Origin of the sequence: Sphingomonas sp. PP-F2F-A104-K0414, from assembly GCF_004340945.1 — a bacterium.
Taxonomy (GTDB): domain Bacteria; phylum Pseudomonadota; class Alphaproteobacteria; order Sphingomonadales; family Sphingomonadaceae; genus Sphingomonas.
Genome location: NZ_SLYD01000007.1, coordinates 111,725 through 169,395, shown reverse-complemented (window position 1 = coordinate 169,395; position 57,671 = coordinate 111,725). Strand labels below are relative to the sequence as shown.

General features: G+C 66.2%; 47 protein-coding genes (1 of these 47 cut by a window edge). 34 read left to right on the top strand and 13 right to left on the bottom strand.

The features are described 5' to 3' along the window. The 9 genes from C8J46_RS16935 to C8J46_RS16895 form a co-directional block, all read left to right on the top strand. On the top strand, positions 1 to 337 hold the 3' portion of the coding sequence (locus C8J46_RS16935) for a TonB-dependent receptor (protein ID WP_132741593.1). The gene continues 2,237 nt to the left of window position 1, outside the view; 337 of the gene's 2,574 nt are visible here — the last part of the coding sequence; its start codon lies beyond the left edge, outside the window; its stop codon occupies positions 335 to 337. A gap of 5 nt (positions 338 to 342) precedes the next feature. Then, entirely contained in the window at positions 343 to 1,482 is a 1,140-nt protein-coding gene (locus tag C8J46_RS16930; RefSeq protein WP_243643464.1) for a YdcF family protein, read from the top strand. 182 nt (positions 1,483 to 1,664) lie between these two features. Continuing rightward, on the top strand, positions 1,665 to 3,722 hold the full coding sequence (locus C8J46_RS16925) for a glycoside hydrolase domain-containing protein (protein ID WP_243643463.1): 2,058 nt from the start codon (positions 1,665 to 1,667) through the stop codon (positions 3,720 to 3,722). Further along, positions 3,700 to 5,025 carry an MFS transporter gene (locus tag C8J46_RS16920; RefSeq protein WP_165886603.1) on the top strand — a complete coding sequence of 442 codons (1,326 nt, stop codon included), beginning with the start codon at positions 3,700 to 3,702 and terminating at the stop codon, positions 5,023 to 5,025. Before C8J46_RS16925 ends, C8J46_RS16920 begins: the two co-directional genes overlap by 23 nt. A 69-nt stretch (positions 5,026 to 5,094) precedes the next feature. Further along, on the top strand, positions 5,095 to 5,631 hold the full coding sequence (locus tag C8J46_RS16915) for a sigma-70 family RNA polymerase sigma factor (protein ID WP_132741589.1): 537 nt from the start codon (positions 5,095 to 5,097) through the stop codon (positions 5,629 to 5,631). After that, positions 5,628 to 6,626 carry a FecR domain-containing protein gene (locus C8J46_RS16910; protein ID WP_132741587.1) on the top strand — a complete coding sequence of 333 codons (999 nt, stop codon included), beginning with the start codon at positions 5,628 to 5,630 and terminating at the stop codon, positions 6,624 to 6,626. Before C8J46_RS16915 ends, C8J46_RS16910 begins: the two co-directional genes overlap by 4 nt. Positions 6,627 to 6,719: 93 nt before the next feature. Further along, positions 6,720 to 9,416 (top strand): TonB-dependent receptor, encoded by a 2,697-nt coding sequence (locus tag C8J46_RS16905; protein ID WP_243643462.1) that lies wholly within the window; start codon positions 6,720 to 6,722, stop codon positions 9,414 to 9,416. A gap of 90 nt (positions 9,417 to 9,506) precedes the next feature. After that, positions 9,507 to 11,096 (top strand): alpha,alpha-trehalase TreF, encoded by a 1,590-nt coding sequence (treF, locus tag C8J46_RS16900; RefSeq protein ID WP_132741585.1) that lies wholly within the window; start codon positions 9,507 to 9,509, stop codon positions 11,094 to 11,096. Positions 11,097 to 11,257: 161 nt separating this feature from the next. Further along, the gene (locus tag C8J46_RS16895; protein ID WP_132741676.1) at positions 11,258 to 11,755 is read left to right on the top strand and encodes an Hsp20 family protein; all 498 of its coding nucleotides are present in this window, start codon (positions 11,258 to 11,260) and stop codon (positions 11,753 to 11,755) included. A gap of 157 nt (positions 11,756 to 11,912) precedes the next feature. Here C8J46_RS16895 and C8J46_RS16890 read toward each other — a convergent pair whose 3' ends face one another. From C8J46_RS16890 to C8J46_RS16860, 7 genes are all read right to left on the bottom strand, one after another. After that, positions 11,913 to 12,170, bottom strand: coding sequence for a hypothetical protein (locus C8J46_RS16890; protein ID WP_165886601.1), 258 nt, complete (start codon positions 12,168 to 12,170; stop codon positions 11,913 to 11,915). Next, the gene (gene aqpZ, locus C8J46_RS16885; protein ID WP_165886607.1) at positions 12,170 to 12,961 is read right to left on the bottom strand and encodes an aquaporin Z; all 792 of its coding nucleotides are present in this window, start codon (positions 12,959 to 12,961) and stop codon (positions 12,170 to 12,172) included. The genes C8J46_RS16890 and aqpZ overlap by 1 nt, the downstream gene beginning before the upstream one ends. Before the next feature lie 154 nt (positions 12,962 to 13,115). Beyond that, positions 13,116 to 13,400, bottom strand: coding sequence for a CsbD family protein (locus C8J46_RS16880; protein ID WP_132741579.1), 285 nt, complete (start codon positions 13,398 to 13,400; stop codon positions 13,116 to 13,118). A 159-nt stretch (positions 13,401 to 13,559) separates the two neighbouring features. Beyond that, entirely contained in the window at positions 13,560 to 13,925 is a 366-nt protein-coding gene (locus tag C8J46_RS16875; protein WP_132741577.1) for a hypothetical protein, read from the bottom strand. Between the two features lie 251 nt (positions 13,926 to 14,176). Further along, complete coding sequence (locus tag C8J46_RS16870) at positions 14,177 to 16,765, bottom strand: PAS domain-containing protein (RefSeq protein ID WP_243643461.1); 2,589 nt, start codon at positions 16,763 to 16,765, stop codon at positions 14,177 to 14,179. 84 nt (positions 16,766 to 16,849) lie between these two features. Then, positions 16,850 to 17,428, bottom strand: a complete 579-nt coding sequence (locus C8J46_RS16865; RefSeq protein WP_132741575.1) for a hypothetical protein — start codon at positions 17,426 to 17,428, stop codon at positions 16,850 to 16,852. Positions 17,429 to 17,461: 33 nt separating this feature from the next. Then, positions 17,462 to 18,616: a DUF2252 family protein gene (locus tag C8J46_RS16860; RefSeq protein ID WP_243643472.1), complete on the bottom strand. Its 1,155-nt coding sequence runs from the start codon at positions 18,614 to 18,616 to the stop codon at positions 17,462 to 17,464. A gap of 225 nt (positions 18,617 to 18,841) precedes the next feature. Between C8J46_RS16860 and C8J46_RS16855 the strand changes: the two genes are divergently transcribed. The 11 genes from C8J46_RS16855 (at position 18,842) to C8J46_RS16805 (ending at position 37,743) form a co-directional block, all read left to right on the top strand. Beyond that, positions 18,842 to 19,678 carry a type 1 glutamine amidotransferase gene (locus tag C8J46_RS16855; RefSeq protein ID WP_132741573.1) on the top strand — a complete coding sequence of 279 codons (837 nt, stop codon included), beginning with the start codon at positions 18,842 to 18,844 and terminating at the stop codon, positions 19,676 to 19,678. Positions 19,679 to 19,774: 96 nt separating this feature from the next. Continuing rightward, on the top strand, positions 19,775 to 20,455 hold the full coding sequence (locus C8J46_RS16850) for a DUF6445 family protein (protein WP_132741571.1): 681 nt from the start codon (positions 19,775 to 19,777) through the stop codon (positions 20,453 to 20,455). A gap of 183 nt (positions 20,456 to 20,638) precedes the next feature. Next, positions 20,639 to 23,620 (top strand): TonB-dependent receptor, encoded by a 2,982-nt coding sequence (locus C8J46_RS16845; RefSeq protein WP_243643460.1) that lies wholly within the window; start codon positions 20,639 to 20,641, stop codon positions 23,618 to 23,620. Positions 23,621 to 23,858: 238 nt separating this feature from the next. After that, positions 23,859 to 25,373 (top strand): tryptophan halogenase family protein, encoded by a 1,515-nt coding sequence (locus C8J46_RS16840; RefSeq protein WP_132741569.1) that lies wholly within the window; start codon positions 23,859 to 23,861, stop codon positions 25,371 to 25,373. A 35-nt stretch (positions 25,374 to 25,408) separates the two neighbouring features. Further along, complete coding sequence (locus C8J46_RS16835; protein WP_132741567.1) at positions 25,409 to 27,010, top strand: alpha-amylase family glycosyl hydrolase; 1,602 nt, start codon at positions 25,409 to 25,411, stop codon at positions 27,008 to 27,010. Further along, positions 27,007 to 28,539: a tryptophan halogenase family protein gene (locus tag C8J46_RS16830; RefSeq protein WP_243643459.1), complete on the top strand. Its 1,533-nt coding sequence runs from the start codon at positions 27,007 to 27,009 to the stop codon at positions 28,537 to 28,539. Before C8J46_RS16835 ends, C8J46_RS16830 begins: the two co-directional genes overlap by 4 nt. Next, on the top strand, positions 28,536 to 31,037 hold the full coding sequence (locus C8J46_RS16825) for a TIM-barrel domain-containing protein (protein WP_132741565.1): 2,502 nt from the start codon (positions 28,536 to 28,538) through the stop codon (positions 31,035 to 31,037). Before C8J46_RS16830 ends, C8J46_RS16825 begins: the two co-directional genes overlap by 4 nt. Positions 31,038 to 31,543: 506 nt before the next feature. Then, positions 31,544 to 32,185, top strand: a complete 642-nt coding sequence (locus tag C8J46_RS16820) for a Crp/Fnr family transcriptional regulator (protein ID WP_132741563.1) — start codon at positions 31,544 to 31,546, stop codon at positions 32,183 to 32,185. 537 nt (positions 32,186 to 32,722) lie between these two features. Then, entirely contained in the window at positions 32,723 to 34,405 is a 1,683-nt protein-coding gene (locus tag C8J46_RS16815) for a ShlB/FhaC/HecB family hemolysin secretion/activation protein (protein ID WP_132741561.1), read from the top strand. 55 nt (positions 34,406 to 34,460) lie between these two features. Then, complete coding sequence (locus C8J46_RS16810) at positions 34,461 to 37,067, top strand: filamentous hemagglutinin N-terminal domain-containing protein (protein WP_132741559.1); 2,607 nt, start codon at positions 34,461 to 34,463, stop codon at positions 37,065 to 37,067. A gap of 1 nt (position 37,068) precedes the next feature. Then, positions 37,069 to 37,743: a L,D-transpeptidase gene (locus C8J46_RS16805; RefSeq protein WP_207894207.1), complete on the top strand. Its 675-nt coding sequence runs from the start codon at positions 37,069 to 37,071 to the stop codon at positions 37,741 to 37,743. A gap of 62 nt (positions 37,744 to 37,805) precedes the next feature. Here C8J46_RS16805 and C8J46_RS16800 read toward each other — a convergent pair whose 3' ends face one another. Further along, entirely contained in the window at positions 37,806 to 38,456 is a 651-nt protein-coding gene (locus C8J46_RS16800; RefSeq protein WP_165886600.1) for a 2OG-Fe(II) oxygenase, read from the bottom strand. Positions 38,457 to 38,831: 375 nt separating this feature from the next. Here C8J46_RS16800 and C8J46_RS16795 point away from each other — a divergent pair, with 375 nt between their 5' ends. The 12 genes from C8J46_RS16795 to C8J46_RS16740 all read left to right on the top strand — a co-directional run bounded on the left by C8J46_RS16795 (position 38,832) and on the right by C8J46_RS16740 (position 49,802). Continuing rightward, positions 38,832 to 39,062 carry a hypothetical protein gene (locus C8J46_RS16795; RefSeq protein ID WP_132741555.1) on the top strand — a complete coding sequence of 77 codons (231 nt, stop codon included), beginning with the start codon at positions 38,832 to 38,834 and terminating at the stop codon, positions 39,060 to 39,062. Between the two features lie 101 nt (positions 39,063 to 39,163). Then, complete coding sequence (locus C8J46_RS16790; protein ID WP_132741553.1) at positions 39,164 to 39,607, top strand: hypothetical protein; 444 nt, start codon at positions 39,164 to 39,166, stop codon at positions 39,605 to 39,607. 145 nt (positions 39,608 to 39,752) lie between these two features. After that, positions 39,753 to 40,460: an endonuclease/exonuclease/phosphatase family protein gene (locus C8J46_RS16785; protein ID WP_132741551.1), complete on the top strand. Its 708-nt coding sequence runs from the start codon at positions 39,753 to 39,755 to the stop codon at positions 40,458 to 40,460. A 19-nt stretch (positions 40,461 to 40,479) separates the two neighbouring features. Continuing rightward, on the top strand, positions 40,480 to 42,768 hold the full coding sequence (locus tag C8J46_RS16780; RefSeq protein WP_132741549.1) for a patatin-like protein: 2,289 nt from the start codon (positions 40,480 to 40,482) through the stop codon (positions 42,766 to 42,768). 105 nt (positions 42,769 to 42,873) lie between these two features. After that, complete coding sequence (locus tag C8J46_RS16775; protein ID WP_132741547.1) at positions 42,874 to 43,218, top strand: lipopolysaccharide assembly protein LapA domain-containing protein; 345 nt, start codon at positions 42,874 to 42,876, stop codon at positions 43,216 to 43,218. Then, positions 43,218 to 43,892, top strand: coding sequence for an orotidine-5'-phosphate decarboxylase (gene pyrF / locus C8J46_RS16770; RefSeq protein WP_132741545.1), 675 nt, complete (start codon positions 43,218 to 43,220; stop codon positions 43,890 to 43,892). Before C8J46_RS16775 ends, pyrF begins: the two co-directional genes overlap by 1 nt. 37 nt (positions 43,893 to 43,929) lie before the next feature. Next, entirely contained in the window at positions 43,930 to 44,565 is a 636-nt protein-coding gene (locus C8J46_RS16765) for a phosphoribosylanthranilate isomerase (protein WP_132741543.1), read from the top strand. 161 nt (positions 44,566 to 44,726) lie between these two features. Continuing rightward, complete coding sequence (gene trpB, locus C8J46_RS16760; protein WP_132741541.1) at positions 44,727 to 45,968, top strand: tryptophan synthase subunit beta; 1,242 nt, start codon at positions 44,727 to 44,729, stop codon at positions 45,966 to 45,968. 202 nt (positions 45,969 to 46,170) lie between these two features. Continuing rightward, positions 46,171 to 46,983: a tryptophan synthase subunit alpha gene (trpA, locus tag C8J46_RS16755; protein WP_132741539.1), complete on the top strand. Its 813-nt coding sequence runs from the start codon at positions 46,171 to 46,173 to the stop codon at positions 46,981 to 46,983. Next, complete coding sequence (gene accD / locus C8J46_RS16750) at positions 46,980 to 47,831, top strand: acetyl-CoA carboxylase, carboxyltransferase subunit beta (protein WP_132741537.1); 852 nt, start codon at positions 46,980 to 46,982, stop codon at positions 47,829 to 47,831. Before trpA ends, accD begins: the two co-directional genes overlap by 4 nt. 106 nt (positions 47,832 to 47,937) lie before the next feature. After that, positions 47,938 to 49,257 (top strand): folylpolyglutamate synthase/dihydrofolate synthase family protein, encoded by a 1,320-nt coding sequence (locus C8J46_RS16745; RefSeq protein WP_132741535.1) that lies wholly within the window; start codon positions 47,938 to 47,940, stop codon positions 49,255 to 49,257. A gap of 68 nt (positions 49,258 to 49,325) precedes the next feature. Continuing rightward, positions 49,326 to 49,802, top strand: a complete 477-nt coding sequence (locus C8J46_RS16740) for a DUF6628 family protein (protein ID WP_243643458.1) — start codon at positions 49,326 to 49,328, stop codon at positions 49,800 to 49,802. 2 nt (positions 49,803 to 49,804) lie between these two features. Here the strand turns inward: C8J46_RS16740 and C8J46_RS16735 are convergent, their stop codons facing one another. Together C8J46_RS16735 and C8J46_RS16730 are read right to left on the bottom strand one after the other, a co-directional pair. After that, positions 49,805 to 51,136: an MFS transporter gene (locus C8J46_RS16735; RefSeq protein WP_132741533.1), complete on the bottom strand. Its 1,332-nt coding sequence runs from the start codon at positions 51,134 to 51,136 to the stop codon at positions 49,805 to 49,807. Positions 51,137 to 51,224: 88 nt separating this feature from the next. Continuing rightward, complete coding sequence (locus tag C8J46_RS16730) at positions 51,225 to 51,656, bottom strand: response regulator (protein ID WP_132741663.1); 432 nt, start codon at positions 51,654 to 51,656, stop codon at positions 51,225 to 51,227. Positions 51,657 to 51,776: 120 nt separating this feature from the next. Here C8J46_RS16730 and C8J46_RS21475 point away from each other — a divergent pair, with 120 nt between their 5' ends. Further along, a complete protein-coding gene (locus C8J46_RS21475) occupies positions 51,777 to 53,369 on the top strand; it encodes a pseudouridine synthase (RefSeq protein WP_132741531.1) in 1,593 nt (530 codons plus the stop codon). Next, positions 53,369 to 53,911, top strand: coding sequence for a 16S rRNA (guanine(966)-N(2))-methyltransferase RsmD (gene rsmD, locus C8J46_RS16720; RefSeq protein WP_132741529.1), 543 nt, complete (start codon positions 53,369 to 53,371; stop codon positions 53,909 to 53,911). Before C8J46_RS21475 ends, rsmD begins: the two co-directional genes overlap by 1 nt. A gap of 62 nt (positions 53,912 to 53,973) precedes the next feature. Here the strand turns inward: rsmD and C8J46_RS16715 are convergent, their stop codons facing one another. From C8J46_RS16715 to C8J46_RS16705, 3 genes are read right to left on the bottom strand one after another with little or no spacing between them, the layout of a single operon-like run. Further along, complete coding sequence (locus C8J46_RS16715; protein WP_132741527.1) at positions 53,974 to 55,383, bottom strand: MFS transporter; 1,410 nt, start codon at positions 55,381 to 55,383, stop codon at positions 53,974 to 53,976. 20 nt (positions 55,384 to 55,403) lie between these two features. After that, positions 55,404 to 56,750 carry a HAMP domain-containing sensor histidine kinase gene (locus C8J46_RS16710; protein ID WP_165886599.1) on the bottom strand — a complete coding sequence of 449 codons (1,347 nt, stop codon included), beginning with the start codon at positions 56,748 to 56,750 and terminating at the stop codon, positions 55,404 to 55,406. 9 nt (positions 56,751 to 56,759) lie between these two features. Further along, entirely contained in the window at positions 56,760 to 57,452 is a 693-nt protein-coding gene (locus C8J46_RS16705; protein WP_132741525.1) for a response regulator transcription factor, read from the bottom strand. Positions 57,453 to 57,671 lie beyond the last annotated feature (219 nt).

Sequence of the window (57,671 nt, the reverse complement as noted above, 5' to 3'; positions counted from 1 at the left end):
GCCGAAAATCTACGGCAACATCCGCCCCTCGGTCGACTTCGACGTCGCGGGCAATTCGGTACAGCTGTACGGCCGCTACGAATATACCGGCAAACGCTATGTCGACTTCTTCAACAACACCGCCCTGCCTTCGTATCAGACGGTCGGCGCGGGGCTCACGCTGACGCACGACACATGGCAGATGCAGGTCGTCGGCGACAATCTGTTCAACGCGAAGGGCCTGACCGAGGGCAATACGCGCACCGATCAGTTGAGCGGCCAGGGTACCGCGGATGCGATCTACGGCCGTCCGATCTTCGGTCGCAACGTCCGCCTCGTGGTCAGCAAGTCCTGGTGACGGGCTTGCGTTTGATACTCGCGGCGTTGGCGATGACGGCGGCGGCTCCGGTGTGGGCGGAAACGTCCGCACCGGTGGCGGTTAGCGATACGGTCGTCGACACCTTGTCGGAGCGGCTGTTTCCGATGCTCGGCGCGCTGGGGCGGTTGCCGGCTGGCGCGCTCGATACGCGGGCGCGACGGATTGCCGCGTGCGGTGGCGTACCCGCCTGCGTGATCGAGGCGACGATCTGGACCGATCAGGACCGGGCGATGGTCGTCGCCAGTCTGTCCAAGAATGGCGCGCGGCCGAAGTCGAATGCCGACCTGTCGGTGGTGGCCGGCATCGATCAGGAGCTTGAGGCACTGAACGTCGTCCTCCGGGTCTACGGCCTCGGCTTGCCCGGACGCTATCCCAAGATCGACGGCCCGATCTTCGCCACCGACACGCCGTTCTTCGCCGACAGCGTGAAGGTCGCGATCGATACCGCGCGCGTCGCGTCCGTTGCGCCGCCCGCGACGATCGCGGCCAGCGTACGGTTGGCTGTAGCGTTGCTCGATGCCAACGATGCGACGGCGGCGACGCGGTTCGAACCCCTCGACCAGCGCGAGAATGCAGGCGCACGCACACTTGCCGCGCGCACGGACTGGAAGGCGTTCCGCTACTCGCTGCTGATCGTTCCCGGCGTCGGCCCTGAAGATACAGGCACTGAACTCAGCCCGCGCAGCAAGCTCCACGCGCTGCTGGCGGCGCAACGCTATCGCCAGGGTCTCGCACCGTTCATCCTCGTCTCGGGCAGCGCGGTGCATCCCCGCGGCACGCGGTTCGTCGAAGCCGTCGAGATCCGCCGCGCACTGATCGAGCGCTACGGCATCCCCGCCGACCGCGTCATCCTCGAGCCGTACGCGCGGCACACGACGACCAATCTGCGCAACGCGACGCGGCGGATGGTGGCGCTCGGCATCCCGCTCGATCGGCCGACGCTGATCGTGACCGACGCCGAGCAGAGCAAATACATCGAAAGCCAGACCTTCACCGACCGCAACCGCACGGAACTGGGCTATCTGCCGGGGACGGTCGGGCGTCGACCGTCGGCGTACGACCTGGAATTTCAGCCGTCGCGGCTATCCCTACGCCAAGATCCGCGCGATCCTCTCGATCCATGAGCGATTATTTCAGGCACTCGAACCCGGTAAACACCCCTGCCGCCACCCCGGCGAAGGCCGGGGCCCAGTTGGGAAACGTCGCCAACGGAGGGCCGCGCTCGGTTACATCGACCTTTCCTCCTGGGCCCCGGCCTTCGCCGGGGAGGCGCCGTTGTAAGGCTGGTTTTCTGTTCGCAGCCATCTTGGCGACCCCAGCCGCCCTCACCGCACAAGAAACCCCCGCAGACCTAGTCGACCCGTTCGTCGGCACGCTCGCCGACTTCGGCCAACTCTCCCCCGCCGCCGTCGCGCCGTTCGGCATGATGCAGCTCGGCCCCGACACCAGCCCCGCCAACCACGCCGGCTACGACCATGCTGCGACCACATTGCTAGGCTTCTCGCATACCCGCGGCGTCGGGGTCGGCTGCGGTGGCGCAGGCGGCGACCTGATGATCTCGCTGCGCTATGCTGGCCAGACCGGCCCGGCGCTGATCGACAAGCCCAGCGAAACCGCGCGCGCCGGGACGTACCGCGTCCGCTACGATGGCGGGATCCTCGCCGAGATGGTGGCGACGCGGGGTGCGGGCGTGTTGCGCTTCACCTTACCTCGCGCCGGCACGGTCGACCTACGGATCGACCCGCGCCACAGCTATTCGAAACGTCTGGCGGCTAGCTGGGGCAGCCTCGCCAGCGACGACCTCCGCACCGATCTGGTCGCAGGCACGGTCTGCGACCAGGGTGCCTATCATCTCCACAGCGCCAGCCGGATTCTCGTCAACGGACGGCCGATCCACCAGACGCTGACCGCCGGCGCGAACGATCTGGCGACGCTCCACATCGCCGGCAAAGCGGGCGACGCAATCGAAATCCGCACCGGGCTATCGACCGTCGACGGACGCGGCGCGGCATCGGTTCGCGACACGGAAGTCGGCAACAAGTCCCTCGCCGCCGTCGCAGGCGAAACGCGCAGCGCCTGGAACCGCGTTCTCGGCCGTGTCGTGCTCAGCGGCTCTAGAGACCAGCGCGCGCTGTTCTACACCTCGCTCTACCGCGTCATGGAAACCCCGGTCGCGATCGACGATCCCGACGGCCGCCACCGCGACAAGGACGGCACTGTGCAGACCTCGCCCAAGCGCCGGACGCGCTACGCCAACTGGTCGCTATGGGACAATTACCGCACCCAGATGCCGCTGCTCGCGCTGCTCCAGCCCGAGCGCAGCGCCGATATCGCGCAGTCGCTGGTCGCGCTCTATGCGAACGGTAAAGCGCAATGGTCCACTCCCCACGAACCCTTTCTGACGGTCCGCACCGAACATGCCGGGATCGCGCTGCTCGACATGCACCGCAAGGGCATCGCGTTCGACGCGAACGCCGCGCTGGCCGGGATGGTGGCGGACAGCGACACGCTCAAGCGCGGCACGCCCGACGAACAGATCGAAGCCGCGTATGACGATTGGGCGACCGCCGAACTCGCACGCGATCTCGGTCGCACAGACCTCGAACGCACGTTCACCGCCAAGGCGCAAAGCTACCGCCCGATGTGGCGATCGGTGTTCCAGACGCCGGGCGCGGACGGCGACGTGGTCAAGGCGCGCGGGCTGTATCAGGGCACCTTGTGGCAATATCGCTGGGCGCCGATCTTCGACCTGCCGTGGATGACCGCGACGGTCGGACGCGAACGGCTGCTCGGCGAACTGCATCATTTCTTCGATGCCGGGCTGTTCAACATGACCAACGAGCCCGACATCCAGGTACCGTGGATGTTCGCCGCGCTGGGCCAGCCGCAGGCGACCGCCGACCTCGTCCAGACGATCCTGACCAAGCCGATCGCGCACCCCTATACCAACAGTGGCAAGCTGCCGGTCCCGTTCGTCGGGCGCAGCTTCGCGCTGTCGCCGCAAGGGTTCGCCGACGGGATGGACGACGATGCCGGCGGGATGACCGCGTGGTACGTGTTCGCAACGCTCGGCCTGTATCCGCTGGTGCCGGGCGAGCCGTGGTACATCGTGACGACCCCGGCATTCGCGCGAAGCGCGATCGATCTCGGCAACGGCCGCACGCTGACGATCCAGCGCGCCGGCCCGGTAGACGGCCGGATTGCGCAGGCCAGTCTGAACGGACGGCCCCTCCCGAACTTCCGCGTCCAGCACGCAGACCTGCTCCACGGTGGCACCCTGGCCATCACGACCATCCGAAATGTCCCGCAACTGCAAGACACCGGCGCTAAGACCCCGAAGGATGGAGCAAGCCGCCGCCGCTAGAGTTGCCACGGACGTCGTCGATCGCCCGGTCCACCGGGCACGGCTGGTCGGCTATGCGAGTGGAAACTTCGGCAAGAACGTCCTCGCCTCGACGATGGACTTCTTCCTGCTGTTCGTTCTGACCGAACGCTGGGGCGTATCGCCCGCAGCCGCTGGCCTGGTGGTGATGGTCGGCCTGGTGTGGGACGGCCTGTGCGATCCGCTGCTTGGTCGGCTAGTAGATCGTTCCGCAGACCGGCTCGGCCTGTATCGCCGGCTGCTGTTCGTCGGCGCGCCCGTCGTCGGCGTATTTTTCGCGGTGTTCTTCGTCGATCCGGGCTGGCGCGGGACGGCGATCCTCGTCTGGGCGCTCGCGATCGTGCTGCTGTTCCGCACCGCCTATTCGGTCTGCGACGTCGCGCACAACGCGCTGATGATGCGGATGGCGCGATCGCCAAGTGCGGCGACCACGGTGTCGGGACTGCGCTACATGTTCAGTTGCCTCGGGGCGCTCACGGTCGCGCATTTTGCGCGGACATTCGTCGACCCGGCGCGCGCCGGTGGTGGCCATGCCCTCCTCGTCGTCACCGGGTGTGCGGCGCTGACCTATGTCGCGACCTTGTGGGTTTCGGCCGCTGCCGCGCCGCGATCGCCGGTCGTGCCGGACATATCCGCCCCCCGTGCCCCGCTCGCCTGGCTTCTCGGCAACCGGCCGTTGCTGCTGTTGCTCGCGCTTGGCTTCGCGCAGGCGCTGACGCTGCCCTTTTTCGCCCGATCCTTCGCCTATATCGGTAAGGGCATCGTCCATGATGCGAGCTGGACCGGCACGGCGCTGACCACGCTGGCGCTCTCGCAACTCGTCGCGCTGCCCGGCTGGATGAGCATCGCCCGGCGCATCGGGCAAACCCACGTGCTTGCTCTCGCGCTGGCCACGACCGCCGCCGGCTTGGCGCTGTTCGCGACAGGGTCGGCATCGACGATCGCCGGCGTCGCGCTGTTCGGCGTCGGCAATGCAGGGTTGCAGATGATGATCTGGGCGTCGCTCGCCGATGCGATCGATCACGGAGACCGCCAGACCGGCATGCGCTTCGAAGGGCTTCCCGTCGCGTTGCTGTTGCTGACGCTGAAATCGGGCGGTGGGCTCAGCGGTGCGTTGCTCGGGCATGGCCTGTCGCGGATTGGCTGGACCATCGCCACGCCGCTCACTGAAGCGCAGGGCGCGCGGCTGATGACGATGGCGTGGTCGGTGCCGCTGTCGGGCGCAGCTTTGTGCTTTGCATTGGTCCTGGGTCTGAGTCGGTGGAGCCGGGCGTCGGATCGATAGGCACAGGCGAAACGTCCCTTCGGTCGATGTTGACGGCCGATACGGACCCTTTAGACCGATGACATGGGGATGGAGAGGGAACGATCGTCCGAACCGGGCGACAGGACGACGATCCTGCGGGCATTGGTGGAGAAATATAGCCGTCCGCTCAGCCGCTACTTCAATCGCCGCGTGTCGGCACCGCACGACGTTCCCGATCTCGTGCAAGAGGTGTTCCTCCGCCTCAGCCGGTTGACCGACCCCAACGACATCCGCCAGCGCGACAGCTTCATCTTCGTGACTGCTGCCAACGTCCTTAAGGATCAGGCGCGACGTGATCAGGTGCGCGGCGTGGGACTGTCGGATCCGATCGACGATTTTTCATTCGAAGGTTCGGACTTTTCCCCCGACCGCGTCTTGGAAAGCAGGCAGGTCGCCGATGCGCTGCGCCGCGCGCTGGCCGAATTGCCAGAGCGCACGCGCGACGTGTTCGTGCTGCGGATGCTGGAGGGATTGAAGATGGCCGATGTCGCGCATGCCATGGCCATCTCGACACGCGCCGCGGAAAAGCATCAGGCGCGCGCGCTCGCGCATGTCGCGGACCGTTTGAAGGACTGGCGCGCGTGAACGGTCGCGTGATGATCGAGGCTGCCGAGTGGGTCGAGCGTCTGGATGCGACATCGGATGATTCGACGCGCGCGCAGTTCGACCATTGGCACGCGCAGCCGGGTCACAAGGTCGCATACGAGGCGGTCGTCGAGGCGCGCGAGGCGAGCATGGCGCTGGCGGATCATCCCGACATGCTCGCGCTGCGCCATGCCACGGTGGCGCGTGTCGCGCTGGCCCGTGCACCCAGGGCCCCGCGCCGGACCGCGCCCTGGTTGCTGGCGGCGGCGGCCTGTGCCGCGGCGGTCGCGCCGCTGGCGTGGCTGCGGCTGGCCGACGATGGTGCGCCGGCGAGCCGGATCGCAAGCGCCCCAATCTATCGCACCGCAACGGGCCAGCGCCTGATGGTGACGCTGACCGACGGATCGCGGCTGACGCTCGACACCGACAGCCGGGTCCGCGTCGCGTATAGCGATTCCGAACGGCGGCTCGTGCTCGAACGCGGCCAGGCGCTGTTCGAGGTGGCCAAGCACCAGCCCCGACCGTTCGTCGTTGTCGCGGGATCGCACGCGGTCACCGCGCATGGCACCGCGTTCGACGTGAGGCTCGATCCGGGCGCCGTACAGGTCGCGCTGGTCGAGGGATTGGTGAGCGTCGCGACCAGCGGCGGCCAGGCCAGGCCGGTCAAGATGGTACCCGACGACGTTCTGACCGCCTCCGCCACCGGCATATCGGTGCGCCATGTGCCCGGCATGGCGCTGGCGCTGTCGAGCTGGAGCGAGGGGCGGCTCGTGTTCGAGGATACGAGCCTGCGCCACGCGGTCGCCGAGATGAATCGCTATGGCACGTCGCAGATCGCGATCGCCGACGCCAGCGCCGGTGCGGTCCGGATCAGCGGATCGTTCCGTACCGGTGACGTCCAGCCGTTCCTCGATGCGCTGGAGCTCGGCTTTCCGGTAACGGTCGATCGCCGGGCCGATGGCCGCATCACGATCGCGACGAAAAAATACCGCTGAAAACGGATCGAACAGGTTCGGTATTTTCGGAGCGTTGCGTCTTTACCTTCAGATCGACCCCGGCAGAGGGATCGCACGTACAGGGAGGATTGCATGACATCCACAGGCAGGACCGTGCTGATGCGCGGCATGATGATGACCGCATTGGTGTTCGGCGCAGGCGGCATCCCGATCGGCGCGACCGCGCAGGCCGCGGTCGGCGTTCGCATCGCCCGGCAGGACATGAGCACCGCGCTGCTCGCCTTTTCACGCCAGAGCGGCAAGCAGATCCTGTTCGCGCCCACCCTCGTCCGCGGCAAGACCGCGCGCGCGGTGAACGGCCGGATGGCGGTCGGTGATGCGCTGACGACGATCCTGAAGGGCTCAGGCCTCGACCACCGCCTGACGCCGAGCGGCGCGTACCTGATCGTCGCGGCGCAGGAGCAGGCGGGCGCGATCCCCGCAGCGGCGCAGACCGAGCCGGCTCAGCCCGCTCCCGATCCGTCGCCCGCGCAGGCTGCGCCCGAGGAACCCGCCGCGGATATCGTTGTGATCGGCACCGCGGGCGGCGGCACGCGGCGGCAGAGCGCGGCGTTCGCAGTGACCACGATCGACAGCACGATGGCGCAGCGTCTCGGTACCGCCAGCACCGCCGAGGTGCTGCGCGCCGTACCGGGCGTCAGCACCGAAAGCTCGGGCGGCAAGACCGGCGCGAACATCTTCGTCCGCGGCTATCCGTCGGGCGGCGATGCGGAATACGTCACCTTCCAGACGCAGGGCGTGCCGTTCTTCCCGCCGCCGACGCTGTCGTTCCTCGAGAATACGCAGCTGGTCCGGATCGACGAGACGATCCAGCGCGTCGAGGCGGTCCGCGGCGGCACCGGCGCACTGTTCTCGAACGGACAGCCGGGCCTGACCGTCAACCTCGTCCAGCGCGAGGGCAAGCAGACGCCGGCCGGATTGCTCAAGCTCAGTGGCACCGATTTCGGCGAGTTCCGCGTCGACAGCTATGTCTCGGGCCCGATCGACGACAGCACGACCTACATGGTCGGCGGCTATTACTCGACTTCGCGCGGCATCCGCGATGCGCAGTTCGAGGCGGAGCGCGGCGGTCAGATTACCGGCAATATCCGCCATGATTTCGACAAGGGCTCGATCCTGCTGTTCGGCCGCTATCTCGACGATCGCGGCCAGTGGCTGCTGCCGATCCCGGTTGTCCAGGACGGCAACAAGATCCGCGAATATCCCGGCTTCGATGCCGGCACCGGCACGCTGGTCGGACGCGACACGCGGATCGGCGTGCGCAACGACGGCAGCCGCGTCGATCTGGCGGACGGCCGCAGCGCCAAGACCTATAATCTCGGCGGCAATTTCGACTACGACCTCGGCAGCGGCATCACCATCCGCGATCGCGGCAGCTGGATGGAGGGCGATGCCAATACGATCGGGCTGGTCCCCGGCGGCACCCCGCCGATCACCGCCGCCGCCTATGCCGCCGGCAAGGGCGGCACGATCGGATCGCTCACCTACGCCACCGGCGGTGCCCCGGCATCACCCAACACCGCGGTCGTCGAGGCTGGGCTGTGGAGCGTCGAGAAGCATATCCAGGCGTTCGTCAACGATTTCGCGCTGGCGTGGAAGTCGGGCGGCAACACGCTGACCGGCGGCATCTATTACACACGCTACAAGTCGCGCGACCGGTGGAATCTCGGCAATAGCATGCTGCTCACCGCCGAACCCAATGCGCGCCGGCTCAACCTGACGCTGGCGGACGGCCGGATCGTCACGCGCGACGGCTTCTCGGGCGGTTCGACGTTCAAGGTCAACGCGCGCTACACCGGTGAGGACGTCGCCGGCTATGCGGTCGACGAATTGCAGATCACCGAGAAACTGCGCGTCGATGGCGGCGTCCGCTATCAGCACCACTCGGTCGACGGCACGCTTGAGAACCTCGCCGGCACGGTCCCGGCGGCGGGCGCTGACGGCAATCCGCTGACGCTGTACGACAATGGCGATGCGCAGTTGAACGGCACCTTCCGCACGATCCGCTACCGCGGCGATGCCTGGTCGTGGACCGGCGGCGTCAATTACGATCTGACGCGCGAGATCGGCGCGTTCGTCCGCTACAGCCGCGGCAATAGCTTCCCGTTCTTCGACAATCTGCGCGACGGGATCGACGTCGCACCGCAGGTCGACAGCTATGAGGGCGGCGTGAAGGTCTCGACCGGGATCGCCAACCTGTATGCGACGGTGTTCCACAACACTTTCGACGGGCTGGCGACGACGGTCATCACCAGCGGCGCACCGATCGCATCGGTTGGCGGTGCCAAGGCGACCGGTGTCGAGTTCGAGGGGCAGTTGCGGCCGTTCGGCGGCTTCACGCTCAGCGGATCGGCGACCTATCTCGACGCGAAATACCGTGATTTCTTCACCGATGGCGGCCTGACCGACCTGACCGGCAACCGAGTCCAGCGGCAGCCGAAATGGCAGTGGCGCGTCACCCCCGCCTATGATCTGAACCTCGGTGGCGACGCCAAGGCCGGCGTGTATGCGACGATCGGCTATGTCGGCGACCGGTTCTCCGACGTCCAGAACGCGCAGGTCCTGCCGAGCTATTACAAGCTCGATGCAGGCGCCACACTCGATCTGACTCCGCAGATCCAGTTCCAGGTGATCGGCGACAATCTGACTGACGAGATCGGGCTGACCGAGGGCAATCCGCGGACGCTCGGATCGCAGGGCAGCGGCACGATCCTCGCCCGGCCGATCGTCGGTCGGTCGATCCGGTTTGGCGCCGCGTTCAAGTTCTGATCGGCGCTACGGCAAATTCTGATAAGGGCTTCGGCGATCGATCCCGCCATGTTGGCGGGATCGATCGCTCTACCGGGATGATCGCACGTGATGAAGACTATCAGCCGTTTTGCCGTGTTGGCCTCGGTCGCCGCGGCGGCGCCCGCCCAGTCTGGTCCGGCCCCCGCGCGCCTTTCCTCCACCGCGATCCGATCGCCGGCGGATCTGTACGGGCCGCTGTTCCAGGCCGTACAGCAAGGCCATGTGTTCGCGGACGGCAAGACGTTCGTCGATGCGATACCCAAGCGCGCTGCTGATGCGATCATGGCGGACTATGCGCAGGCCAAGCCCGAAGGCCCCGCGCTGAAGGCCTTTATTCTCGCCAATTTCATCGTCCCCGGCGAGAATGATCGCGGCGCCGACGATCTCAGGACGCATGTCCGCACGCTGTGGCCGCAACTCGTGCGCCAGCCCGTTGCACTGGTCGCTGGCAGTTCCGCGCTGCCGCTCCCTGCGCCCTATGTCGTGCCCGGCGGGCGCTTCCGCGAAATCTATTACTGGGACAGTTATTTCACGATGCTCGGGCTGAAGGTCGACGGCCAGCAGCCACTCGTCGAGACGATGCTCGACGATTTCACCAGCCTGATCGAGCGATACGGCCATATCCCGAACGGCACGCGAACCTATTACCTCAGCCGCTCGCAGCCGCCCTATTACGCGATGATGCTCGATCTCTCGACCAACACCGATCCGGCGGTGGCGAAGCGTCGGCTGGCGGCCCTGCGCGCGGAACACGCGTTCTGGATGAAGGGTGAGACCTGCGTCGCCGGCAAACCCGCTTGCCTGCGCGTGGTGCGGATGCCCGACGGCAGCGTGCTCAACCGCTATTACGACGACCGCGATACGCCGCGCGACGAATCCTATGCCGAGGACGTCGCGACCGCGGCGAAGGCTGCACCCCGCCCTGCCGTCGACACCCAGCGCAATCTTCGTGCCGGTGCGGAAAGCGGATGGGATTTCAGCTCGCGCTGGTTGCGCGACCCGCAATCGCTGACGACGATCCACACCACCGACATCGTACCCGTCGATCTCAACAGTCTTTTATGGGTGATGGAGCGTCGGATCGCCGCACGCTGCCAAACCGCGGGCGACACGCCGTGCGCCACCGCGTTCACGACGATGGCGACCAAGCGCAAGACGGCAATCGACCGCTATCTCTGGCAAGCGACGACCGCGCGCTATGCCGACTGGGACCTGTCGACCCGCAAGCCCACCGCCAGCATCAATGCCGCGATGCTCGAGCCGCTGTTCGTCGGGCTCGCCTCGCCGATCCAGGCGAAAGCGGTCGCGACGACCGTACGCCGATCGCTGGTCGCGGAGGGCGGACTGCGCACCACGACGCTGAAGACCGGCCAGCAATGGGACGAACCCAATGGCTGGGCGCCGCTGCAATGGGTCGCGATCGCCGGGCTCGATGCGAATGGCGAACCGGCCCTCGCCAAGGACATTGCGCGGCGCTGGATCGGCACGGTCGGCGCGGCCTATGCCGAAACCGGCAAGATGCTCGAGAAGTATAATATCGAGCAGCGCACCCCTGGTGGCGGCGGCGAGTATCCGGTGCAGGACGGTTTCGGCTGGACCAACGGCGTCGCCAGCGCGATCCTCGATCGCTATCCCGATCTCGCGCGCCCAGCGGGATAACTATGTCCGAAATTCGGCTCCAAAAAAATCGCAGCGCAGTCTTGATGCGGCGATCGGGTGAATTATCTTCGCCATCGCCGGACGCGATCGGTCCGGTGACTGAGGGCACCGGCTCTCCCGGTGCTCCTTATGCTCAGATTGCTCATGTGGAGGATTTGGATATGAGGACGAACTTCGATTTTACGCCCTATCGTCGGTCCACTGTCGGTTTTGACCGGCTGTTCGACCTGCTGGAGGCGACTGCGCGCACCGAAACGGACGACGGCTATCCGCCTTTCGACATCGAACGTGAGAGCGAGGACAGCTATCGGATCACGCTCGCCGTGGCTGGGTTCAGCCCCGACGACATCGAGATCGTCGCGCAGAACAACCAGCTGACCGTCAGCGGACGCAAGCCCGATGACCGCGACGAGGGCCGCTTCGTCCATCGCGGCATCGCCACGCGCGCGTTCGAGCGACGCTTTCAACTGGCCGATTTCGTCCAGGTACAGGGCGCGAGCTTTGACAATGGGTTGTTGCGTATTGCGCTTAAGCGTGAGGTTCCGGAGGCCATGAAGCCACGGCGGATCGAGATTGCCGGCACCGCGGCCAACGATCGCAATACCGGCGACACCGCGGTACGCATCGAAGAGCACCAGGCGGAACGCAGCGCCGCCTGAGTTTCACGACCTTCAACGCGGTTGCCGGCAACGATGCCGGCAACCGCTTTCTTTTGCCTGCGATGCGGCTTGTCAGGTCTACGTCGCTGCAGGCGGAGCTCTTAACTGCCTACGATCCGTCACGTCTCTTGGTACCCGCGCCCCCAAAGCAAGGGCATCAGCGTGGCGGTGGGAGCCTGACGTGGATATCGGCTGCGGATGGCACGACATGGCGCGGCCGCGACGACATCCGCAGCCAGCCACCGCGTACGACGACCAGCGCAACCGCCGCGGCAACCACGGCTAGCCCCAGTTCGATCTTGCGGAGCGTGTCGCGGTTGCGGTCGTCGGTGTTCCACAACCCCTCCCATTCCTCCTCGGACCGTGGCTCGTAATGGGCTTCGTCGAACGCCGTGTCGTAGTCGCTGTGATCCATCATACGCGGCCTCCCTCCGCGGGGGTGCGATCGTCGCCGACCAGCATTTCGACCGGGGTATCGCCGATCGGGCCGGGCGACTGATCCTCATCGGTATGCGCGAACAGCCAGCGGCCAAGCAGTCCAGCGACCGCGGCGCCGGTCAGGGGTGCGAGCCAGAACAGCCACAGCTGCGACAGCGCCCAGCCGCCAACGAACAGAGCGGGGCCGGTGCTGCGCGCGGGATTGACCGACGTGTTGTCGATCGGGATCGAAATCAGGTGGATAAGCGTCAGCGCGAGGCCGATCGACAGCGGCGCGAAGGCCGCCGGCGAGCGCTCGTCGGTAGCGCCGAGGATGACGGTCAGGAAGCCGGCCGTGAGGATTGCCTCACTGAGAAACGCGGTCGCGGCGCTGTAGCCGCCTGGCGAATGGGCGCCATAGCCGTTGGCGGCGAACCCGCTCGCGACGAGATCGAACCCGCCGGTGCCGGAGGCCAGCGCAGCGAGCGCGGCGCTGCCGAGGATGCCGCCGATGACCTGCGCTGCGATATAACCGGGAAGGTCGCGCGCTGGAAAGCGGCCGGCAACGGTCAGCCCCACGCTGACCGCTGGGTTGAAATGTCCGCCGGAAATGAAACCGACGGCAAATGCCATGGTGAAGACGGTAAGACCGAAGGCAAGAGCGACACCGGCCATCCCGATCGTCCCGGGAACGCCGCTACCTGCGGCGAGGACAGCAGCCCCGCATCCGCCCAGTACCAGCCAGAACGTGCCGATGGCTTCCGCGGCAAGTCGGCGCGCGGTGGCGATCGGGCGTGGCCTAGGCGGACCGTCGGTCTTGCCGACGGTCGGACGATAGATGGCTTCGGTCATCCCCTGACACCTCGTACAGGACGCGTTATTGCGCATCTCTGATGGTCGAAAATACCGGTGGGCGTGCCAAGCACGCCCACCGGCTACGCGGTTACTTGCCGCGGAGCGTGTTGATCAGCGCGATGCCGAGGACGCCGGCAACCGCTGCTGCGGTGAACGGACGCTCCTTCGAGAACTGGCGGACATAGTCGACCAGCGGACGGATGTTCTCTTCGACGACGTCCTTGGCCTGGCCGACGGTCTTCTGGACCGTGCCGCCGAGCTGATCCGCAACGCCTTCGCTCTTCAGCGACGTGTCGCCGGTCGCGGTGCCGAGCGCTTCCTTGGCCTTGCCGCCGAAATCGGTTGCTGCGCCTGCGAGGGTGTCGGTGTTCATATGAATTCTCCTTGGTTGATGATGGGGTTAATGAAGGGTTTGAAAACTTCGATCAGAGATGCTTCGATCGGGGACGAGGCGTGTCGGTAACGTCGGTGGCGTCGTTACGATCCGCGAACGATCCGGATACCGAACGATTCATCGCATCCGATCATCGCATCAGAGCGGCGATGCCGGGTCGCTCAGAATGCCGCAGGCCGCGGCGGCCTTGCCGACTTCGAGCGGCACCTTGGGGTCCTTGACCTGGCTGGACACGCGGATGAAATCGCTCGCGGTCAGGCGACCCGGTGTCGTGTCGCCTTCGCGCGATGCCTTGGCGGCGCGACCGAGCTGCTGGAGCTGGCCAAGCGACAGGTTCGCCTCGAGCCGGTCACCGACGCACTGCGACTGAGCCGGCTGGAAACCATAGCCCTCCAGCGAGGTCGCGATCTTGGCCGACGGATTGACGCACGCCGCCAACGATAGCGCGCCGATGCCAACGGTGAGAACGCCTGCGACGCGGATGAAACTACGATGCTGAACCATGATAAGCCCCTGTCTTCGGGCACCATGCGGCTTTGCTCCGACCGGACGCAAAACCCATATTTCCCAGACGCATAACCAGCGTGCGGCCGGATGTATCCCAGGTAACCATGCACTATGCGCTTGTGACGTTTATACTATCGGCGCCCCATGCAAACGCTCGAGCGGCCGCGTCGTCGGCATGGGTCCGCGGCATGCCGATCACGCCAATCGCCTTGCCTATCCTCTTATTGCCAGCGGTGCGCGACAGCCGGTCAGCCCACGACTTTGCTCAGAATTCGCGATAGCTGCTCGACCGAATAGGGTTTGTGCAGCAGCTCGAACCCATGCGTACCGTCCTGCGCCAGCACGTTGCTGTAGCCCGAGGTCAGCACCACCGGCAGCGTCGGGTAGCGGTCGCGGATCACCTTGCCCAATTCGATGCCGTTCATTCCAGGCATCACCACGTCCGAAAAGACGATATCGAACCGTGTCGCGTCGACCGCGAGTTCGGCAAGCGCCTCCTGAGCGTCCGCCGCCCAGACCGTCACGTACCCGAGTTCGGCGAGTGACTGCGTCGTGAAGGTCCCGACTTCGCTGTTGTCCTCGACCACGAGCACGCACGTGCCATGGCCATCGGCAAGACCCTCGCCCACATCGTCGACCTCGGCCGGTGCGCCCTGATCGACCTGGGGAAGATACAGCGTGAAGACCGTGCCCCGGCCGACCTCGCTCTCGACCGTGATGTCGCCACCCGATTGCTTGGCGAATCCGAAGACCTGGCTAAGGCCCAGTCCGGTCCCCTGCCCAACCCCCTTGGTCGTGAAGAACGGCTCGAAGATGCGCTCAAGCTTGTCGGGTTCGATTCCCGAACCGCTGTCGGCCATCGCGATGGCGATAAAACGCCCCTCGACCGCCGGGTGCGAGCGGACCGCCGGAATGAGCCCCGCCGATCGTACCGTGATATCGATCCGCCCGGCCCCCTCCATCGCGTCGCGCGCGTTGACCGCCATATTCACCAACGCGGTATCGAGCTGGCTGGGGTCGACATTCGTGAAGCACGGCGTGTCGGGAAGATCGATGGCGATGACGATCCGCGACCCCGTCAGCGTGCCGAGCATGTCGGAGATCACGCGCAGACTCTGTCCGACGTCGATCACTTCAGGCTGCAACGCCTGCCGGCGTGCGAATGCGAGCAACTGCCCGGTCAGCTTTGCCGCACGGTCCGCGGTATCGGAGATCGCATCGATATACCGCTCGCGTCGCTCGGCGCTGAGATCGGGGCGTTTCAGGAGGTCGGTGGCGGAGCGGATCACCGTGAGAAGATTGTTGAAATCATGCGCAACGCCGCCAGTCAGCTGGCCGACCGCTTCCATCTTCTGCGACTGGCGCAACGCGTCTTCCGCGGTCTGCAATTCGCTCGTCCGCGCCGCGACCTGCTGCTCGAGCGAAGCGGCGAGCATACTCAGGGCGTGTTCGGAGCGGCGGCGCTCGGTAGCGATCCGCGTCCGTTCGGCGACCTCGCGAATGAACTCAACCTCGTCCGGTCGCCAGCGCCGAGCGCCGGCAGACGCGATGTACAGCATCGCCACGAGACGGCCATTCTCCATGACCGGCATGTTGATGATCGCCCGCGCGTCGAGTGCTTCGAGCGCAGTTGCGGTCGTGACGGTCCTCGGATCGGTCCGCGCATCCTCCACGCACACTTCTTCGCCGCGTTTCAGATCGTCAATGTACGAACCATAGGCGCGTAGCGCGAACGTCCCCGTCAACGGCGCGACATTGGGCGCACTCCAGTCACGAACGATCGTCACCGTCTCCGCCGCCAAGTCGATCTCGCCAAAGCCGGCGCGACTTGCCTCCAGCGTTTTGCCGATGATCCGCGCCGCGGCGAATGCGATGTCCTCAGGCTGGTCGGTATCGCGAAAGACGTCCCCCAGTTCGACGAGCCCGGCGCGCATGATCTCGTCGCGCTTATGCTCGGTGATATCGGTCGACACCCCGGCGATCCGCAACGCCTCGCCCTTGGCATCGTAGAAGGGCTGACCGCGTGACGCGATCCAGCGCACCTCACCGTCCTGCCGGTAGATACGGTAGATCACGTCATAATCATTGCCCTCGGCGATGCAGCGACGAACCTCCGCCGCGCTTTTTTCCCGATCGTCGGGATGGATCGCCTGTAGCCGCTCATCATAGGTGAAGGGCTGATCGATCGGACGCCCGAAGATCTCCTTGCAGGTTTCCGATGCGATCAGCTGGCGGCTGACGATGTCGAGCGTCCAGGTGCCGAACCGTGCCGCCTTCAGCGTGAACGCCAGTTCGCGCTCCTGCTCCTTTTGCAGCCGCAGTCGATCGGTCAGTTCCGCCATGAGCGACGCGTTGCTGACTTCCAGACCGTGCAGCCTCTCGCGCTCGATCGTCACATCGACCTGGCTGGCGAAGAAATACGCCAGCACGCCCTCGGTGTCGTAGACCGGCGCCATCAGCAGCCGGTTCCAGAAAAGCTCTCCGTCCTTGCGCTGATTGCGAATGTCGATCTCGATCGACTCGACACGCCGCACCGCATCTCGGATTTTGGCGACCGTCGCGGGATCGGTTGCCGGCCCCTGCAGGAACCGGCAGTTGCGCCCCAGAATCTCCTCACGCGTATACCCGCTCAACCGGCAGAAGGCGTTATTGGCGAACACCACGGGATTGTCGGGAAGACGCGGATTGGTGATGATCATCGGCATCCGAGTCGCGCGCACCGCCGCGACGAACGGATCGGTCCCGACATCCTGCCCCAGTACCTCGGCAGCAATGCGCTCGGCATCGGCAGTCATTTTCGGCACGCCCTGGACGGCGCTGTCGGTCGTATCGGTCAAGGCCGCCTCGATTGTCGCTAAGTCCCTGACATCTAGGCCCGCCCCGGGATCGCCGCAACGTCGGAACGGTGACGATACGACAGGTCAGGTACGGCTTCGCAGCCAGGCGGCACGCGCGGCGTCATAGTGTGCGCGCGCTGCATCGCGCGCGGCGACGGCTTCCTTCATCCCGGCGTCCTGCATGCGCTCGAGCGCGCGACGACGACGGGCAAGGTCGGCCTCTTCCTGTTCGATCGACCTGATGGCCAGACGATACTCGGTTTCGAGCGACGCCAGCGCGTCATCCGCGGCGTCCAGTGCATCGCGTTTGGGTTTGGGTAATGGCTTGGGTGAAGGCTTGGGCTTGGGTGAAGGTTTGGGCTTCGGACCCGACTTCGACGGTGTCGGTTCCTGCGGTCCGGTGCGACGTGCCTGCGGTGTCTCCACCTCGACTGCCAGATTTTCCGCGCCCGTCCCCCGCGCGCGCTTGATGACCGTGCCCGGCGCCGCAAGCGGTTCCGCCGTCAGCGCGTCATCCGTGACCTGCTCGGCGATACCGCGCGCGAACAGATCCTTGTCGCTACCCCATGCGGCCAGGGCCGCCTTCTGACTGGCGGCGGCGACATACGCGTCGTGGAACCCCGCCACGGTACGATAGACTTTCAGCTTTTGTGCGCGGGCCATGCTGCGGTGTTAGCACTCGACACCGCGTCATCGCTACGCTGCGAGCGCGTAGCGACGGCAATGCTCCAGATATCCCGCTTCGTGCGCACCGGCGAGCGAAACCACGCTGTCCCACAACCAGGTCGGGGCGTCGATCGCACCGCGCCGATCCGCCTCCAGCATCGCCAGCCAGCGCTGCCGGGTCGCGTCGTCCATTTGCCGGGCATGAGCCTTGCCGACCACGAAGGCGAGGTAACGGCCCGCCTTGATCGCCTCGCCGTGGCTGAACTGATCGACTTCGATCTTCAGGTCGTGGGGCGCGAGTTCGCGGATGAAGAACGATCGGCCCAGCATCCGTACCGGGATCATTCGGGCACCAAGATACGGTGACAGCGCACGGGCGGCGGCGGCGACCCGTTCCGCATTATCGGCTGGCATGCGATCGGCGGACGTCGACGACTGCGCCGCCCGAGGCGCGATCGGCGCGACCGCTTCCTTCAGGTCGACGATCGCATAGCTCGACCGCCCCTTGGCGGACTTTAGTTCGAGGATCGCGGCAAAGCGCAGCAGGCCCAGCGAACTGCACCCCTTCATCCAATACGCGGCGTCGACCAGCCGGATCGAGCGCGCCGCCCCCTTATCCTTGCGATCGAGCGACAGGATCATCCGGGCAACGGCGGGATCGTCGAACACCGCGGTCAACGCCGCGCGCTCGTCATCCGCCAACGCCCAGAATTTACGGCCAAGCGGGATCTGTGGCTCGATTGCTTCGAGCCGTTCCTTCGCAAGGTGACGCCAGCGACGTCCGAGCGCGCGTTTGCGGACGCTGCGAACGGCGTCGGGTTCGGGACCGGTATCGTCCGTCTTCGGATCGTCGATCGCGGCGGCATAGCCCTCGACCATCGCCTCGATCATCCGAGCGGTCGTCACGCCTGGCAGATCGGAGCCACGCGCCGCCGTCGCCAGCGACAGGCCGAGCCGGATGAGGTCGTGGGCCGGATTGCCGATCACCGCCTGATCCAGATCGCGGACCTGAACCTCGACCTGCCCGTCCGCCGACGCGATCGGGCCCAGATTACCGAGATGGCAATCGCCGCAGATCCAGATCGCCGGGCCGGTGGGAACGCGTCGGGCGACCGGCGACGCGGCTAGCCATTCGTAGAATTGGGCGGTGTTGCCGCGCACATACGCATGCGCCGAACGCGCCATCTTGCGGGTCCGGTTTCCTTCGAGAACGGCCCGACGATCGGCGGCGGCGGGCATTGGCTTCGGCATGCGATACTATCCATTTCGGCGGCGACGAAGACAGAACGTCTAGCGCGCAAAACCGACACCGATACTGACCTGTATTTATACGTTTCCCGCCATCCACCCGCCATCCAAAAGCGTTGCCGCGCGTTCGGCACCGCAGAGACGCTTGATAGAGGATTGTCGTTGCTGAATTTTCTGGTGGCCGAAAGCGAAACTGCCGACGAGCGCGAGGCGCGTCGGCGGCATGCGGGCAAGAGTTCGGGTGAGACCTATGCCGCGACCTTGCGTCAGATCCGGCCCGGTGCCGCGATTACCATCGTCGCCCCCGCCGATGACGATGCACGGGTTTTCGACGCGGGCGAACTGCGCGCGTTCGACGCGGTGTTCGTCACCGGATCGCCGATGCACGTCTATGACGACACCCCCGAAGTCCGCCGCCAGATCGCATTCATGCGCACCGTCTTTGCGTCGCACACACCGTCGTTCGGATCTTGCGCCGGGTTGCAGATCGCGGTTGCCGCGGCCGGGGGCAAGGTTCGCAAGATGCCCGAACGGCTCGAAGCGGGGATCGCGCGCCGCATCACGCCAACGGCAGCCGGGCGGGACCATCCCTTGCTCGCCGGCCGACCCGCGTGTTGGGACGCGCCGGCGATCCATGGCGACGAAGTCGAGACGCTTCCCGCCGATGCGATCCTGCTCGCCAGCAACGCGGTGACGACCGTCCAGGCCGCCGAGATCCGCCATGACGGCGGGACCTTCTGGGGCGTGCAATATCATCCCGAACTGTCACCGGGCGAGATCGCCGTGGCGCTGCGTCGGCAGTCGGCGGACATCGTCGACCTTGGCCTTGCCGAAAACGAAGCGGAGGTCGAGCGGCAGGCGGCGCTGCTCGATGCGCTCCACGACGACCCCGAACGGCCCGCGCTATGGTGGGCGCTGGGGATCGATCGTGCCTTCGCCGAGGAAGCGAGCCGTCGCACCGAGCTGGTCAATTTCCTCGAGCATCTCGCCGAGCGCTGAGCGCGCATGGGTTCGGGCCGGTAGGAATCGCACCGGCTGACGCGACGAGACCTTTGCGGGGTTGCCTCCAGCGGCGACGGCGGCATGGATAGGCCGATGACTGGTACACCCGAGATCACCCTCCATCACCACGGCGTCGAGCGCCACCCGCTGATCGTCATCGACGATTTCTGGCCCGATCCGGAAGCGTTGCGCGAAGATGCGGCGAGCCTGCGCATGGGTAGCATCGGACCACATTATCCTGGCGTCCGCGCCACGGTGCCGCCTCGCCTGGCGGACACGATGCGCCGCAGGATCGCGCCGCTGCTCGCGGAACATTTCGGCCTCGATCCCGCGCCGGCAATTTCGGAAGCCTATTATTCGCTCGTCACCACCGCGCCCGCCGATCTCGCGCCGATCCAGCGCCTGCCGCATTTCGATGGGGTCGAACGACGCCGGATCGCGGTGCTGCTGTTCCTCGGTCACGGCGACCAAGGCGGGACGGCGTTCTACCGCCAGCGCGCCACGGGGTATGAAAGCGTCGACGGCACGCGGCTCGATCGGTTCCGGGCGACGCTCGACGCCGACGTGCGAACGCATGGCCTGCCCGATGCGGCGTATATCGCCGGCGATACGCCGATGTACGAACGGATTGCGGTACAGCCGGCCGTCTTCAACCGCGCGCTCGTCTATGCGGGAAACACGCTGCACTGCGCGTATCTGCCGCCTGAGGTCGTACTGAGTGCGGATCCGCTGGCGGGGCGGCTGACCCTGAACCTGTTCCTGTTCGACGACTGATCGCGGCGTCGCTTGCGCTGCCTGCGGCACCGAGGCTGCCGTGAATACGTATGCTGGTTTCTTTCGATACGCCCCCGACGGGGATACAGCATCCCCAGGACAATCGACGCGCACGCACGACGTCGAGGACACTGACAAACAGAGTTGAGGATGCGCGGGACCCGTCTCGCCGAAGGGGATTTCATGAGCAATTTCAAATCGTACCGCGCCCGCGCGACGTTCGGCTCGACGGCGCACACGCGCCTTGCGCTGCGGGTCAGCGCCACCGCACTCGCCGCCGCACTGATCCTGCCGGGCCATGCCGCATTCGCACAGTCCGCCCCGTCGACCGTGACTCCCGGTACCGCAAATGCCAACCCGACCGCCGCCGCGCAGGTCGACGCGGTCACCACCGCCGCCGATCCGACGCCGCAGCCGGCGGACGCCGTCCCGCCGTCGTCGCAGGATGCCGCGACGCAGAGCGCAGCACCGCAGGACGATGCGACGGGCGGTGGCGATATCGTCGTCACCGGTATCCGCGCCGGCCTCGAATCCTCCGCCAAGATCAAGCGCCAGTCGGTCCTGATCGTCGACTCGGTTTCCGCCGAAGACGTCGGCAAGCTGCCCGACGTGTCGATCGCGGATTCGCTCGCGCGCCTGCCCGGCGTGACCGCGCAGCGTCTCGAAGGGCGCGACCAGCGCCTGTCGATCCGCGGTCTCGGCCCCGATTTCTCGACCACCTTGCTGAATGGTCGCGAACAGGTGACGACCGGCGACAACCGCGGCGTCGAGTTCGACCAATATCCGTCGGAATTCTTCAAGACCGTCAACGTCTACAAGTCGGCCGACGCCTCGCTGGTCGCCGCGGGCATCGCCGGCACGGTCGACCTGCGCATGCTGCGCCCGCTCGACCAGGCGCACCGCATCATCGCGGTCAGCGCCCGCGCGCAAATGAACGGCATCGACAAGCTCAATCCCGACGGCACGCGCTACGGCTATCGCGCCTCGGCGACCTATGTCGATAAGTTCGCCAACGACACGCTCGGCATCGCGATCGGCGTGTCGGCGACGCAGACGCCGTCGCAGGACGAGCGCTACAATGCGTGGGGCTATAATGGCACCGGCACCGCGACCGATCCCTACGTCATCCAGGGCGCAAAGCCCTATGTCCAGTCGAACGAGCTGAAGCGCTATGGCGGCGTCGCGACGATCGAGTGGCAGCCGTCCGACAGCTTCCACTCGACCTTCGATGCGCTGTATTCGCATTTCGAGGAAACGCAGCGCCTGCGCGGTATCGAGTTCCCGCTCGCGAGCAATGTCGGCACCGCGAATACCAATATCACGGGTGTCTCGGATGGGTTCGCCGATGAGATCACCTTCAGCAAGGTCCACGCGATCCAGCGCAACGACTATAATCAGCGCAAGGCCGAGAATTTCTCGTTCGGCTGGAACAACGACCTCAAGCTGACCGACAAGGTTCACCTCAACGTCGATGCCAGCTGGAGCCGCGCGACACGCACCGACTTCACGCTCGAGACCTATACCGGCGCCGGCTATCAGGCGACCGGTCCGGACGACACGGTCAAGGTGTCGCAGAATTCGAACGGCACTTACAAGATCGTACCGACGCTCGATTACACCGACACCAATATCTTCAAGCTGACCGATCCGCAGGGCTGGGGCTATAACGGCACGCAGGCCGTGGTGCAGGCCGGCTTCCTCGGCAATCCCAACTTCAAGGACGACCTGAAGTCGCTCCGCGCAAGCCTGAACGGCGAGTTCGACGACAGCATCGTCAAGAGCTGGGAAGCGGGCGGCAACTATAGCCGCCGCGAGAAGACCAGCGCGTACAAGTCGTATTTCCTGTGCCCGAAGGGCGCCGGCACCAACTGCACCGTCACCAGCGGCACGCCCACCTCGGCGGCGGTACCGGCGGAAGCAGTCATCGGCACCGTGCCGCTCGACTATCTCGGCGTACCGGCCGCACTCGCGCTCGATCCGCTGTATCTCTACGACAACGTCTACACCAGTTCGTACGACAACCGGCCGGACTCGCTGGTCCGCGACAACACGGTGACCGAGAACATCTACACCGGCTATGCCAAGATCACGCTCGACGGGGATCTCGGCGGCAAGCCGTTGAAGGGATCGATCGGCGCGCAGGTCGTGCATAGCGACCAGCGTTCGGACGGCCAGATCGCCAGCGTCGTCGACGGCGTGGTGACGATCGCCCCCGCCTCGCAGAAGGTGACGTATACCAACGTCCTGCCATCGGCGACGATGTCGGTCGAGCTGATCCCGCTGGGCTTCGTCAAGGTCGGTGCTTCGCAGACGATGGTCCGTCCGCGTCTCGACCAGGAGCGCGTCACGCAGGCGGTCGGCATCAACGTCGCCAACATCCAGGCGAACAACACCAACCCGGGACTGAACCCGGTGTTCACCTCGACCGGCGGCAACGTCAATCTGAAGCCCTATCAGTCGACCAACATCGATCTGTCGTTCGAGAAATACTTCGCGGGCGGCGGCTATGTCGCGCTGTCGGGCTATTTCAAGCACCTCACCGACTTCGTCGATCCGAACAACAGCTATGCGTATGATTTCAGTTCGCTGCTCGGCGCGCTGAGCCCGGCGCAGCAGGCGATCGTGATCGCGAACGGCTTGCAGACCGGGGTGGTCAGCGCGCCCGCGAATACCGGTCGCGGCACCGTGCTGGGCGTCGAGGGGACGTTCTCGCTGCCGTTCAAGGCGCTGACATCGGCGCTTGACGGGTTCGGGATGTTCGTGTCGGCCAATTACACCGAGTCCGAGATCAAGTACGCGAACAACCCGATCGAGGCGATCACCCTGCCCGGCCTGTCGAAGCTGACCGGCAGCGGCACGGTCTATTTCGAGAAGGCCGGCTTCCAGGCGCGTGTGAACTATCGCTACCGCTCGTCCTTCCTGGCCGAAGTCGCGGGTATCTCGTCGACGCCGACCTATCGCACCGCGCGATCGGAAGGCATCCTGGATGCGCAGATCGGGTATGAGTTCCAGAGCGGTCCGCTCGCGAACTTAGCGATCCTGGCGCAGGCGAAGAACCTGACCGACCGTCCGTTCGTGACCTACCAGAACGGCGATGCGCGCCAGGTGATCGATTACCAGCGCTATGGCCGCGATTATTACGTGGGCATCACCTACAAGTTCTGACCGGGACGCGGGGCGTAAAAAGAACGCCACGCGGATTGGCTAACCAGTTCTCCGTCATGCCGGGCTTGTTCCGGCATCCACGGCGCCGCGAAATCGAGGGCCTGGGGTTTGCGGAACGGTGGACCCCGGAACTAGTCCGGGGTGACGGACGGTTTTCAGCGAGGGCTCGGTCAAGCAGCGCAGCAGTCGATCCGCTCGCATGTGGCGCAAACAACGGTTTGAAAACGGGACGCAAACGATGGCCGACCAACCCTTGCGCATAGCCATTGCCGGCGGCGGTACCGCCGGCTGGATGGCGGCGGCGACCTTCGCGCGGTTCCTGGAGATGGGCTACGAGATCGACCTGATCGAGTCCGACGACATCGGCACGGTCGGCGTCGGCGAGGCGACGATTCCGCAGATCCACCTGTTCAACGATGCGCTCGGGCTCGACGAGGACGCGTTCCTTCGCGCGACCGGCGGCACGTTCAAGCTCGGCATCGAGTTCGTCGACTGGTTCAAGCCGGGCCATCGCTACATGCACGCGTTCGGCGATGTCGGGCGCGACGTCGGCCTGCTGCCGTTCCACCAATATTGGCTGCGCGCACGGTCGCTCGGACTCGCCGGCGATCTCGGCGCCTATTCGCTCAACACGCACGCCGCACTCGCCGAGCGGATGCAGCGTGGTCCGGCCCGCACGTCGCGCGTCCTGCCATCGATGCCCTACGCCTATCATTTCGATGCCGGGCTCTATGCGCGCTATCTGCGGCGCTATTCCGAGACGCGCGGCGTAAACCGGATCGAAGGCAAGATCGTCCGCGTGACGCGCGACGGCGAAAGCGGCGACGTCTCGGGCCTCATGTTGGAGAACGGCACGACCGTCGCCGCCGACCTGTATATCGACTGCACCGGGTTTCGCGGGCTGTTGATCGAAGAGGCGCTCGGCACGGGGTATGAGGACTGGACGCACTGGCTGCCATGCGACCGCGCGATCGCGGTACCATCGGCGCGGAGCAAGGCGTTCACGCCGTATACGCGCTCGACCGCGCATGCCGCGGGCTGGCAGTGGCGGATCCCGTTGCAGCATCGCACCGGTAACGGCGTCGTCTTCTCCAGCGCGCATATGAGCGAGGACGAGGCGACCGCGACGTTGCTTAGCGGACTCGACACGCCGGCCATGGCCGATCCGCGGACGATCACGTTCCGCACCGGTCGCCGCAAGCAGATGTGGAACCGCAACGTCGTCGCGCTCGGGCTCGCCGCCGGGTTCATGGAACCGCTCGAATCCACCAGCATTCACCTGATCCAGTCGGCGATCGCCCGGCTGCTGAAGCTATTGCCGGGGCGCGTCATCGCTGACGCCGATCGCACCGAGTTCAACCGCCAGAGCGACTTCGAATACGAGCGCATCCGCGACTTCATCATCCTCCACTACAAGGCGACAACGCGCGACGACACGCCGTTCTGGCGCGAGTGCCGCGACATGGCGGTGCCCGACACGCTCGCCGCGAAGATCGAATTGTGGCGCGGCAGCGGGCACATCGTCCGCGAGCATGAGGAGCTGTTCACCGAAGTCGGTTGGCTCCAGGTGCTCGCCGGGCAAGGCATCGTGCCGCGCGGCCATCATCCGCTGGCGGATGCGATATCGACCGCCGATCTGGCCGAGTTCATGGACACGATCGACAAGCTGAACGCACGCGAGGCGGGCCAGATGCAGGATCATGCCGCGTTCGTCGCCCAGCACTGCGCCGCCGCGGCGGGCCTGGCCGCATGACCCCCGACGCCGACACCCTTTTACGATCGAGACCGATGACCGCTTCCGAGACCCCGACGCCCTGGTGGAAGGGCGCCACGATCTACCAGATCTATCCGCGCAGTTTCGCCGACTCGAACGGCGACGGCATCGGCGACCTTGCCGGCATCACCGCGCATCTCGACTATGTCGCCGCGCTTGGTGTCGACGCGGTGTGGCTGTCGCCGTTCTTTACCTCGCCGATGGCGGATTTCGGCTATGACGTGTCGGATTACCGCGACGTCGATCCGATCTTCGGCACGCTCGCCGATTTCGACGCGCTGATCGCACGCGCGCATGAACTCGGGCTCAAGATCATCATCGATCAGGTCTATTCGCACACCTCGGAGGAGCATGACTGGTTCCGCCAGAGCCGCGCCTCGCGCAGCGGCGACAAGGCGGACTGGTACGTCTGGGCGGATGCCAAGCCCGACGGCACGCCGCCGTCGAACTGGCAGTCCGTGTTCGGCGGCCCGGCCTGGACCTGGGACGCGCGACGCGGCCAATATTACATGCACAATTTCCTGAAGGATCAGCCGCAGCTCAACGGGCATAACCCCGCGGTGCAGGACGAGCTGATCGCGACGGCGCGGTTCTGGCTCGATCGCGGCGTGGACGGCTTCCGCCTCGATGCGATCAACTTCGCGATGCACGATCCGGCGCTGACCGACAATCCGCCCGCGCCCGCGACCAATCGCGCGCGCACCCGGTCGTTCGACTTCCAGATGAAGCTGCACAACCAGAGCCATCCGGACATCGTCGGGTTCATCGAGCGGATTCGTGCGCTGCTCGACGAATATGGCGCCGGGTTCACCGTCGCCGAAGTCGGCGGCGACGACAGCGACCGCGAGATGAAGCTGTTCACCGGCGGCAACGGCCGGCTCAACAGCGCGTACGGCTTCGACTTCCTGTACGCGGACCGGCTGACGCCCGAACTGATCGTCGATGCGGTCGGCAACTGGCCCGATACGCCGGGTCTGGGCTGGCCGAGCTGGGCGTTCGAGAACCACGACGCACCGCGCGCGATCTCGCGCTGGACGACGCCCGACCAGCGCGATGCGTTCGCGCGGATGAAGATCCTGCTGCTCGTCGCGCTGCGCGGGAACATCTTCCTGTACCAGGGCGAGGAACTGGGGCTGACCCAGGTCGACATCGCCTTCGCCGACCTGCTCGATCCGGAAGCGATCGCGAATTGGCCGCTGACGCTGTCCCGCGACGGCGCCCGCACCCCAATGCCGTGGATCGGCGCGGCGCCGGATCTCGGGTTCGGCAGCACCCAGCCGTGGCTGCCGTTCGGCGAGGATCACCGCGCGATCGCGGTCGATGCGCAGGAAGCGGATGCGACGTCGCTGCTGCACTGGACGCGGACGCTGATCGCGGCGCGGAAGGCGTATCCGGCATTGCGGCTGGGCAGCCTGAGGATCGTGCACAGCGACGATGCGGTGATCGCGTTCGAGCGGGAGTCCGAAAACGAGACGCTGCTCTGCGTGTTCAATCTCGGCGACGACGCACGTGGCTGGCCGACCGGCATCGCCACCGACGGCGCCATGCTGTTTGCGACCGACGGCGCCGACACGACGACGCTGCCGCCACTGTCCGGGCTGGTGCTGCAGCGGTGATCGAGGGGCGCGGCCAGCACATCGCCATCCTCGGCGGAGGCACCGCCGGGTGGATGACCGCGTGCCTGGTCGCGCATCGCTGGAGTGATCGCGGCGTCCGCGTCACACTGGTCGAAAGCCCGGAGATCGGCATCGTCGGCGTCGGCGAAGGCTCTACGCCGCAGTTGAAGCATTTCTTCGACACGCTCGGCATCGCCGAAGCCGAGTGGATGCCGGCGTGCGACGCGACCTACAAGCTCGGGATCGGCTTCGAGGGCTGGTCCGACCGCGCCGGGTACGAACGCTATTTCCACCCCTTCCCCACCGCGCTCGACGGCCACACCGCGCCGCAGTTCTTCTACAACGCACGGGCAAGGCGGACTGGCCGCGATGTCGACGCGCATCCCGACCAGTTCCTGCTCCCCGCCCGCCTCGCCGCTGTGTACTGCGCGCCACAGCCGGCCGAGAACTTCCCGTTCGAGGTCAGCTACGGCTATCATTTCGACGCGTACAAGGTCGGCGCGTTTCTCGCTGGGCACGCGACCGAGACGCTGGGCGTCGTCCATCTCCAGCGCCGGATCGCCAGCGTCGAGCGTGCCTTGACCGGCGAAATCACCGCACTGATCGATACCGACGGCGGACGCATCGCCGGCGATGTCTTCGTCGATGCGAGCGGGTTCCGTAACACGATCTTCAGTGCGCTGGACGTACCGTTCGTCAGCTATGCCGACACGCTATTCAACGATCGTGCGGTAGTGATGCCGACCGCATATACCACCGGCGCACCGATCCCCAGCCAGACGCGAGCAACCGCGTTGTCGGCCGGCTGGGCGTGGCACATCCCGCTGACCAGTCGAAACGGCAACGGCTATGTCTATTCCAGCCGTCACCTCGTCGAAGCGCAGGCCGAGGCCGAACTCCGCGCACATATCGGCAACCAGGCCGGCGAAGCGCGCCACCTCAGGATGCGCGTCGGCCGGGTTCGCGATAGCTGGTCGCACAACGCACTCGCGGTCGGGCTTGCCCAAGGCTTCCTCGAACCGCTTGAAGCAACTGCACTGCATCTGGTGATCGCCACTGTCGAGGCGTTCCTCGGCGCAATCGACGAGGGCGGCGCGACCGACGCGGTCCGCGCCGCGTTCAACACGCGCATCGCCGCGCGCTACGACGGCGTCCGCGACTACATCGTCGCGCACTACCGGTTGAACCAGCGCCACGCCGATCCGACCGGCTATTGGGCAGAGGCGCGCGGCGTCGAAGCCCTGTCCGACGATCTCAAGATGCTGATGTCGACCTGGTTCACCGGCGCGGACATGGTCGCGGCGATCGATCGTGCTGGGCTCGGCCGTTATTATTCGGCGATCAGCTGGCATTGCCTGTTCGCGGGCTACGGCACCTTTCCTGACGCCGCGCGGCTCGTCCCGCCCGGCGCCGATATCGATTCCATCGACCTGCCAAAGATCGACGATTTCCTGACCCGTTGCGCATCGAATTTCGGGTCGCACGCCTCTCGCCTCCGCGCCGCCGCGGACCACAAGGATCACGTATGAAACGCATCGCCCTCCTGCTCGCCGCCACCGCTGGCCTGTGCAGCGTGCCCGTCCAGGCGCAGACGACCACGCTCGCCGCCCCCACGCTCACCCCGCGCAATGATGGCGTCGAGGTTCGTGCGGGGGCGACGACCATGCGGATCACCGCAATGACCGATGGCCTCGTCCGCGTGCGCGTCGCCAAAAACGGCGCGTTCGCCGAGGATGCGAGCTGGGCGGTGACGGCGGCGACCCGCAAGCAGTCCGCCAAGGTGACCGCAGCCCCCGACGGTTTCACCACCGCCAGCGTCCGCGTCCGCGTCGGTGCCGGCGGCGCGATCACCTTCGAGACGCCCGACGGCAAGATCATCTCCGCCGATGCCGCCCCCGTCGCGACCGACGGCAAGGCGTTCGCGATCTCGAAGACCCTCCCGATCGCCGAGCATTTCTACGGCCTTGGCGACAAGACGCAGGGACTCGACCGCCGCGGCCACGGTTTCGTCGACTGGAACACCGATGCGTTCGGGTTCAGCAGCGCGGATGATCCAATCTACAAATCGATACCCTTCTTCATCGGCACCGGCGGTGCGGGCGGCAGCTACGGCATCCTGCTCGACAACACTTTCCGCACCTGGTTCGACTTCGGCCACCGCGATGCCGAGACGCTCTCGTTCGGCGGCCCCGACGGTCCGATCGACTATTACTTCATCGCCGGGCCATCGATGGCAGAGGTCACGCGACGCTATGCCGACCTGACCGGCCACGCCCCTCTCGCGCCGAAATGGGCGCTCGGCTATCAGCAGTCGCGCTACAGCTATGGTAGCGCCGACGAGGTCCGCCAGATCGCCGCGCGCCTGCGCAGCGACCGCGTGCCGACCGACGTGATCTGGCTCGACATCGGCTATCAGGACCGCAACCGGCCGTTCACCACCGACGCCAAGACCTTCCCCGATCTGCCGAAGCTCGCCACCGAGATGAAGGCGGACGGGATCAAGCTCGTCGCGATCACCGATCTCCACATTGCCGCGGTCGAGCAGGGTTACGCGCCCTACCAGAGCGGGATGAAGGCCGACGCGTTCATCAAGAACGCCGATGGCAGTCCCTATGTCGCACCGGTCTGGCCCGGCCCGTCGGTGTTCCCGGACTTCACCAAGACCGCCGCGCGGACGTGGTGGGGCACGCAGTATAAGGGCTTCCTCGACGCCGGGATCGCGGGGTTCTGGAACGACATGAACGAGCCGGCGATCTTCGAGACGCCGACCAAGACGATGCCGCTCGACACCCGCCACCGCATCGACAGCGACGATTTCGCAGGCCGGATCACCGATCACCGCGAGGCGCACAACGTCTACGGCATGCTCAACACACGCGCCACGTATGACGGCCTGCTCAAGCTGCGCCCCGACGAGCGCCCGTTCGTGATGACGCGCGCGAGCTATGCGGGAGGTCAGCGTTATGCGGTCACCTGGACCGGCGACAACAGCGCGACCTGGGATCACCTGAAGCTGTCGGTGCAGCAGATCATTAACCTCGGCCTGTCGGGCTTCGGCTACAGCGCCGCCGACGTCAGCGGCTTTGCGGGCGGCCCGAGCCCCGATCTCCTCACGCGCTGGACCGAGATCGGCGCGTTCACGCCGGTGTTTCGCAACCATTCGGCGACCGGCACGCCGCGCGTCGAGCCCTGGGTCGATGGCCCCGACCATCTCGCGATCCGCCGCCGCTTCATCGAGGAGCGTTATCGCCTGATGCCGTATTTCTACGCGCTGGCGGACCAGAACGCGCGGTTCGGCGATCCGATCATGCGCCCGGTATTCTACGACTACCCCGCCGCCGCGACCGCATCGTGCGACCAGTCGATGGCGTTCACGCTCGGCAAGTCGTTGCTGATCGCGCCGCCGCCCAAGCCGGAATCACCGCAGACCTACGACGTCTGCCTCCCCGCTGGTGGTTGGTATGATTACTGGACCGGACAGCCCGTCGGCACCCCCGAGCCCGCCGCCGCCGGACCGATCCAGTCCGCGACGCAAGCCGTGCCGACCGCACGCACGCTCGGCGACCGCGTCACCGAAACGCCGCGCCTCGATCGCCTGCCCGTGTTCGTCCGCGCCGGAACGATCCTTCCCCGGCAGCCACTGGTCCAGAGCACGAGCGAAACCCCGAACGGCCCGCTGCGGCTCGACGTCTATCCCGGCGCGGATTGCATAGGCACGCTCTACGAGGACGACGGTCGCACGCTGGCGTACACCCGCCGGGGCTATTTCCGCCAGACGGTGCGATGCACCATCACGCCCACCGGCCTGTCGATCGACTTCGCCAAGCCCGAGGGCGGGTTCAAGCCGTGGTGGAAATCGATCGCCGTCACCGTCCACAACTGGACCGGGAGCGGCACCGCCATGGCGAAGGGCAAGCGCCTGAACCTTATTGGTGACGCCCAAGCGCTGACCGCGACCGTGACCGTTCCCGCGCAATCCGGTGCCACCACGATCGCGATCGACGGGCGCCCAGCGCGCACCAACTGATCGCGGAGCCGCCCCGCGCATAGCGGCGTGTTGCTGAGCGAACATCCCACGACCATCCCGCGCGCACCGACGTGCGCGGGATGGTCGCGGCTGCCGTAAGCGGTAGCGCAGAAGAGCCTGGGCGCGTTCGGTGTACCGCCCTCCCCCATAGCGACGCGGCTCTAAACACCTTGCCGGCACTAGAACTCTTGGTAGCGCCTGGGGAACGCATTTACCCTTACGGAAGAGCCAAGCATTCCTGGCACTGACGGTCAAATATAAGTTTACAAAAAATCTTTTCGATACTGATAATTGTTCGCCTTGATCTCGCACACATCTGCTAAAGACCATTAATACCAAGTGTGACGCCGTCGAACCGGATGTCAGACAGATACTCTGGTTTTTAGAGACACCGCGACATCGATACGACGCTCTCCAAGTTTATCGACGGGCTTTCGCTCGGGGTCTCGCTCGCCGAAGACGACCGGAATCACGTGCTAAATCTGCCGTTTACGCGAAAGACATTCATGGCGTCGGGATATCTCGTACGCCAGGGTGACCGGTGTGATACCGTTTCGGTACTATTGGATGGCTATTGTTACGGCCAAAAGGACGATGGCGAGGGAAATTGCCAGATCGTGTCGCTTGCAATACCCAATGATGTTATCGGCCTCGAGCATTTATACTTGCAGACGACCGATCACAACGTGCGCGCGCTAACGACGGTAGACGTCGCCATGATACCTTTGTCCGCGGTGCAGCAACTCTCCGCGAGCCGGCCGGCGGTTGCCCACGCGCTTGGTATTCATCAGGCGATAAACCATGCGATCGCCCGCGAATGGATCGTCAACATCGGCGCCCGAGACGGTTTGCGCCGCGTCGCGCATTTTCTGTGCGAATTTGCGGTCCGTTGCGACGCCTGGCGGGGCGATACCGCCGCCGGCTACGAGTTGCCGATGTCGCAAGAACAGATCGGCCAGGCGACGGGACTGACCGCGGTTCACGTCAACCGAATGCTGAAGACGCTTCACGCCGCCGGCTTGATCGAGCGCAGCTGGCGCAACGTCGTGTTCTCGAACTGGGAAGGGCTGCGCGACGTCGCCTGCTTCTCGTCGGATTATCTGCATCCCGGCCGGCAGGTGCCCGCCCCCGGCTACCGAACGGTCTAGTCCGCCTGATGTCGGCGCCGCGGTCGCCGCTCCGCCGACATAGGCTCCAGCTCCAGCCTTTCTCGACGATCGAACTACAGAGACCTGAACGAATCGATAGATTCGGCCCAGTGAAACCCGCGTTCGATCCTGAGTCACGTCGTGGCTTGGACGCGAAATAGTGTTATCTAAATCTTAATAGACGGTCTTAATTACAGTCTTGCGCAGCCAGACCGATCGGCAAACTGTCTAAAGCGGTCCAAATTGTACGTTTTACACTAACATCTCAGGATAATAGCTTGATTTTTATTTGGCGGACTTACATAGGTTAAGCAGACTTAGCGATCATACCGTGCGATCCTCGCGACCGGTCGAACGCTTAAGATACAATGCCCTGACCGTTTGGTTTTTGATGGCAGCGAGGTTCGACGCAGATCGATCCGCTGCCATCCGCTAAGGCTTCGTCCTCGCTTCGGGCGCTCTACCCCCTTCGAACGGCTCCCGCTGCTGCGGATGGGAGATCCGTGCCTTCCATCCGCGGTGACGATCGAGGTGTTCATGTACAAGTCGACCCTATGGGCGGCCGCGCTTGCGGCTGTGAGCCCGGCTGCCTTGCTGGTTTCCGCACAATCCGCGCAGGCGCAGGTTCCCGTCGGCGCCGGTGGACAGCTCCAGCAGATCCCGCCGACTCCGCTGAACGAGACGCCGGCGCCTGACTTCGGCTTCGAGCGCAAGACGCTGACCGTCGTTGCCGCCACGGGTGGCCCGAAGACGCTCGTCCGGTCGCTCCGCGTGACCGGTGCGACGCTGTTCCCCGAGGCCGACCTGATCGCCGCGTCGCAGTTCACGCCGAACAGCGAGCTCGACCTCGCCGAGCTCAAGACGCTCGCCGCGCGAATCACGGCGTATTACACCAGCCGCGGCTATTTCGTCGCGAACGCGTATCTCCCCGAGCAGGACGTCCAGAGCGGCGCGGTCACTATCGCGGTGATCGAAGGGCGCTTCGGCGCAGTCGGCGTCAAGAACGAGTCGCGGCTCGCTGACAGCGTCGCGAACGGTATCCTGACCGGACTCGACGTCGGCGATCCGGTCGCGGTCGCCCCGCTCGAACGTCGCCTGCTGATGCTGTCGGACCTTCCCGGCGTGCGCGTGAAATCGACGCTGAGCCCCGGCACCGCGGTCGGCACGTCGGACCTGCTGGTCGACATCACCCCCGGCCAGAGCATCACGGGCAGCGTCGAGGCCGACAATGCCGGCAACCGCTACACCGGCGCCTACCGCGTCGGCGGTTCGGTCAACTGGAACAACCCGACCGGCTCGGGCGACGTGCTGAGCCTGCGCGCGCTGACCTCGTTCACGGGCTTGGCCTATGGTCGCGCGTCATACCAGGCACCGATCGGGCAGGTCACGCTGGGCGTCGCGTTCGCGCATCTCGAATATTCGCTCGGCAAGGAGTTCGACAGCCTCGACGGCAGCGGCAACGCCGACGTCGCCAGCGTCTATGCGAGCTATCCGCTGATCCGCTCGCGCGACAATAATCTGTACGTGACCATCGGCGGCGACGCGAAATGGTTCGAGGACAAGATCGGGATCGTCGACACCACCAGCTATCGCCGCGCGCAGGTGATTACCGCTGGGCTCAGCGGCGACGAGCACGACACGTTGCTCGGCGGCGGCTGGAGCGCGTACTCGCTCAGCTATTCGGTCGGCAATCTCGACATCCGCGGTGCGTATGAGCGCTCGGTCGATGCGCTGACCGCGCGCACCGACGGTAGCTATGGGAAGCTGCAGTTCAGCTTCGCGCGATTGCAGACGATCGCCGGGCCGCTGTCGTTCTTCGCCTCCGCGCGCGGGCAGATCGCGTTCAGCAACCTCGACATCTCCGAGCGGATGGAACTGGGCGGCGCTTACGCTGTCCGCGCCTATCCCGAGGGCGAGGCTTACGGCGACCAGGGCTATGTCGCGACCGCCGAGGCGCGGCTGGCGCTGCCGCAGGTCATACCCGGCGCGCTCCAGCTGTTCGGGTTCGTCGACGTCGGCGAGGTCGATTACGTCAAGCACCCGTATTTCACCGGGTCGAACCACGCGAAACGCAGTGCGTACGGCGCCGGGCTGAGCTGGGCGGGACCGTACGGGATCGCCGCCAAGGCGACCTATGCGCGCAAGCTCGGCGATGCGGATGCGACGTCGGCCCCCGACAAGTCGGGCCGCGCCTGGTTCCAGGTTTCGAAGACCTTCTAACCGCGCCCGCACCCCCGAATTTTGCGGCCATCCGCCGCCACCAAGGATACCGCCCATGACCCCCATTCCCTCTTCGCTCAGAAACACCAGCCGCCCCGCCCCATCGGTCACGCGCACACGACGTGGCGGCCTGTTCGGCACGACCGGGCTCGCGCGGTTCGCCTGGCTGATCGGGTTCAGCCTCGCCGGCACGCTGGCGGCGCGCCCGGTCGAGGCGCAGACGCTGCCGACCGGGGGTGAAGTGGTTGCGGGCCAGGCGAGCATCGCGACCGGCAGCAAGTCGGTGACCGTGACGCAGACCAGCGACCGTACGGCGATCAACTGGCAGTCCTTCTCGATCGGCAAGGGCAAGAGCGTCGTCTTCGACCAGCCGACCAGCAGCTCGGTCGCGCTGAACCGCGTGCTCGGCACCGATCCTTCGGTGATTCTCGGCAATCTGTCGGCGAACGGGAAAGTGTTCCTGGTCAACGCGAACGGCATCCTGTTCGGCCAGACCGCCAATGTTAACGTCGGCGGGCTGGTCGCTTCGACGCTGAACATCTCCGATGCCGACTTCCTCGCGGGCAAGAACAGTTTTGCGGGCACCAGCGGCGCGAGCGTCCAGAACGACGGCACGATCACCGCGAAGAACGGCTATGTCGCGCTGCTCGGCGCGAACGTCGGCAATGGCGGGACGATCAAGGCGAACTTCGGCACCGTCGTGCTCGCGGGCGGCGAGGCGATCACGCTCGACGTCGCGGGTGACGGGCTGCTCAACGTCGCAGTCGACAAGGGCGCGGTCGGCGCGCTGGTCCGCAACGGCGGGCTGATCCGCGCGGACGGCGGCAAGGTCGTGATGACCGCGCAGGGTGCGGGCGACCTGCTCCATACCGCGGTCAACAACACCGGCGTCGTCGAGGCACGCACGCTGCAGAACCGCGGCGGCACCATTCTCCTGCTCGGCGACATGAAGAGCGGGACCGTCAGCCTCGCCGGCACGCTCGACGCGAGCGCGCCGGTCGGCGGCAATGGCGGCTTCATCGAGACGTCGGCGGCGACCGTCAACGTGGCGGACAGCGCCAAGGTGTCGACCTATGCACCGGGCGGCCTGACCGGCACATGGCTGATCGATCCGCAGGATTACGTGATCGGCGCAGGCGGCAACATCTCGGGCGCGACGCTGTCGGCGCAGCTGGTGACGACCAGCATCACGATCAGCACGATCCCCGCGGCGGGCGACACGACCACCGGCAACGGCGACATCTTCGTCAACGATGCGGTCGCGTGGACCGCGTCGGGCGTGCCGACGACGCTGACAATGAATGCGTTTCGCGACGTCAACATCAACGCGCCGATCACCGCGACCAACGGCAATATCGTCGCCTGCTGCGGCCGCGATGTGAACGTCAACGCGGACCTGACCACGACCAACGGCAGCATCCTGCTCAACGCCGGGCGCAACGTGCAGGTGTTCCACGCGATCACCACGACCGACGGCAACATCGCGCTGTGCGCGGGCCATGACGTGATGATCGACGCGGCGGTCACGCTGACCCGCGGCACGACGATCCCTGCGCAGAGCCTGGGCCTGCCGGTCGGCCTCACGCTGATCGCTGGGTCGGACGGCACCGGGCCGGGCGTCAATGGCGGCACGATCGTGTTCTCCGCGCTGTCGCCGCCGACCACCGTCACCGCGGCGCCGGTGTCGATCAACTACAACCCCGTGTCGTATACGACGCCGACCGACTTCTCGACCGAGTTCGTGCTGACCGAGGGCGCGGCGATCACCCAGCGTATGCTGTTGTTCCCGACCGCGCAGAAGGTCGCCGACGGCACCAATGCGGCGGTGCTGAGCGGGTTCAACACCACCGACACCTCGGGGACGCCGACCGGCGTATCGCTGGTCGCCGGCACCGATGCGACCGCGACGTTCGACAGCACCGATGCGGGGACCGGAATCGGGGTGAGCTTCAGCGGCTATACGCTGACCGGCGCGAACGCGGATCAATACGCGCTGGCAAGTTCGTGCTGCGTCGCCGGGTTCCGGACGACCGGGACGATTACGGCTGCTCCGGCGCCTGCTCCGGCTCCTGCTCCGGCACCCGCGCCGGCACCTGCTCCAGCTCCAGCTCCAGCGCCGGCACCTGCTCCAGCGCCCGCCCCGGCACCAGCGCCCGCTCCAGCTCCAGCTCCAGCTCCAGCTCCAGCTCCGGCACCCGCGCCGGCACCTGCTCCAGCGCCCGCACCTGCGCCCGCACCTGCGCCCGCTCCTGCGCCTGCGCCTGCCCCAGCTCCAGCACCTGCTCCCGCGCCGTCACCGTCACCAGCACCGGCTCCCGCTCCAACCCCAACGCCAACCCCGCCAGTCATAGTCACCCCGACACCCGTGCCAAACCTGCCGACCGCGACTCGCCCGATCCTGGACGTTCCGCCCGTGATGGTCCGCGTGCCGTCGCCGCCGCCGATCGAGGTCGTCGAGGGTGGCGTGAGCTTCCCGCCGCCCGTCCGTCCGGGTACGGTAATCGTCGAGACCCCCGGCACGCCGCAAACCGTGCTGCCCGTCGTCGACACCCCCGTGACGCCGCAGGCCGTGCAGCCGACCCCCGGTCGTCCCTTCGTGCAACCGACCCCGCCGAATACGCCGGCCGTCCCCGACTATCCGCGCAAGCAGGCGCGTCATTAAGATGATCGGTCGGGATGCTCTCCAGAGCGGCTGGTGCGTAACGCTTATGGCGGGACTCATGGGGCTTGCGGCGACATCCCAGGGTGTGGCGCAACCAGTATCGGCCGAAAGCGTCGCCCGATTCGGGACCGAGACAGTGTCGAACGATGCGCGGGACACCGCGAACTGGGTTGCAGCATCGCGCGATAACCAAAGCCTGCCGTTCATCGTCATCGACAAGGTGAACGCCGTCGTGTTCGCGTTCGACGCCACCGGTGGATTGCGCGGCACGGCGCCAGCCTTGCTCGGCATGGCGCGCGGCGATGCGAGCGTACCCGGCATCGGCCAGCGCAAGCTCGCGACGATTACGCCGGCCGAACGCACCACCCCTGCGGGCCGGTTCAAGGCCTCGCTCGGTCGCGATTTCGAGCAGGATATCCTGTGGATCGACTATGACGCCGCGCTGTCGATGCACCGCGTGATCGTAGGCCGCCGGATCGACAACCGTGCGGGTCGACTCGCATCGCCGACACCCAGCGACAACCGGATCTCGTATGGCTGCGTCAACGTACCCGCCAAATTCTACGACGACGTGGTCAAGCCCTTGTTCACCGGCACCGTCGGCATCGTCTACATCCTGCCCGAGACCAGGCCGCTCCGCAGCGTCTTCGCCGTGCCGGTCGCGGCGGCGGGCTAACGCATCGTGATCCTCCCCCACGTCGGAGAGGATCACGACGATCCCGCTAGCGGGTCGCTACGTTACTGGCACCAGGGCCGCTCGCGATACCATTTGGTCAGCACGTATTTGACGCCCTGCTCGACCGGCATACCCTGATGCAGCGATCCGGGATTCGGCCTGCCCAGCGCATCCATGTTGTTCCAGATAACCAGATTGCCGGCCTTCGGTGCGATCACCACGCCAGCGGTCGGAAAGTTCGTCCGCCCGCCCAATGCCGGCTCGTTGAGAAACGTCATTGCCGACCATGTCCGCTGTCCGCCGATCGGCACCTGGTTCCGCCAGTAATGCTGGCCAGTATCGAAGAAGTCGTGATGCGGTTTGAACTCTTGCCCGACCGCATAGCGCTGACCCTGCAAGGCTTCGCCAAATATTGGCTCGATCCCGGTGACATCGTCGAGCCTGTTCTCGACCACCGTCACCGCATCGGGTCCGGGATAAAGATAACAGGTTTCGCTGGTCCGATACGACGGCACCGGATCATCGGAGACGACGGGCGACGGTACACGCTCGGCATCGATGAGCCGAATCAGCGCCTGGCATTCCTCGACCGTGATGAAATTTCGGACGACGTAGAGTTCGACGCCATTGGCCGGGATCCGGACAGCACCGGGATAATGCGCGATCCGTTCCCGAACACGCGCCGCAGAATCGGAGCGGGCCAATGCTTCCATGTGCCCATCGCGTAGATCAAGTGCTGACAATGGTGCGGAGATCAGCGAAGTGTTATAGGAGTCATCTGTTGGCCAAGCGTCAGTATCTAGAAATTCAGACATGTTTTGATCGCTTTAATCATCCACCCTTTACTGGGCCGATATCAAGATTCTTAATCTAGGTTTATATTTTAATTGATGCATCTTTAGCAGCTAACATACGTTTATCAAGTACGACCAACACAGGTTCGGCTCGGTTCGGCGATTTATCGCTACCACCCCGCCACGATGGATGCGCTAAGTCGCACCAAGCCAAAGAGTTCGGGAACATCCCATGCGTCGCTGCCGGCGACGACACGGATGACGCGATTTGACCGACATCGGCGGAGACAGGGCATGAAGCCGTTCACGAAAAGTCTGTTCCCATTCGGACGCAAGCCTCCGCTCGGCAATGCTTTGGCCGATCAGGTTCCGACTATCCCGGTGTTTTCCTTAGAAGTCTTGCCTGTCCGCCCGAAACGACGGCGAACAGTCTTGCCGGAAACCGCGGTCATGAGAGGGCTTTGCTACGCAGCATTGCCGTCGGCGATGATCTGGGGCGGCATCATCTACCTGTATTTCGGGTAGCAGCTCAGGCCGGCGACGTCCGGCTCTCCCCTGACTGAAACGCGAACGCGCTTCGCGCACCACTCTTGATCGTCCTCGCGCTTCGCGGGGCCAGGATACCCATGTTCAAAAACATTCTCGCAGGCGCTGCGGCGTCGTTGCTGGCGCTTGTCCCGCAACCCGCCCCCGCGCAGCGTCTCATCCTCCCCGGTGCGTTGTTGCTCGCGGGCTATCGCGCCACCTGTGGCCCGGTCGACACGATGATCCAGCCGATCGACGACATTGCCGCCGCCTATAAGGGACGGATCATCCTGCATCCGCGCGTTCTCAACCTTCCGCGTGCGCAGCAACTCTTCTGGTACACGCACGAATGTGCCCACCAGATCTTTGGTCCGGGCGAAGCCGCCGCCGATTGCTGGGCAGTGCAGCAGGGCCGGATCCAGGGCTGGCTGTCGCCAGACGAACTGGCCAAACTGGGCGCGACGATGCGCGACTTTCCCGGCGACGCGACCCACATGGATGGTCGCGGCCGACTGATCGGCATGCAGAAATGCTATGCTCGCTGACGATTGCCGCATCAGGCGCCCGCCGCGTATTCCCGCGCGGCCTGATAGAGTCCGACCCGCGTCCAGCACGGTCGACGGGATTTGCAGTCCAATCGGTGACCATTGCGCAACCCGGATCGCCAAAGCGACGTTATAGACCCCACGCATGATCAAGGTCGCCAGCTACAATATCCACAAGGGCATCGGGCTCGACCGTCGGCGTAATCCCGAACGCGTGGTCGAAGTGTTGCGCGAGATCGACGCCGACGTGATCGCGCTGCAGGAGGCTGATCGCCGCTTCGGCGCGAAGGCGTGCGTGTTGCCGCATCACCTGCTCGAGGAGCACAGCGACTGGAAGCCGGTCGATTTTGGCCTCCGCGCGCTCAGCATGGGATGGCATGGCAACGTCATCCTTGTGCGGAAATCGGCGCGCGTCGTTGCCAGCGAACCGCTACATCTGCCGGCTTTGGAGCCGCGCGGCGCGGTAATGGCCGACGTGCAACTCGCCGGCGGGACGATCCGTGTGCTCGGCATGCATCTCGATCTGTCGGGGCTCTGGCGGCGCAAGCAGGCGGCGGCGATCATGAACCATGTCGATACCTGCGCGCATCGGCATCCGACGGTGATGATGGGCGATCTCAACGAATGGAGCGCGGGTGCCGGGTGCCTGCGCGACTTCGGGCGCGACTATGCGTTTGCCGAGACCGGCGCGAGTTTCCATTCGCGGCGCGCGGTCGCGCGGCTCGATCGGATCATGGTCTCGCGCGAGTTGAGCGTCGTCGACTGCGGCGTGCATGCCAGCCCGGCGGCGCGGAAAGCGTCGGATCATCTGCCGATCTGGGCTATGCTCGAACCCAGGGCAACGGCTCCATAATCGATACCGAGGATGTAGAATGCGCGAGAAGGAACTGCGACTGGCGCTCGTCTGCTATGGCGGGATCAGCCTTGCAGTCTACATGCATGGCATCACCAAGGAGATCTGGCGCCTGGTCTGCGCCAGCCGCGCCTTCCACGACGGCGACACGCCGAAGGGCGGCAGCGAAGGCGTATATCACGCGCTGCTCCAGGAGATCGAGGCGCATGGCGCGATCCGAGTCCGCGTCCTCGCCGACATCATCGCGGGCGCCAGCGCGGGCGGGATCAACGGCATCTTCTTGGCGCAGGCGATCGCGACCGGGCAGAGCCTCGACCCGCTGACCGACCTGTGGATGACGTCGGCGGATGTCGAGGCGCTGATTGATACAGACGCGGCACCCAAATCACGCTTCTCGAAGGCGTGGGCGATGCCGCTCGCATGGATGGCGGCGGGTCGCAGCACCGACAAGGTCGATGCGCTCGACGATCCCACACGGGAAGAGGTGCGCACCAAGCTGTCGCATTTCATCCGCTCGCGCTGGTTCGAGCCGCCGTTCGGGGGGAAGACCTTCACCAACCTGCTGCTCGATGCATTCGACGCGATGGCGGCGAGCGAACGCGGGCCGCGCTTGCTGCCACCGGGACAGCCCCTCGACCTGTTCGTGACGGTCACCGATTTCTCCGGGCACCCCGAGCGGTTGCAGCTCAATTCGCCAGCGGAAGTGGTCGAAACCGAGCATCGCCTGGTGGTCGACTTCACCGACAATGGCGGCGCATGCGATACGCTCGCACCACCTGCGGAACTGGCGTTCGCGGCGCGCGCGACGTCGAGCTTTCCGGGGGCCTTTCCACCGTTCACGGTCGCCGAACTGGACGGCGTGCTAAAGGATCGCGCGATCGTCTGGCCGGAACGCCCCGCGTTCCTCGCGCGCGTGCTGCCACGCCATACGGCGGCCAATGCTGCGGAAAGCGCGGTGCTGATCGACGGTTCGGTGCTCGCCAACGCGCCGTTCCGGCCCGCGCTCGACGCGCTCAAGGAACGGCCTGCGCGGCGCCAGATCGACCGGCGCTTCATCTACATAGACCCCTCGCCCGACATCAAGCTGCGGCTCAATCGCGGTGGCGGCACGCCCGGCTTCTTCCAGACGATCATCGGCGCGATCAGCGATATTCCGCGCCAGCAACCAATCCGCGACAATCTGGAAGCGATCGCCGAACGTTCCGCGAGGATCGACCGGATGCGCGGTATTCTCACCGCGATCCGTCCGGAGGTGGAGGCCGACGTCGAATCATTGTTCGGCCACACATTGTTCCTTGACCGGCCGACCGCGCCGCGGCTGATTGCGTGGCGGCGACGTGCGCAGAAGGCGGCGGCGGCGAGTTCGGGCTATGGCTTCGTCGCGTACGGCCATCTCAAGCGCAGCGCGGTGATCGAGACGCTGGCGTTGCTGTTGTTCGATGCCGGGGAGCACCATCGGCCGCGGCGGCTGGCGCAGATCCGGGCGGCGATCGTCGCACATGTCGCCGCCTCGGGGGCTGACCAGCTCGGATCGGGCCATGCCGGTGGGGCCAGCGCCGCGTCGATCGCATTCCTGCGGACCTTCGACATCGGCTTTCGTATCCGTCGGCTGCGACTGATGGCGCGGCGCCTGTCGGAAGTTGAAACCGCTGCGGACGAGCCCGAGCTGGGGCCGATGCGTGATGCGATCTACGAATCGCTGTCGCCGTATCTCGATCGGCTGCGCGCCGAGATGCATGCCGGGCTGCACGACGCGGTGCGGGCCATGCGCGGCGATGCGACCGCGGTGCTCGAGACGCTCGGCCGGACGTTCGACCTCGATCGCCTCGATGCGGAGACCGACCAGCGGCTCGCGGAAGCGTTTGCCGCCCTCGCTAAACCGACACGGCGCACGCTGTTGCTGGCCTATCTCGGTTTTCCGTATTTCGACACTGCGACGTTGCCGTTGTTGCAGGGCGAGGGCCTCGACGAGTTCGATCCGATCAAGGTCGACCGGATCGCGCCCGACGATGCCACCTCGATCCGGTCCGGCGGCGCCGAGGCTACATTGAAGGGAATCCAGTTCGGGACGTTCGGCGCGTTCTTCAGCCGCGCCTACCGCGAGAACGACTATCTCTGGGGGCGGCTGCACGGGTCGGAACGGATGATCGACATCACCGTCTCGACGCTCCCCTCGACCGTGCGGATGAAGCCGGGTCGCGTCGCGGCGATCAAGCGCGCCGCGTTCCTGGCGATCCTCGACGAGGAAGAACCACGGCTCACCGCGATCCTGCCGCTGATCGCGCAGTTGCGGACCGAGATCGGCTAATGCCCCTCTCGCTAGGTAGAAGACTGGTCAAAACGCCGATGTGGCGGTAGCTCTGCATTTCCGAGGACGCTTTGGCGCGATCGGAGCGCAAAAGAGGGTCGCCGCATGCAGTTCCTGAAAATCCTGTTCTGGTGCCTGCTGGCGTTCGTCGCCGCGGTCTTCACGATATCGAATTGGAATGCCGTCCAGATCCAGCTCTGGGGCGGCCTGATCGCCGACGTGAACCTGCCGCTGCTTCTGCTGGTGACGTTCCTGATCGGGTTCGTGCCGACGATGATCTACAACCACGCGATCCGGTGGCGGCTGCGGCAACGGCTGTCGACGTGCGAGCGTGAGTTGCTCGAGCTGCGCACGCCGCGCGCCGAGCCGGTCGCCTTCGCGCCCGCCGAAACACCGGTGACGATCGCGCCGCTTGGTGCGCCGACCGCCGTCCCGCCGGGCGTCGCCTGATGAGCAACCGGATCTACGTCGCGCTCGACACGCCCGATCTGGCGCGCGCAAAGGCGATGGCGACGCGCGTCCGTCACCATGTCGGCGGGATCAAGCTCGGGCTCGAATTCTTCTCCGCGCACGGCCAGTCCGGCGTACATGCGATGGCGGAATTCGGCCTGCCGATCTTCCTCGATCTCAAGCTGCACGACATCCCCAACACCGTCGCCAAGGCGGTGCAGGCGCTCGGCCCGCTCGAACCCGCGATCCTGACGGTGCATGCGAGCGGCGGCCGGGCGATGCTCGAGGACGCCAAGGCAGCCGCGCCGATCGGCACGAAGGTGATCGCGGTGACGATGCTGACCAGCCTCGACGCAGCCGATCTCGCCGCCACCGGCATTACCGGCAGCGCGCACGACCAGGTCACGCGCCTGACCGAACTTGCGAGTGAATCCGGTGTCGACGGCATCGTCTGCTCAGGCGCCGAAGTCGCCGCCGCCAAGGCGATCTGGCCCAAGGGGTTCTTCGTGGTCCCCGGTGTCCGCCTGCCCGACGGCCATATCGGCGACCAGAAGCGCGTCGTCACGCCGCGCCAGGCGCTTGACGCTGGGGCTTCCATCCTTGTGGTGGGCCGCCCGATCACACAGGCCGAAGACCCCGACACCGCCGCCCGCGCGATCGGCGCGACGCTCTGATCCCTCTCCCATCGGGAGAAGGGTTTTAGGAATCAGCATGACCACCGCCAAGATCTGCGGCCTTTCCACCCCCGCGACGCTCGACGTCGCGATCAAGCATGGCGCAAGCCATGTCGGGTTCGTGTTCTTCCCCGCCTCACCGCGCCACGTGACGTTCGCGAAAGCCGCCGAACTCGCGGCGCGCGTACCCGGTCACGTCGCGAAGGTCGGCGTGTTCGTCGATCCCGAGGACGAGATGCTCGAACAGGCAGTCGCCTCCGCCGCGCTCGACGTGCTGCAACTCCACAAGGTGACGCCCGCGCGGGCCGCCGCGATCCGCGCGAAGTTCAGAATCGAGACGTGGGTCGCCGTTGCGGTGCGCACGCGAGGCGATCTGGATGCGGCGCATGGCTTTACCGGAGTCGCCGACCGGATACTCTATGACGCCAAGACCCCGGACTCGGCCGCATTGCCGGGCGGGATGGGCTTGCGGTTCGACTGGGACCTGCTCGACGGGTTCCGGCATCCCCTGCCCTGGGCGCTATCGGGGGGACTCGATCCGGCGAATGCGGCGGAGGCGATCCGGCGGACCGGTGCGGACCTGGTCGACGTGTCGTCGGGGGTCGAAAGCGAACCCGGCATGAAAGACGAAACCAGGATCGCGGCATTCCTGAACGCGGTCGGCGCGCGGTAGCACCACCACGGCGCAGGCCGGGGCCCAATTGGAAAGGTCGAGGTAACGGAGGATCCGACTCGCCAAAAGCCGCTCCCAATTGGGCCCCGGCCTCCGCCGGGGTGGTCTTTAGCGGAAACGGAAGGGGTGACAGCGATTTACGAAGTGCTAAACGCCCAGTCATGAACGCTCCAACCCTCGCTCCCAACTCCTACCGCGCCCAGCCCGACGAGCGCGGCCATTTCGGTGATTTCGGCGGCCGCTATGTCGCCGAGACGCTGATGCCGCTCGTCCTCGAACTCGACGAGGCGTACCGCGCCGCCAAGGCCGACCCCGCCTTCAAGGCGCAGTTCGACGACCTGCTCGAACATTATGTCGGCCGCCCGAGCCCGCTCTATTACGCCGAACGGCTGACCGAGGCGCTCCGCGAGTCCGCCCCCGAAGGCATGGGAGCCCAAGTCTGGTTCAAGCGCGACGAGCTCAATCACACCGGCGCGCACAAGATCAACAACTGTATCGGCCAGATCCTGCTCGCGATGCGGATGGGCAAGACGCGGATCATCGCCGAGACTGGTGCTGGCCAGCACGGCGTCGCCACCGCCACGGTCTGCGCGCGCTTCGGTCTGCCGTGCGTGATCTACATGGGCGCGAAGGACGTCGAGCGTCAGGCGCCCAACGTGTTCCGCATGAAGCTGCTCGGCGCCGAAGTCCGCCCGGTCACGTCGGGCGCGCACACGCTGAAGGACGCGATGAACGAGGGGATGCGTGACTGGGTCGCGAACGTCCACGACACCTTTTACATCATCGGCACCGCCGCCGGCCCACACCCGTATCCGGAGATGGTCCGCGATTTCCAGAGCGTAATCGGCACCGAGGCGCGCGCGCAGATGCTCGCGCGCGTCGGTCGCCTGCCCGACATGCTGGTCGCGGCGATCGGTGGCGGATCGAACGCGATCGGGCTGTTCCATCCGTTCCTCGACGATGCCGACGTGCAGATGCTCGGCGTCGAGGCCGCGGGTCATGGGCTCGACAAGGAACATGCGGCGAGCCTCGCGGGCGGTTTCCCGGGCGTGCTCCATGGCAACAAGACCTATCTGTTGCAGGACGAAGACGGCCAGATCACGGAAGCGCATTCGATCTCGGCGGGTCTTGATTATCCGGGGATCGGGCCGGAGCATGCGTGGCTGCGCGATATCGGCCGCGTCCAGTATGACAGCGCGACCGACACCGAAGCGCTCGACGCGTTCCAGCTGCTGTGCCGCACCGAAGGCATCATCCCCGCGCTCGAACCATCGCACGCGATCGCCACGGTGACGAAGAAGGCGCGCGAAATGCGGCAGGACCAGATCATCCTGGCCAACCTGTGCGGCCGCGGCGACAAGGACATCTTCACCGTCGCCGAAGCGCTCGGGGTGGCGATATGATTGGTGGCGCCACAAGCACCCTCGCCGCACTTCGGTCGACGCTCCCCGCAACGTTTATCCGTCACCCCAGCGAAAGCTGGGGTATCCATGGGGCGGGCGCCGTGGTCGCCAATCGGGATACCCCAGCTTTCGCTGGGGTGACGGGTTTTGGCGTCGCTCGGGGCGGTAGTCGAGCGACGAGCGTTGGTGCGGAGCGGGGCAAGTGAGCCGCCTCGCCGCCACCTTCGCGCGCACCGCCGCCGCCGGTCGCGCCGCGCTTGTCGCATTCGTCACCGCGGGCGATCCGACCACCGAGGCTACCGGCCCAATTCTCGACGCGCTCGTCGCAGGCGGCGCGGACGCGATCGAACTCGGAATGCCGTTCACCGATCCCATGGCCGACGGCCCGGCGATCCAGGCGGCGAACATCCGCAGTCTCGCGCAGGGGACGCGCACTGCGGACATTCTCGCCACCGCCACCGCGTTCCGCGCGCGCCACCCGGACGTGCCGCTCGTCCTGATGGGCTATGGCAACCCGATGCTCCGGCGTGGCGCGGACTGGTTCGCCGAGGCGGCTGCCAACGCTGGCGTCGACGGCGTGATCTGCGTCGACGTCCCACCCGAGGAAGACGATGCGCTCGGCCCGCAGTTGCGCGCGACCGGGATCGACCTGATCCGCCTTGCCACCCCAACCACCGACGCTGCCCGCCTGCCGACCGTACTCGATGGCGCGAGCGGGTTCCTCTATTACGTCTCGGTCGCCGGCATCACAGGGCTCCAACAGGCGCAGCAATCCTCGATCGAGGACGCCGTCGCCCGCCTGAAGGCACAGACCGACATCCCGATCGCGGTCGGCTTCGGCATCCGCACGCCCGAGCAGGCGGCCAACGTTGCGCGCGTCGCGGACGGCGTCGTCGTCGGCTCGGCGATTGTCGAACTGGTCGCACAATACGGCGCCGCTGCGGCCGAGCCGGTTCGCGCCTATATCAAGTCTCTCGCCGACGCCGTCGCGTCCGCACGGAAGGTCCCCGCATGAGCTGGCTCAACAGCGTCCGCAACGTCCTGCCCTTCGTCGCGAAGCGCGAGACGCCTGAAAACCTCTGGCACAAGTGCAAGGGCTGCGGGCAGATGGTCTTCACCAAGGAGCTCGAGGACAATCTGTACGTCTGCCCGAAATGCGATCACCACGACCGCATCGGGCCGAAGATCCGCTTTGCCCAGCTCTTCGACGAGGGCAGCTGCAGCGAGCTTCCCGCGCCGAAAGTCCCCGAGGATCCGCTCAAGTTCCGCGACCAGAAGCGCTACACCGATCGCCTCAAGGCCGCACGGACCGACAACAGCGAACAGGACGCACTGGTCAACGCGCGCGGGAGCATCGACGGGCACCGGGTCGTCGTCGGCGTTCAGGACTTCGGTTTCATGGGTGGCTCGATGGGCCTAGCGGTCGGCGAAGCGTTCGTGCGCGGCGTCGAGGCGGCGATCGAGGACCGCGTGCCCTACGTCATCTTCACCGCGAGCGGCGGCGCGCGCATGCAGGAGGGCATCCTCAGCCTGATGCAAATGCCGCGCAGCACCGTCGCGATCCAGATGCTCCACGATGCCGGCCTGCCGTACATCGTCGTGCTGACCGATCCCACCTCGGGCGGCGTGATGGCAGCCTATGCGATGCTCGGCGACGTCCAGATCGCCGAGCCCAAGGCGACGCTCGCCTTCACCGGTCGCCGCGTAATCGAGAGCACGATCCGCGAGAAGCTCCCCGAGGATTTCCAGACGAGCGAATATTATCTCGAGCACGGGATGATCGACATGGTCGTCCACCGGAAGGACCTGCGCGAGCAGCTCGGCACGGTGATCGGCTATCTCAGCGCGCGCGAAGCCGCGTAAGTCGTCTCCCCTCCCGCTTGCGGGAGGGGTCGGGGGAGGGAATGATGCACGGATCGCCAAGCCCAAGCCCCTCCCCCAACCCCTCCCGCAAGCGGAAGGGGAGCTAATGCCCGACCACGCGACGTCCTCGTCCCCCGCAGTGCAAGCGCAACTCGACCGCCTGACCGCGCTGTCGCCCGGCGCCGACATCCTCGGCCTCGAGCGCATCACCGCGTTCCTGAGCCGCCTCGGCGACCCCCACCTCAACCTCCCCCCGGTGTTCCACGTCGCCGGCACCAACGGCAAGGGCTCGACCTGCGCCTTCCTGCGCGCCGCGATCGAAGCCGCCGGGCACAGCGTACACGTCTATTCCTCGCCGCACCTCGTCCGCTTCAACGAACGCATCCGCCTTGCGGGCAAGCTGATCGACGACGAGCTGCTCGCCGCCTTGCTGTCGGAAGTGCTCGACCACGCTGCCGACCTCCAGGCGAGCTTCTTCGAAGTCACCACCGCCGCCGCCTTCCTCGCCTTCGCCCGCACACCGGCGGCGGCAACGATCGTCGAAGTCGGCCTTGGCGGCAGACTCGATGCGACCAACGTCATCCCGAACCCGGTCGTCACCGGCATCGCCGCGCTCGGGATCGATCACCAGTCGTTCCTCGGCGACACGCTGCTGGAAATCGCCGGCGAGAAAGCGGGCATCGCCAAGTCCGGCGTGCCGCTCGTCACGATGGACTATCCCAAAGCCCTCCGCGCAAAGATCGCCGCGGTAGCCGCCGCCGCGGGTGCCCCCGTCCACGCGCGCGGCACCGCCTGGACGAGCGAGACCGCACGCTCGACCGTCCGCTACGAGGATACCGGCTTTTCGGTCGTCACCAACCGCCCCCGCCTCGTCGGCGCGCACCAGTCCCGCAACCTCGCGCTCGCGATCGCGATGCTCCGCCATCAGGGCGCGCTGCATGTTCCCGAAGCCGCTATGCGCGCCGCCGCCGACTGGGCGCACTGGCCGGCCAGAATGCAGCGCCTGTCCGATGGCCCCCTGCTCGCACGGCTTCCGGCAGGCAGCGAGGTGTGGCTCGACGGCGCGCACAACCCCAACGCCGCGCAACCGGTTGCGCGGGCGCTGCGAACGCTGGCCAAGAGCCGGCCGGTCACGCTGGTCCTCGGGATGCTCGCCAACAAGGATGCCGAGGCGGTGATGCGGATTTTCTCGCCCTCGGTCGGCCACGTCGTCGCGATCCCGGTCCCCGGCCATGCGCACCATGCTCCCGAGGCCCTTGCAGCGCTCGCGGAACGTTTCGGCAAGACCGCGGAAACCGCGTCGACGCCAACTGACGCACTCGACCTGATCGCAGCCCGTGGCGATCGATCCAACCTCGTCCTGATCGCCGGTTCTCTCTATCTCGCCGGTGAAGTGCTCGCGACGAACGACCAGCCGCCGGACTGAGCTCTTATTGCTATTGACTATCAATAACGGACGCGCGAGTTTGTGGACACCACCACGGAGTCGCGTGAATGACCGATACCCGCCCCAGTTCGACGCCCAGTTCGACGCCGGCCTCGACCAATTTGCTCGCCAACGCGACGGCGTTGCTGCCGCATCCACTACCGCCTTGTGAAAACGCGCGAATCGCCTTGTTCGCGATGCGCCGGATGGGCGCGCATGGCCTTGCCGACGCACGCGCCGCACACACGATGTTCACCGCCTTCGGGCAGAGTTTCCGTCGTCCGCTGGTGTTGTTGCGCGCGCTGATGGCGGACCTGGCGGGAACGTCGGCGGGATCGATCGCGATCGCGCCATGCTGCTGTGCGCGGATGACCCCGGCCGAGTCGGCGATGCTGTCGATCCTCGCGCGGGTCGAGACCGCGCCCGAGACAGCCCGCTATCTGATGACCGATCTCCTCGGCGTCCGCCGTGTCGACGGCGTCCTCGCCAGCGCCGCAGCCGTCGCCGCCGCGTTCGCCGACGAGGGGCGACCGGTCACGATGTAAGGCTAGACGGACTCGCCAGCCCGCGCGTCACCCTGTCCCTCGACGCCGGCGCTGCCGATCGAGCGGTCGATCATCCCCGACCGGCTCATCCACCAGAACAGCACGATCCCTGGTACCGCGAGCACCGTCGTCAGTAGGTAGAAATCGACATAGCCGAACGCCTCGATCAGCGCGCCGGCGGTCGTGCCGGTGACGATCCGTCCGACGATGCTTGCGGCTGCCGAGATCAGCGCAAACTGTGCCGCGGTGAAGCGGAGGTCGCACAGCGCGGAGAAATAGGCGATCACGACGACACCGCCGAAGCCGCTCGAGGCGTTCTCGAAGCCGATCGCCGCCGCCATGCCGAGGTTCGAATGCCCGGCCGCCGCCAACGCAGCGAACGAGAGGTTCGAGACGCCCATCAGCACGAGCGACAACAGCACCGATCGCTTCATCCCCATTCGCGCGTACAGGATGCCACCGATGAAGATGCCGACCAGATATGCAATAAAGCCGATCCCGACATCGTAGAACGCGATCTCGTCGCCGGTGAAGCCGAGGTCGTCGAACAGCAGCCGCAACGTCAAATTGGCGAGCGTGTCGCCGACCTTGAAGATCAGGATGAAGGCGAGGACGAAGAACGCCCCCTCGCGCGAGAAGAACTGGACGAACGGCCCCCAGATGGCGCGGAACCCCTCGGCGAGACCGCGGCGTTCGATCGGCGGACGGCGGCGTTCGGGCTCGCCCAGCGCCAAGCCTGCCAGCACCGCGGGTAGTGCGAACACCACGCACGCCAGATAGGCGGCGTTCCAGCCGGCCCGTTCGGCGACCACCAGCGCCAGCGCGCCCGAGCCTGCCGAGCCGATCCGCCAGCCATATTGGCTCATCCCCGATCCGACGCCCAACTGGCGCGGTTCGAGCGTCTCGATCCGGAACGCGTCGATCACGACGTCGAACGTCGCGCCCGCCGCGCCGACCAGGATCGCCGCGGTTGCGGTGGAGGCGATGCTGGCCGCTGGGTCGATCAGCGCGAGGTTGACGACAGCCGCGACGACTAGCGCGGCCGTGATGATCAGCCAGGAAACACGCTGGCCGAGCCGCCCGATCACCGGGAGGCGGACGCCATCAACGACCCACGCCCACAAGAATTTCAGATTATAGACGAGAAACGCAAGACTGAACGCCGTCACCGTCTTCTTGTCGATGCCGCTCGCTGCCAGCCGGGTGGTCAGCGTCGCGCCGATCATCGCATAGGGGAAGCCCGACGATATGCCGAGCGCGAGCGCGGCCAGCGGGGCCTTCTCGACATATGGCCGAAACCCGTCGCTCCAGCGCTTTCTTTCGGTTCCGCCCATCGCACTTACGCTCCCACTCGCTTGCGGGGGACCCTAACGGGAAATCACAACCGCGCTACCCGTCAGGCGATGGACCGCGGGGGAAACGTCAGGCTTTCGCTTCGAACAGCGTGAAGCCGTACGGGACCCGCTTGGGCTTGCTGCCAGCGCGCGTCGCCTCGATCGCCTCGATCGCAGCGATCAGGTCGCGTGGTGCGTAGGGCTTGGCCATGCAGCCGGCGGCAAGCGTCGTCGCCTCGACCGGGCAACTCCCTGTCACGAACATCACCGGCACGCCGCGTGCGTGCGCCGCGCGCGCGACGTCGATGCCCGAACCATCCGCCAAATTCACGTCGACCAGCACCAGGTCGATCACCGTGTCGCTCGCCAGGATTGGCAACGCATCCGCGACCCGGTCGATCGTAGCGACGATCGTGAAATTCGCTTCGGCGAGGAAATATTCGGTGTCGAACGCTACCAGCGGTTCGTCCTCGACGACGAGGAGCCGGACGATCTGCCGCTTTTTCTTGCCGAACAACATTGCCGAAAGGCCCCCGGTCGCGCGCGAAAGGTCGTTACGCTTGCGGGTGTTAACGCACCGCAGCACGAACGGTCGCAAATATTTTCGCGCTGGCGGCCGATCCATAGTATCAGCCGCGCCATGACGACTTCAAAAGACGATAACCCGACTGCCAGCCCGTCGCCCGACGCGCCTGCAACTCCTGCCACACCGATCAAGGGCGACCGCATCGCCAAGCTGCTCGCCCGCGCCGGGATCGCCTCGCGCCGCGATATCGAGCGGATGATCGCCGAGGGGCGCGTCGCGCTCAACGGCTCCACACTCGACACGCCCGCGACGATCCTGCGCAACTTGGCAGGCGTGACGGTCGACGGCGATCCGGTCGAGGCGCCCAGCGCAGCGCGGCTGTTCCTGTATCACAAGCCAACCGGACTGCTCGTCACCGAGCGCGATCCCGCCGGCCGCACGACGATCTACGACCGCCTGCCGCAGGAACTGCCGCGCCTCGTGCCGGTCGGTCGCCTCGATCTCAACACCGAGGGGCTGTTGCTGATGACCACCGATGGTGGCCTCAAACGCCAGCTCGAACTGCCCGCGACCGGCGTCGAGCGCGCCTATCGCGCGCGCGCGTATGGCAACATCACGCAGCCACAGCTCGAGGAACTGATCGAGGGGATCGAGATCGAGGGCGTGCGCTACGGCTCGATCAACGCCAATATCGAGCGTCGCACCGGTGCGAACGTGTGGATCGAGATGATCCTGACCGAGGGCAAGAACCGCGAAGTCCGCCGCGTGCTCGAGCATCTCGGGTTGCAGGTCTCGCGGCTGATCCGGACCCGCTACGGTCCGTTCGTGCTCGGCGACCTGCCGCCCGGGCAGATCGGCGAGGTGCTGCAGCACGACGTCGTCGCGTTCCAAAAGGAACTGGCGAAGGGTCGGCCCGAGGGTCCGGGCGCGCGCGCCAATATCGGGATCAGCGCGAGTGCCGGTGCGGGCGCCGGGATTGGTGCGCGGTCGAGCCAGCGGGGCAGCAATGCGCCGCGGCCTGCGCCGACGGGGCGACTTGCGACGGGCGCGCGGCCTGCGCAAGGCGCGCGGCCAACTCCCGGCGGTGCACGTGCCCCGGTCCGCAGTCCGTACACGGCGCCGGCAAGCTCGGGGTTCTCCAGCGGCACTGTGCCGACCGATCGTCCGTCGCGGCCAGCGCGTCCGGAGCGTATTCGTCCAACTGCGGCGATGCAGCGCGGCGACGTCAACGATCCCTGGGCGCGGCCGGACACGCGGAATGCCGCTCGGCCGACGGGCACTCATCACGCCCGGCCGACCAGTGGCGACATGTCGAAGCCTTATGTTCGTCAGGAGCGGGCGGATCGCGGCGAGGAGCTCAGCACCAGCCCGAAGATCAAGCATTTCCGTGCCGCCAAGCCGCCACGCGATCGTGCAGCCCCGTCGCGAGTCGGCGCCGGGGGCACCGTGACGCCACGTCGCGCCGATACGCCGCAGCGTCAGGAGCCGCAGCGTGGTTTCCGTCCGCAGGCCGATGATTCGCGCGGCCGCAGTTCGCTAGACAAACGTGCCGCGCGCAGTGCTTCCGGACGTCCGGGTGCCGAGCCACGGCCGGTGCGCGATGCGCCGGCACGGCCCGAGCGGGGGACTCGCCCCACGGCGCCCGGCAAGGGTCCGTCGGGAGGGCGCGGTCATCCGCCCCGTGCACCACGTGGAGGGAAACGCTGATGCGTATCATCGCAGGGCAGTATCGCGGGCGCCAGATCGCCGCACCCAAGGGTGACACCACCCGCCCGACCGCAGACCGGATGCGCGAGACGTTGTTCTCGATGCTGACCAGCCGCGTTGGCAGCTTCGAGGGGTTGGCGGTCGCCGATCTGTTCGCAGGCTCGGGCGCGCTCGGGATCGAGGCGCTGTCGCGCGGCGCGGCGACGTGCATGTTCGTCGAATCGGACAAGCTGGCGGTCGACGCGCTGAAGGGCAATCTCGCCAAGCTTGAGATCCGCGGCGATGTCCGTGCGACGTCGGTGATGGCGCTTGGGCCCGCACCGGCGCCGCTCGACGTGATCCTGATGGACCCGCCGTACAACACCGGTGCCGGACTCGTCGCGCTCGACAAGCTGTCGCGGCTGGGTTGGGTCGGGCCGGCGACGTGGATCAGCCTCGAGACGGCCAAGGCCGAAGTCGTCGAACTGGCCGGCTTCGAGGTCGACGCGACGCGCGTGCACGGCAAGGCGCGACTGACGCTGTTGCGGCCAGTTTCAGCGTAAAAGCGTGTTCTCTCGCGAAGGCGGGAGCCCAGTCTGGGCTCCCGCCTTCGCGAGAGAACAAGTTAGTGGTCGGTCGTGCGACCCAGGATAAGCAGCCCGCCTAAACTCAACACGCCCGCCGCCATCAGATACCCGCCGACCAGCCACAACCCGCGCGGCGCGAGCGCCTCCGCCACGATCGGCGCGAGCGCACCGCCGAGCACGCCGCCCAAGTTGAACGTCATCGACACCCCGGTATAGCGCACACCCGCCGGGAACAGGCTCGGCAGCCATCCGCCGAGCGGTCCGTAGGCGAACCCCATCACGAACAGCGCGCCCGACAGCCACAGCCACACCGTGAACAGCGATCCCGAGCCCAGCATCGGTCCCATCAGTGCGCCAACGCCGATGCACCCGGCAAACCCGATCGCCAGCATCCGTGCCGCGGAATGCCGGTCCGCCAGCACGCTCGCGACGATCACGCCGCCCGCCAGGAACCAGATCGCGACCAGTTCGACCGCTAGGAACGCCTCGCGAGAATAGCCGAGCGTCTTCGTCCCGTAGCCAAGCGCGAATGCGGTCGCGAGGTAGAACAGGGCGAAGCACGCGATGACGCCGAACGTGCCGGCCAACGCCGCGCGCAGATGCTTCGTCAGCAGCGTTGCGATCGGCACTTTGGGTAGCGCCTCGGTCGCCTCCGCTTCGAGGAAGGCGGGCGTCTCGGTCAGCTTGAGGCGCACCCAGAGACCGAGCCCGACGAGGATCGCGCTCAACAGGAACGGGATCCGCCAGCCCCAGGCAATGAACTGCGCCTCGTCGAGTACCAGCCCGATGATGAGGAACAGCCCATTGGCGGCGAGAAAGCCGACAGGCGCCCCGAGCGGCGGGAACATGCCCCAGGTATTCTTGCGGTGCGGCGGCGCATTCTCGACCGCGAGCAATGCCGCCCCGCCCCATTCGCCGCCGAGGCCTAACCCCTGCCCCAGCCGCATCAAACAGAGCAGCGCTGGTGCGATCCAGCCGACCTGCGCATAGGTCGGCAGGAAGGCGATACCGACGGTCGATCCGCCCATTAGCAACAGCGATGCGACAAGCGTGGATTTCCGGCCAACACGGTCACCGAAATGCCCGAACACGATCGCGCCGACCGGGCGAGCGACGAACGCGAGCCCGAACGTGGCATAGCTCAGTAGCAACTGCGCGGAGTCGGATTGGCCCGAGAAAAATAGCGGCCCGAATACGAGCGCGGCGGCGGTGGCGTAGATGTAGAAGTCGTAGAACTCGACCGCAGTGCCGACCAGGCTGGCGGCGAGGATGCGGCGGTTGGAGGCGAGTGTCGTCATCCTGACGGCATCGCCTCCGGGGCGGTTCCGGTCAACCGATTGCGGCTTACGATCCCCCCTGCCAGGGGGGGTGGCGCGAAGCGACGGAGGGGGAGGACACGGAACGTAGGTTCTCCATTCCTCCCCCTCCGTCTGGCTAGTGCCAGCCACCTCCCCCTTGCAGGGGAGGATCAGACCGGAAGGACAATTCTTGCGACCAAGCCGGGAGCATTGTCGCCGAGTTCGAAATGGCCGTCGTGCAGCCGCGCTACCGCTTCGATCAGCGCCATGCCGAGGCCTGCTCCGGGGGTCGAGCGCGCGCTGTCGAGACGGCCAAACCGTTTCAGTGCCTGTGCTCGGTCGGCGGCGGCGATGCCGGGGCCGCGGTCCTCGACCTGGATCGCGACGCCGTCGGTGCGGTGGACGATCCGTAGCGTGACTTCGCCGCCCCCTGCGCCGTGGCGAAGCGCGTTGTCGATCAAGTTGGTGATCGCTTGGCTGATCAGTTCGCGATGGAGCTTCATCGGCGGCGGGCGGTCGTCGATCGCGATGGTAAAGACGAGGCCAGCATCCTCCGCAACGGGGGCGTAGAGTTCGCCGATCTCCTCCAGCAGATTGGCGGGCGACACCTCGATGAAGCGATCACGCGAGACCGAACCCGACCGGCTGATCTCGATCACCATCGTCAGCATCCGCATGACGAGATCGGTCTCGACCAGCAGCCCGCCCAGCGCCGCCTCGCGCGCATCCGGATCGGCGATCAGCACCGCCTGCTCGGTCTTGGTGCGCAGGCGCGCCAAGGGCGAACGGAGGTCGTGCGCGAGGCTGTCGGTGACGATTCGCAGTTCGGCCATCACGCCTTCGAGCTTGCCGAGCATGACGTTCAACCGCGCGGCCAGACGATCGAACGCGTCGCCACCGCCGGCGACCATGTCGACGCGACGCGAAAGGTCGCCCTCGCCCGCCGCTTCGATCGCCTTGGCGATACCATCGAGCCGGCGGCCGACATAGCGCGTGAGAACGAGTCCACCGACCACGCCGAGCGCGAGCGAAAGGAACACGGCAACCGCGAGCGCGCGTTCGATCGCACGCTCCTCTGCGGCGATCAGGTCGAGATTGCGCCCTGTAAGCAGCCAATAATCACCCAGCGGGTGAAGCGCGTAGCCGGACTCACGCGCCGACCAGAGCTCGTCGGCGCCGAGCCGCGCGATCCGGAAATGCGTGGTTTTGAGCGGTACAGCGAGCCGTTCCGGCGCGATCCCCACCAGCGCCCGTCCCTCCGGATCGATCACCGCGAGGACGAGCGAAACGTCGCCGGGAACAACCGCACCGTCGATCGCCTGGCGGACCGCGGGAAGCCCACCGCTACGCCAGACTGCGCGCAACGCCTCGGATTGCTCGGTCGTCTCGCGACGGATCGCATCGATCGCGTCGGCGCTGGTGGTCTTCCAGACGAAGCCAACAAGGGCTAAATTGGACACCAGCGCCAGCGCGATCGAGAGCAACGCGATCCGGGCTGTTACCGAAAGGCGAATCACTCCCCCGGATCAGTTTTCAACGGCGAGCCGGTAGCCTGCGCCGCGCACCGTGTGCAAGATCGGAGTCGGGAACCCGTCCTCGAGCTTGCGGCGGAGGCGGCCGATATGGACGTCGACGACGTTCGAACCCGGGTCGAAATGATAGTTCCAGATCTTCTCGAGCATCATCGTCCGCGTCACGACCTGGCCGGCGTGGCGCGCGAGAAATTCGAGCAGGTTGAACTCGCGCGCGCCCAGCGGGATCGAGCGACCCGCACGCGACACGGCGCGAGCGAGCAGGTCGATCTCCAGGTCGCCGACGGAAAGCTTCGTCTTCTGTGGCTCGGTCGCGGCGCGGTCGGAGCGGCGGAGCATGGCCTCGATCCGGGCGGAGAGCTCAGCGAACGAGAACGGCTTGCAGAGATAATCGTCGGCACCGGCCTTAAGGCCATCAACACGATCATCGACCGCGGCGAGCGCGGACAGGATCAGGACTGGCGTGGCGATGCCGGCGGCACGAATAGCGCTGACCATCGACAGGCCGTCGAGGCCGGGAAGCATGCGGTCGGCGATGATAAGGTCGAAGATGCCCTCGCTGGCGAGGAACAGGCCGTCGCGGCCATCGGCACAGGCTTCGATTGCATGCCCGGCTTCGGCTAAACCCTTGGCAAGATACGCGGATGTCGACGCATCGTCCTCGACGATCAAAATCTTGCGGCTCAACGCGCTATCACCTTCCCTGCCACCGAAATCGGTCACTATCTCCTGCCCTCATAAACGGAAAGGCCGGCGGAAAGAAGTCTTCCCACCGGCCCCCACGGTACCCCCGGGAGTGACGGGCACCGATCTCTGGAAACGCGTGCGACCGTTGCTGGCCACGGGTCGGTTCTAGGATCGGGCGGGGGTCAGGGCGATGACCGACGGGTGACAATTGCGTCATGT

Coding starts and splice junctions, on each gene's coding strand:
- C8J46_RS16865 (WP_132741575.1), bottom strand. CDS start 17,428: ATGGCCCGCGCACAAAAGCTGAAAGTCTATCGTACCGTGGCGGGGTTC.
- C8J46_RS16825 (WP_132741565.1), top strand. CDS start 28,536: ATGAAACGCATCGCCCTCCTGCTCGCCGCCACCGCTGGCCTGTGCAGC.
- C8J46_RS16850 (WP_132741571.1), top strand. CDS start 19,775: ATGACTGGTACACCCGAGATCACCCTCCATCACCACGGCGTCGAGCGC.
- C8J46_RS16875 (WP_132741577.1), bottom strand. CDS start 13,925: ATGGTTCAGCATCGTAGTTTCATCCGCGTCGCAGGCGTTCTCACCGTT.
- C8J46_RS16800 (WP_165886600.1), bottom strand. CDS start 38,456: ATGGAAGCATTGGCCCGCTCCGATTCTGCGGCGCGTGTTCGGGAACGG.
- C8J46_RS16810 (WP_132741559.1), top strand. CDS start 34,461: ATGACCCCCATTCCCTCTTCGCTCAGAAACACCAGCCGCCCCGCCCCA.
- C8J46_RS16840 (WP_132741569.1), top strand. CDS start 23,859: ATGGCCGACCAACCCTTGCGCATAGCCATTGCCGGCGGCGGTACCGCC.
- C8J46_RS16820 (WP_132741563.1), top strand. CDS start 31,544: ATGGCGTCGGGATATCTCGTACGCCAGGGTGACCGGTGTGATACCGTT.
- C8J46_RS16860 (WP_243643472.1), bottom strand. CDS start 18,616: ATGGCGCGTTCGGCGCATGCGTATGTGCGCGGCAACACCGCCCAATTC.
- C8J46_RS16815 (WP_132741561.1), top strand. CDS start 32,723: ATGTACAAGTCGACCCTATGGGCGGCCGCGCTTGCGGCTGTGAGCCCG.
- C8J46_RS16895 (WP_132741676.1), top strand. CDS start 11,258: ATGAGGACGAACTTCGATTTTACGCCCTATCGTCGGTCCACTGTCGGT.
- pyrF (WP_132741545.1), top strand. CDS start 43,218: ATGAGCAACCGGATCTACGTCGCGCTCGACACGCCCGATCTGGCGCGC.
- C8J46_RS16735 (WP_132741533.1), bottom strand. CDS start 51,136: ATGGGCGGAACCGAAAGAAAGCGCTGGAGCGACGGGTTTCGGCCATAT.
- treF (WP_132741585.1), top strand. CDS start 9,507: ATGAAGACTATCAGCCGTTTTGCCGTGTTGGCCTCGGTCGCCGCGGCG.
- C8J46_RS16790 (WP_132741553.1), top strand. CDS start 39,164: ATGTTCAAAAACATTCTCGCAGGCGCTGCGGCGTCGTTGCTGGCGCTT.
- C8J46_RS21475 (WP_132741531.1), top strand. CDS start 51,777: ATGACGACTTCAAAAGACGATAACCCGACTGCCAGCCCGTCGCCCGAC.
- C8J46_RS16905 (WP_243643462.1), top strand. CDS start 6,720: ATGACATCCACAGGCAGGACCGTGCTGATGCGCGGCATGATGATGACC.
- C8J46_RS16805 (WP_207894207.1), top strand. CDS start 37,069: ATGATCGGTCGGGATGCTCTCCAGAGCGGCTGGTGCGTAACGCTTATG.
- C8J46_RS16765 (WP_132741543.1), top strand. CDS start 43,930: ATGACCACCGCCAAGATCTGCGGCCTTTCCACCCCCGCGACGCTCGAC.
- C8J46_RS16780 (WP_132741549.1), top strand. CDS start 40,480: ATGCGCGAGAAGGAACTGCGACTGGCGCTCGTCTGCTATGGCGGGATC.
- trpB (WP_132741541.1), top strand. CDS start 44,727: ATGAACGCTCCAACCCTCGCTCCCAACTCCTACCGCGCCCAGCCCGAC.
- C8J46_RS16835 (WP_132741567.1), top strand. CDS start 25,409: ATGACCGCTTCCGAGACCCCGACGCCCTGGTGGAAGGGCGCCACGATC.
- C8J46_RS16845 (WP_243643460.1), top strand. CDS start 20,639: ATGAGCAATTTCAAATCGTACCGCGCCCGCGCGACGTTCGGCTCGACG.
- C8J46_RS16730 (WP_132741663.1), bottom strand. CDS start 51,656: ATGTTGTTCGGCAAGAAAAAGCGGCAGATCGTCCGGCTCCTCGTCGTC.
- C8J46_RS16890 (WP_165886601.1), bottom strand. CDS start 12,170: ATGGATCACAGCGACTACGACACGGCGTTCGACGAAGCCCATTACGAG.
- C8J46_RS16740 (WP_243643458.1), top strand. CDS start 49,326: ATGACCGATACCCGCCCCAGTTCGACGCCCAGTTCGACGCCGGCCTCG.
- C8J46_RS16920 (WP_165886603.1), top strand. CDS start 3,700: ATGGAGCAAGCCGCCGCCGCTAGAGTTGCCACGGACGTCGTCGATCGC.
- C8J46_RS16915 (WP_132741589.1), top strand. CDS start 5,095: ATGGAGAGGGAACGATCGTCCGAACCGGGCGACAGGACGACGATCCTG.
- C8J46_RS16775 (WP_132741547.1), top strand. CDS start 42,874: ATGCAGTTCCTGAAAATCCTGTTCTGGTGCCTGCTGGCGTTCGTCGCC.
- C8J46_RS16745 (WP_132741535.1), top strand. CDS start 47,938: ATGCCCGACCACGCGACGTCCTCGTCCCCCGCAGTGCAAGCGCAACTC.
- C8J46_RS16880 (WP_132741579.1), bottom strand. CDS start 13,400: ATGAACACCGACACCCTCGCAGGCGCAGCAACCGATTTCGGCGGCAAG.
- C8J46_RS16785 (WP_132741551.1), top strand. CDS start 39,753: ATGATCAAGGTCGCCAGCTACAATATCCACAAGGGCATCGGGCTCGAC.
- accD (WP_132741537.1), top strand. CDS start 46,980: ATGAGCTGGCTCAACAGCGTCCGCAACGTCCTGCCCTTCGTCGCGAAG.
- rsmD (WP_132741529.1), top strand. CDS start 53,369: ATGCGTATCATCGCAGGGCAGTATCGCGGGCGCCAGATCGCCGCACCC.
- C8J46_RS16795 (WP_132741555.1), top strand. CDS start 38,832: ATGAAGCCGTTCACGAAAAGTCTGTTCCCATTCGGACGCAAGCCTCCG.